This is a genomic window from Arthrobacter sp. zg-Y916, from assembly GCF_020907385.1.
GTDB lineage: Bacteria > Actinomycetota > Actinomycetes > Actinomycetales > Micrococcaceae > Arthrobacter_B > Arthrobacter_B caoxuetaonis.
This window is the reverse complement of sequence record NZ_JAJJOD010000007.1, coordinates 115,344-169,976: the sequence shown is the minus strand read 5'-3', so window position 1 is coordinate 169,976 and position 54,633 is coordinate 115,344. Positions and strand designations below refer to the sequence as shown.

57 protein-coding genes (2 of these 57 running past the window's edge) are annotated in these 54,633 nt (G+C 66.3%); 28 read left to right on the top strand and 29 right to left on the bottom strand.

Features of this window, described 5'->3' with window-relative positions:
- Positions 1–362, top strand: the end of a protein-coding gene (locus LOC59_RS12780) for an MFS transporter (RefSeq protein ID WP_227897596.1). The gene continues 1,048 nt to the left of window position 1, outside the view; 362 of the gene's 1,410 nt are visible here — the last part of the coding sequence; the start codon falls outside the window, past its left edge; the stop codon is at positions 360–362.
- A 48-nt stretch (positions 363–410) separates the two neighbouring features.
- On the opposite strand, the gene LOC59_RS12775 is transcribed toward LOC59_RS12780, so the two are convergent.
- Positions 411–1,319 (bottom strand): LysR family transcriptional regulator, encoded by a 909-nt coding sequence (locus LOC59_RS12775; RefSeq protein ID WP_227897597.1) that lies wholly within the window; start codon positions 1,317–1,319, stop codon positions 411–413.
- 169 nt (positions 1,320–1,488) lie between these two features.
- On the opposite strand from LOC59_RS12775, the gene mmsB reads away from it, so the two are divergent.
- Together mmsB and LOC59_RS12765 are read left to right on the top strand one after the other, a co-directional pair.
- On the top strand, positions 1,489–2,454 hold the full coding sequence (gene mmsB, locus LOC59_RS12770) for a 3-hydroxyisobutyrate dehydrogenase (RefSeq protein WP_331460461.1): 966 nt from the start codon (positions 1,489–1,491) through the stop codon (positions 2,452–2,454).
- A gap of 24 nt (positions 2,455–2,478) precedes the next feature.
- Positions 2,479–3,963: a CoA-acylating methylmalonate-semialdehyde dehydrogenase gene (locus tag LOC59_RS12765; protein ID WP_229972373.1), complete on the top strand. Its 1,485-nt coding sequence runs from the start codon at positions 2,479–2,481 to the stop codon at positions 3,961–3,963.
- Between the two features lie 4 nt (positions 3,964–3,967).
- Here LOC59_RS12765 and LOC59_RS12760 read toward each other — a convergent pair whose 3' ends face one another.
- Positions 3,968–4,720 (bottom strand): cytochrome c oxidase assembly protein, encoded by a 753-nt coding sequence (locus LOC59_RS12760; protein WP_229972371.1) that lies wholly within the window; start codon positions 4,718–4,720, stop codon positions 3,968–3,970.
- Positions 4,721–4,886: 166 nt separating this feature from the next.
- On the opposite strand from LOC59_RS12760, the gene LOC59_RS12755 reads away from it, so the two are divergent.
- Positions 4,887–5,183, top strand: a complete 297-nt coding sequence (locus tag LOC59_RS12755) for a DUF503 domain-containing protein (protein WP_229972368.1) — start codon at positions 4,887–4,889, stop codon at positions 5,181–5,183.
- A gap of 3 nt (positions 5,184–5,186) precedes the next feature.
- Here LOC59_RS12755 and LOC59_RS12750 read toward each other — a convergent pair whose 3' ends face one another.
- Entirely contained in the window at positions 5,187–6,863 is a 1,677-nt protein-coding gene (locus LOC59_RS12750) for a thiamine pyrophosphate-dependent enzyme (RefSeq protein ID WP_227897601.1), read from the bottom strand.
- 182 nt (positions 6,864–7,045) lie between these two features.
- Here LOC59_RS12750 and LOC59_RS12745 point away from each other — a divergent pair, with 182 nt between their 5' ends.
- On the top strand, positions 7,046–9,460 hold the full coding sequence (locus tag LOC59_RS12745; protein WP_231713742.1) for a Tex family protein: 2,415 nt from the start codon (positions 7,046–7,048) through the stop codon (positions 9,458–9,460).
- Between the two features lie 35 nt (positions 9,461–9,495).
- On the opposite strand, the gene LOC59_RS12740 is transcribed toward LOC59_RS12745, so the two are convergent.
- Genes LOC59_RS12740 through LOC59_RS12730 form a run of 3 tightly spaced genes read right to left on the bottom strand, consistent with a single transcriptional unit; the run spans position 9,496 to position 10,946 of the window.
- Complete coding sequence (locus LOC59_RS12740; protein WP_227897603.1) at positions 9,496–9,750, bottom strand: hypothetical protein; 255 nt, start codon at positions 9,748–9,750, stop codon at positions 9,496–9,498.
- Between the two features lie 20 nt (positions 9,751–9,770).
- Complete coding sequence (locus LOC59_RS12735; protein ID WP_229972367.1) at positions 9,771–10,460, bottom strand: HAD family hydrolase; 690 nt, start codon at positions 10,458–10,460, stop codon at positions 9,771–9,773.
- Positions 10,461–10,946 (bottom strand): very short patch repair endonuclease, encoded by a 486-nt coding sequence (locus LOC59_RS12730; RefSeq protein ID WP_229972365.1) that lies wholly within the window; start codon positions 10,944–10,946, stop codon positions 10,461–10,463.
- Between the two features lie 127 nt (positions 10,947–11,073).
- Between LOC59_RS12730 and LOC59_RS12725 the strand changes: the two genes are divergently transcribed.
- Together LOC59_RS12725 and LOC59_RS12720 are read left to right on the top strand one after the other, a co-directional pair.
- Positions 11,074–12,051 (top strand): asparaginase, encoded by a 978-nt coding sequence (locus LOC59_RS12725; protein ID WP_227917419.1) that lies wholly within the window; start codon positions 11,074–11,076, stop codon positions 12,049–12,051.
- 110 nt (positions 12,052–12,161) lie between these two features.
- Positions 12,162–12,398, top strand: coding sequence for a YegP family protein (locus LOC59_RS12720; protein ID WP_227897607.1), 237 nt, complete (start codon positions 12,162–12,164; stop codon positions 12,396–12,398).
- Positions 12,399–12,490: 92 nt separating this feature from the next.
- Here the strand turns inward: LOC59_RS12720 and LOC59_RS12715 are convergent, their stop codons facing one another.
- Entirely contained in the window at positions 12,491–12,631 is a 141-nt protein-coding gene (locus tag LOC59_RS12715; RefSeq protein WP_229972362.1) for a hypothetical protein, read from the bottom strand.
- A 210-nt stretch (positions 12,632–12,841) separates the two neighbouring features.
- Here LOC59_RS12715 and LOC59_RS12710 point away from each other — a divergent pair, with 210 nt between their 5' ends.
- Positions 12,842–14,509, top strand: coding sequence for an FAD-binding dehydrogenase (locus LOC59_RS12710; protein WP_229972360.1), 1,668 nt, complete (start codon positions 12,842–12,844; stop codon positions 14,507–14,509).
- 67 nt (positions 14,510–14,576) lie between these two features.
- Here LOC59_RS12710 and LOC59_RS12705 read toward each other — a convergent pair whose 3' ends face one another.
- The 4 genes from LOC59_RS12705 to LOC59_RS12690 all read right to left on the bottom strand — a co-directional run bounded on the left by LOC59_RS12705 (position 14,577) and on the right by LOC59_RS12690 (position 17,811).
- The gene (locus LOC59_RS12705; RefSeq protein ID WP_227897610.1) at positions 14,577–15,107 is read right to left on the bottom strand and encodes a hypothetical protein; all 531 of its coding nucleotides are present in this window, start codon (positions 15,105–15,107) and stop codon (positions 14,577–14,579) included.
- A 180-nt stretch (positions 15,108–15,287) separates the two neighbouring features.
- Positions 15,288–16,193, bottom strand: a complete 906-nt coding sequence (locus LOC59_RS12700) for a ribokinase (RefSeq protein ID WP_229972358.1) — start codon at positions 16,191–16,193, stop codon at positions 15,288–15,290.
- A complete protein-coding gene (uriH, locus tag LOC59_RS12695; protein WP_229972459.1) occupies positions 16,190–17,137 on the bottom strand; it encodes a uridine-preferring nucleoside hydrolase UriH in 948 nt (315 codons plus the stop codon). The genes LOC59_RS12700 and uriH overlap by 4 nt, the downstream gene beginning before the upstream one ends.
- Positions 17,138–17,220: 83 nt before the next feature.
- Positions 17,221–17,811 carry a GNAT family N-acetyltransferase gene (locus LOC59_RS12690; RefSeq protein ID WP_229972356.1) on the bottom strand — a complete coding sequence of 197 codons (591 nt, stop codon included), beginning with the start codon at positions 17,809–17,811 and terminating at the stop codon, positions 17,221–17,223.
- Positions 17,812–17,917: 106 nt separating this feature from the next.
- Here LOC59_RS12690 and LOC59_RS12685 point away from each other — a divergent pair, with 106 nt between their 5' ends.
- Positions 17,918–18,577, top strand: a complete 660-nt coding sequence (locus tag LOC59_RS12685) for a CE1759 family FMN reductase (protein WP_227897613.1) — start codon at positions 17,918–17,920, stop codon at positions 18,575–18,577.
- A gap of 5 nt (positions 18,578–18,582) precedes the next feature.
- Here the strand turns inward: LOC59_RS12685 and LOC59_RS12680 are convergent, their stop codons facing one another.
- Positions 18,583–19,380 carry a cyclase family protein gene (locus LOC59_RS12680; protein WP_229972349.1) on the bottom strand — a complete coding sequence of 266 codons (798 nt, stop codon included), beginning with the start codon at positions 19,378–19,380 and terminating at the stop codon, positions 18,583–18,585.
- Positions 19,381–19,559: 179 nt separating this feature from the next.
- On the opposite strand from LOC59_RS12680, the gene LOC59_RS12675 reads away from it, so the two are divergent.
- Positions 19,560–21,227: a thiamine pyrophosphate-binding protein gene (locus LOC59_RS12675; protein ID WP_423722584.1), complete on the top strand. Its 1,668-nt coding sequence runs from the start codon at positions 19,560–19,562 to the stop codon at positions 21,225–21,227.
- Positions 21,228–21,253: 26 nt separating this feature from the next.
- Here LOC59_RS12675 and LOC59_RS12670 read toward each other — a convergent pair whose 3' ends face one another.
- From LOC59_RS12670 to LOC59_RS12655, 4 genes are all read right to left on the bottom strand, one after another.
- A complete protein-coding gene (locus LOC59_RS12670; RefSeq protein WP_227897615.1) occupies positions 21,254–21,706 on the bottom strand; it encodes a MarR family winged helix-turn-helix transcriptional regulator in 453 nt (150 codons plus the stop codon).
- Between the two features lie 43 nt (positions 21,707–21,749).
- Entirely contained in the window at positions 21,750–22,025 is a 276-nt protein-coding gene (locus LOC59_RS12665; protein WP_227897616.1) for a hypothetical protein, read from the bottom strand.
- 179 nt (positions 22,026–22,204) lie between these two features.
- Positions 22,205–25,525, bottom strand: coding sequence for a DEAD/DEAH box helicase (locus LOC59_RS12660; protein ID WP_229972347.1), 3,321 nt, complete (start codon positions 25,523–25,525; stop codon positions 22,205–22,207).
- A gap of 167 nt (positions 25,526–25,692) precedes the next feature.
- Positions 25,693–26,469 (bottom strand): sulfite exporter TauE/SafE family protein, encoded by a 777-nt coding sequence (locus LOC59_RS12655; protein WP_331460457.1) that lies wholly within the window; start codon positions 26,467–26,469, stop codon positions 25,693–25,695.
- Positions 26,470–26,600: 131 nt separating this feature from the next.
- On the opposite strand from LOC59_RS12655, the gene LOC59_RS12650 reads away from it, so the two are divergent.
- Positions 26,601–27,203: a rhodanese-like domain-containing protein gene (locus LOC59_RS12650; RefSeq protein WP_229972345.1), complete on the top strand. Its 603-nt coding sequence runs from the start codon at positions 26,601–26,603 to the stop codon at positions 27,201–27,203.
- Complete coding sequence (locus LOC59_RS12645) at positions 27,200–27,961, top strand: sulfite exporter TauE/SafE family protein (RefSeq protein WP_227897619.1); 762 nt, start codon at positions 27,200–27,202, stop codon at positions 27,959–27,961. The genes LOC59_RS12650 and LOC59_RS12645 overlap by 4 nt, the downstream gene beginning before the upstream one ends.
- Before the next feature lie 67 nt (positions 27,962–28,028).
- Here LOC59_RS12645 and LOC59_RS12640 read toward each other — a convergent pair whose 3' ends face one another.
- A complete protein-coding gene (locus LOC59_RS12640) occupies positions 28,029–29,420 on the bottom strand; it encodes an MBL fold metallo-hydrolase (protein ID WP_229972343.1) in 1,392 nt (463 codons plus the stop codon).
- 224 nt (positions 29,421–29,644) lie between these two features.
- On the opposite strand from LOC59_RS12640, the gene LOC59_RS12635 reads away from it, so the two are divergent.
- The 4 genes from LOC59_RS12635 (at position 29,645) to LOC59_RS12620 (ending at position 33,490) form a co-directional block, all read left to right on the top strand.
- Positions 29,645–30,172, top strand: coding sequence for a gluconokinase (locus LOC59_RS12635; protein ID WP_227897621.1), 528 nt, complete (start codon positions 29,645–29,647; stop codon positions 30,170–30,172).
- A gap of 33 nt (positions 30,173–30,205) precedes the next feature.
- Positions 30,206–31,609: a GntP family permease gene (locus LOC59_RS12630; protein ID WP_227897622.1), complete on the top strand. Its 1,404-nt coding sequence runs from the start codon at positions 30,206–30,208 to the stop codon at positions 31,607–31,609.
- Positions 31,610–31,681: 72 nt separating this feature from the next.
- Positions 31,682–32,443, top strand: coding sequence for an SDR family oxidoreductase (locus LOC59_RS12625; protein WP_229972341.1), 762 nt, complete (start codon positions 31,682–31,684; stop codon positions 32,441–32,443).
- A 9-nt stretch (positions 32,444–32,452) separates the two neighbouring features.
- The gene (locus tag LOC59_RS12620) at positions 32,453–33,490 is read left to right on the top strand and encodes an L-idonate 5-dehydrogenase (RefSeq protein ID WP_229972339.1); all 1,038 of its coding nucleotides are present in this window, start codon (positions 32,453–32,455) and stop codon (positions 33,488–33,490) included.
- A gap of 17 nt (positions 33,491–33,507) precedes the next feature.
- Here LOC59_RS12620 and LOC59_RS12615 read toward each other — a convergent pair whose 3' ends face one another.
- The 3 genes from LOC59_RS12615 to ppk2 form a co-directional block, all read right to left on the bottom strand.
- Positions 33,508–35,079 (bottom strand): DUF222 domain-containing protein, encoded by a 1,572-nt coding sequence (locus LOC59_RS12615; RefSeq protein WP_442860591.1) that lies wholly within the window; start codon positions 35,077–35,079, stop codon positions 33,508–33,510.
- Positions 35,080–35,797: 718 nt separating this feature from the next.
- A complete protein-coding gene (locus LOC59_RS12610) occupies positions 35,798–36,544 on the bottom strand; it encodes a FadR/GntR family transcriptional regulator (protein ID WP_229972335.1) in 747 nt (248 codons plus the stop codon).
- Between the two features lie 53 nt (positions 36,545–36,597).
- Positions 36,598–37,617 (bottom strand): polyphosphate kinase 2, encoded by a 1,020-nt coding sequence (gene ppk2 / locus LOC59_RS12605; protein ID WP_227895467.1) that lies wholly within the window; start codon positions 37,615–37,617, stop codon positions 36,598–36,600.
- A gap of 114 nt (positions 37,618–37,731) precedes the next feature.
- Between ppk2 and LOC59_RS12600 the strand changes: the two genes are divergently transcribed.
- On the top strand, positions 37,732–38,664 hold the full coding sequence (locus LOC59_RS12600; RefSeq protein WP_229972450.1) for a GmrSD restriction endonuclease domain-containing protein: 933 nt from the start codon (positions 37,732–37,734) through the stop codon (positions 38,662–38,664).
- A 522-nt stretch (positions 38,665–39,186) separates the two neighbouring features.
- On the opposite strand, the gene LOC59_RS12595 is transcribed toward LOC59_RS12600, so the two are convergent.
- Positions 39,187–40,116 carry a CAP domain-containing protein gene (locus LOC59_RS12595; protein ID WP_229972333.1) on the bottom strand — a complete coding sequence of 310 codons (930 nt, stop codon included), beginning with the start codon at positions 40,114–40,116 and terminating at the stop codon, positions 39,187–39,189.
- Positions 40,117–40,310: 194 nt separating this feature from the next.
- On the opposite strand from LOC59_RS12595, the gene LOC59_RS12590 reads away from it, so the two are divergent.
- The gene (locus LOC59_RS12590) at positions 40,311–40,832 is read left to right on the top strand and encodes a GNAT family N-acetyltransferase (protein ID WP_227916205.1); all 522 of its coding nucleotides are present in this window, start codon (positions 40,311–40,313) and stop codon (positions 40,830–40,832) included.
- Here the strand turns inward: LOC59_RS12590 and LOC59_RS12585 are convergent.
- The gene (locus tag LOC59_RS12585) at positions 40,829–41,272 is read right to left on the bottom strand and encodes a nitroreductase family deazaflavin-dependent oxidoreductase (protein WP_227916206.1); all 444 of its coding nucleotides are present in this window, start codon (positions 41,270–41,272) and stop codon (positions 40,829–40,831) included. The genes LOC59_RS12590 and LOC59_RS12585 overlap by 4 nt on opposite strands.
- Before the next feature lie 44 nt (positions 41,273–41,316).
- Positions 41,317–42,228, bottom strand: coding sequence for a tRNA glutamyl-Q(34) synthetase GluQRS (gene gluQRS / locus LOC59_RS12580; protein ID WP_229972331.1), 912 nt, complete (start codon positions 42,226–42,228; stop codon positions 41,317–41,319).
- Positions 42,229–42,342: 114 nt separating this feature from the next.
- On the opposite strand from gluQRS, the gene LOC59_RS12575 reads away from it, so the two are divergent.
- Positions 42,343–43,218: an LLM class flavin-dependent oxidoreductase gene (locus tag LOC59_RS12575; RefSeq protein WP_229972329.1), complete on the top strand. Its 876-nt coding sequence runs from the start codon at positions 42,343–42,345 to the stop codon at positions 43,216–43,218.
- Positions 43,219–43,267: 49 nt separating this feature from the next.
- Positions 43,268–43,711, top strand: a complete 444-nt coding sequence (locus LOC59_RS12570) for a nucleoside deaminase (protein ID WP_227895461.1) — start codon at positions 43,268–43,270, stop codon at positions 43,709–43,711.
- Positions 43,712–43,747: 36 nt separating this feature from the next.
- On the opposite strand, the gene LOC59_RS12565 is transcribed toward LOC59_RS12570, so the two are convergent.
- Entirely contained in the window at positions 43,748–44,470 is a 723-nt protein-coding gene (locus LOC59_RS12565; protein ID WP_227895460.1) for an MBL fold metallo-hydrolase, read from the bottom strand.
- A gap of 210 nt (positions 44,471–44,680) precedes the next feature.
- Between LOC59_RS12565 and LOC59_RS12560 the strand changes: the two genes are divergently transcribed.
- A complete protein-coding gene (locus LOC59_RS12560; protein WP_229972327.1) occupies positions 44,681–46,126 on the top strand; it encodes an alpha/beta hydrolase family protein in 1,446 nt (481 codons plus the stop codon).
- A gap of 3 nt (positions 46,127–46,129) precedes the next feature.
- Here the strand turns inward: LOC59_RS12560 and LOC59_RS12555 are convergent, their stop codons facing one another.
- From LOC59_RS12555 to LOC59_RS12535, 5 genes are all read right to left on the bottom strand, one after another.
- Positions 46,130–46,543 (bottom strand): VOC family protein, encoded by a 414-nt coding sequence (locus LOC59_RS12555; RefSeq protein ID WP_227895458.1) that lies wholly within the window; start codon positions 46,541–46,543, stop codon positions 46,130–46,132.
- 135 nt (positions 46,544–46,678) lie between these two features.
- Entirely contained in the window at positions 46,679–47,113 is a 435-nt protein-coding gene (locus LOC59_RS12550; RefSeq protein WP_227895457.1) for a VOC family protein, read from the bottom strand.
- Positions 47,114–47,138: 25 nt separating this feature from the next.
- Positions 47,139–47,618, bottom strand: coding sequence for an SRPBCC family protein (locus LOC59_RS12545; protein ID WP_227916211.1), 480 nt, complete (start codon positions 47,616–47,618; stop codon positions 47,139–47,141).
- Positions 47,615–48,121, bottom strand: coding sequence for an SRPBCC family protein (locus LOC59_RS12540; RefSeq protein WP_227916212.1), 507 nt, complete (start codon positions 48,119–48,121; stop codon positions 47,615–47,617). The genes LOC59_RS12545 and LOC59_RS12540 overlap by 4 nt, the downstream gene beginning before the upstream one ends.
- Complete coding sequence (locus LOC59_RS12535; protein ID WP_227895454.1) at positions 48,118–48,483, bottom strand: ArsR/SmtB family transcription factor; 366 nt, start codon at positions 48,481–48,483, stop codon at positions 48,118–48,120. Before LOC59_RS12535 ends, LOC59_RS12540 begins: the two co-directional genes overlap by 4 nt.
- Positions 48,484–48,782: 299 nt before the next feature.
- On the opposite strand from LOC59_RS12535, the gene LOC59_RS12530 reads away from it, so the two are divergent.
- From LOC59_RS12530 to LOC59_RS12500, 7 genes are all read left to right on the top strand, one after another.
- Positions 48,783–49,094 carry a hypothetical protein gene (locus LOC59_RS12530; RefSeq protein ID WP_227916213.1) on the top strand — a complete coding sequence of 104 codons (312 nt, stop codon included), beginning with the start codon at positions 48,783–48,785 and terminating at the stop codon, positions 49,092–49,094.
- A gap of 39 nt (positions 49,095–49,133) precedes the next feature.
- Positions 49,134–49,637: a DinB family protein gene (locus LOC59_RS12525; protein WP_227895452.1), complete on the top strand. Its 504-nt coding sequence runs from the start codon at positions 49,134–49,136 to the stop codon at positions 49,635–49,637.
- Positions 49,638–49,794: 157 nt separating this feature from the next.
- Entirely contained in the window at positions 49,795–50,595 is an 801-nt protein-coding gene (locus LOC59_RS12520; RefSeq protein WP_229972325.1) for a DUF4190 domain-containing protein, read from the top strand.
- 112 nt (positions 50,596–50,707) lie between these two features.
- Positions 50,708–51,205, top strand: coding sequence for a thiol peroxidase (gene tpx, locus LOC59_RS12515; RefSeq protein ID WP_229972323.1), 498 nt, complete (start codon positions 50,708–50,710; stop codon positions 51,203–51,205).
- 153 nt (positions 51,206–51,358) lie between these two features.
- Positions 51,359–52,819 carry a hypothetical protein gene (locus tag LOC59_RS16680; RefSeq protein WP_269440074.1) on the top strand — a complete coding sequence of 487 codons (1,461 nt, stop codon included), beginning with the start codon at positions 51,359–51,361 and terminating at the stop codon, positions 52,817–52,819.
- A gap of 175 nt (positions 52,820–52,994) precedes the next feature.
- Positions 52,995–53,747 carry a DUF4190 domain-containing protein gene (locus tag LOC59_RS12505; RefSeq protein ID WP_229972321.1) on the top strand — a complete coding sequence of 251 codons (753 nt, stop codon included), beginning with the start codon at positions 52,995–52,997 and terminating at the stop codon, positions 53,745–53,747.
- Between the two features lie 119 nt (positions 53,748–53,866).
- Positions 53,867–54,633, top strand: partial view of a DUF4190 domain-containing protein gene (locus LOC59_RS12500; RefSeq protein ID WP_229972319.1) — the 5' portion only. 733 nt of this gene lie beyond the right edge of the window; 767 of the gene's 1,500 nt are visible here — the first part of the coding sequence; its start codon is at positions 53,867–53,869; the stop codon falls past the right edge of the window.

The following is a 54,633-nucleotide window of genomic DNA, read 5'->3' as shown; positions in this document are numbered from 1 at the left end:
TGACGATCGGCCTGCTCTTCCACGCCCTGATGTACGCCGGACAGCCCTCGATCATGGCGGAAATGTTCCCGACCCGGATGCGGTACTCCGGCGTCTCGCTGGGCTACCAGGTGACCTCCATTGTGGCCGGTTCCCTGGCACCGATCATCGCGACGTCGCTGCTGGCGAGCTATGGCTCGTCCACTCCCGTGGCGCTGTACCTGCTCGGGGCATGCATCGTCACGGCAATCTCCGTGCTGCTGCTGCGGGAGACCAACGGCATTTCCCTGCACGACGTCGATGCAGCGGATGCGCAGGGCACTGCCGACCTGCTCGCAGCGTCGAAGTCAAAAGAGGAGCGCGGCACACCCCAGGGCAGCTAGTCCCGCAGCCGGACGGAAGCCGCTGTCCGTCAGGAATCCCGCTGTCCGTCAGGAGGCCAACAGGTCCTGGCGGGCAGCGGCTTCTGCCTGGATGGCTGAAACGACGGCCTGGACACGGGGTGAACGCAGGGCCTCCGGGCGGGCTACGGCCCAGATGGGCAGCCGGCGTTCGAATTCAGTGGCCAGCACGGGTTCGAATCCCTCCCGTCCGGCCACCATGAAGTTCGGCAGCAGGCCGATCCCGGCTTCACGGCGCACTGCTTCCACCTGCGCGAAGATACTCGTGGCCTGGAAGGTTGAGCGGGGATCGGGGAGCCCTGTGGACCGGTGGCCCAGTTCTTCCACCAGGAGCGTTGACTCAACGTAGGAGACGAAGCCATGCCCGGACAGCTCATCAGCCGTCTGCGGTATCCCGTGGCGCTGGAGATAGCCGGGGGCGGCATAGAGCCGCAGCACGTAGTGGCCCAGGGGAATCGACTGCGCCGTACTGACGTCGGTGTGCCCCACCACCACCTCCAGGTCCACTCCGGAGCGGTTCTGGCTCACCTTGCGGGTAGCGGAAAACATCTCGACGCTGATGCGCGGATGCTCGGCCTGCAGGCGGACCAGGGCGGGCGTGACGAACTCCGCTCCAAACCCGTCAACGGTGCTGATCCGCACCAGGCCTGCCAGGGGATCGGCATCCCGTGCGAGCGCGCAGCGCAGGTTCCCGAGGCTCTCTTCGATGGCTTCGGCAGCCCGGACGGCCTCGGCTCCCAGTGCTGTCAACTCCCAGCCGCGCGGGGTGCGCGAGAGGGTGCGGCCGCCCAGCTGCTTCTCCAACGCGATAATCCGGCGCGAAATGGTGGTGTGGGTGGTGCCCAGGGTCTCTGCCACTGCGTTGAAGCGTCCCAGCCTGGCGACGGTGAGAAGGATGAGCAGGTCATCGGGACTGGGCAGGCGGCGATCAGTTTCCACGACCGTGTTCCTCCTCCTGGTGGCTGAGCCGGACGCCGCTGCCACCCCGGCGGCTTCCCGGGAAGGAAACAGCACCGGTGTGCACGGCTGCACATGCGGTCTGTGCATTCTGGCCTTGAACGCACCCTAGCAGGGTGCGAGTCTGGTTCCGCGGCGGACGCGCAGCCCTATCTCAGCAACAGCAGGACCTAAGCAAAGGAGCTTAACCATGGCAGAAGTGGGATGGATTGGACTGGGGAACATGGGCGGGCCGATGGCCGCGAACCTGGTCAAGGCCGGTCATAACGTACGCGGTTTCGATCTCAGTCCGCGGGCTGTCGCGGCAGCCGAAGCAGCCGGTGTCCAGGCCGTTGCCAGCATTGCCGAAGCGGTGGCCGGCGCCGACGTCGTCTTCACCATGCTCCCCAAGGGCGAGCACTCCCGCGCCGTGTACCTGGAACCGGACGGAATCCTGGCCCACGCCTCGATGGACACACTGCTCATCGATTCCTCGACGATTGACATTGAATCCGCCCAGGCGCTGCATGATGCAGCGGCTGCGGAACGGTTCCGTTTTGTGGATGCCCCGGTCTCCGGCGGCATGAGCGGGGCACAGGCCGGCACCCTGACGTTCATGGTCGGCGGCGCCGAAGACGCGGTTGCCGATGCCGCGGTGTTCATCGAGCCGATGGCCGGCAACGTGATCCCTACCGGCGGCCCCACCACGGGACAGGCCGCGAAGATCTGCAACAACCTCATGCTGTTCATCAACCTGGCGGCCACCGCGGAAGGAGCGGTCCTGGCCGACAGGCTGGGACTGGATAAGCAGGTGTTCTGGGACATCGCCTCCGTCTCCTCCGGAGACAGCTGGGCGCTCCGCACCTGGTACCCGGTTCCGGGTGTCGTGGAGACGGCGGCGTCGAACAATGATTTCGAACCTACGTTCACCACGGAACTGGCGAACAAGGACATCAACCTCGCCATCGCCGCAGCCCGGGACACCGGGACTCCGCTGGAAATCGGTGAGCATGTCCAGCAGCTCTTTGCCCGGCTGATCGACGCCGGGCAGGCCGGCAAGGACTGCTCCATGATCGTGAAACTCGTGGACGGCTCCCTGCAGGGCACCACGACGCCCGCCCAGGTCCCCGCGCCGTAGCGGCGCCCAACGAATCGAGAACCCATGCAGCGCATACCGCACGTCATCAACGGCAAACACGTCCCGGAAGCAGAGCGCTACGGGCCGGTCTTCAACCCGGCGACCGGAACCCAGGAAAAAGAGGTGGCCCTGGCCTCCGTGTCCCGGGTGGAGGAGGCCATCCAGGCTGCACGCGTTGCCCTGCCGGGCTGGCGTGCCACGTCCCTGGCCCGGCGCACCAACATCTTCTTCAAGGTCCGCGAACTGCTCACCGAACGCAAGGGCGAACTCGCGGCCATCCTGACCAGCGAGCACGGGAAGGTCCTCTCCGACGCTGAAGGCGAGATCACCCGCGGACTGGAGAACATCGAGTTCGCGACAGCCCTGTCCCAGACGCTGAAAGGGGAGCGGTCGGAGCAGGTGGCCTCCGGCGTCGACGTGCATTCCATCCGCCAGCCGGTTGGCGTAGTTGCCTGCATTACCCCGTTCAACTTCCCGGCCATGGTGCCGCTGTGGATGATTGGAAGCGCCCTGGCCTGCGGCAACACCGTCCTGCTGAAGCCCAGTGAAAAGGACCCCTCCGCCTCCGTGTTCATCGCGGAGCTGTTCGCCGAAGCCGGCCTGCCGGACGGCGTGCTGAACGTGGTGCACGGAGACAAGGAAGCCGTGGACGTGCTCCTGGAGCACCCGGAGGTGAAGGCCGTCAGCTTTGTCGGGTCGACGCCGATTGCCCGCACGATCTACCGGCGCGCGGCGGAACACGGCAAGCGTGTCCAGGCCCTGGGCGGCGCCAAGAACCACATGGTAGTCCTGCCCGACGCCGACCTGGACATGGCTGCTGACGCTGCAGTCTCCGCAGCCTACGGGTCGGCGGGAGAGCGGTGCATGGCAGTCAGCGTCCTGGTGGCCGTGGGCAGCATCGCCGATGACCTGGTCGAGGCTGTGCGCTCGCGGATGGTGGGCTTGAAAATTGGCACCGGCACGGATCCCTCCTCCCAGATGGGTCCGCTGATCACCGCCGAGCACCGGGACAAGGTGGCCTCCTACGTGGCCGGTGCCGCTGAGGAAGGCGCCACCGTGGTGGTGGATGGCCGGGAAGCACAGTTCGACGGCGACGGGTTCTTCCTGGGCGTCAGCCTGCTGGATCATGTGAAACCGGGGATGAAGGCCTACGACGACGAGATTTTCGGGCCCGTGCTCTCCGTCGTCCGCGTTCCGACCTACAACGACGCCGTGCAGCTGGTGAACGAGAACCAGTACGGCAACGGGACGGCGATCTTCACCCGCGACGGCGGTGCGGCCCGGGCCTTCGAGTTCGACGTCGAAGCCGGCATGGTGGGCGTGAACGTTCCCATTCCCGTGCCGGTGGGGTCCTTCTCCTTCGGCGGCTGGAAGGACTCGCTCTTTGGCGACACCCACATGTACGGTCCGGACTCGATCCGCTTCTACACCCGCGGCAAGGTGGTAACCACGCGCTGGCCGGACCCGGCGACGTCGGAAATCGACCTGGGTTTCCCGCAGGTACTGTAGCGGCTTAGGCCCGTCGGATCTGGGGCAGCAGCCGGGCTGGGCCCAGCTGCTGCCCCAGCAGGATCCAGCCCAGGATGCCCTGGACGGCAATGCCCGCGAGAAGCAGCACCAACGCTCCGGCAGCGGTATTCCCGGCGCCGTCCGGAGGCGCCAGCCACAGCCAGCCTGCCAGTCCCGCATGGACGACGGCGGCGGCCAACAGTGCGCCGGCCCGAAGCGGAAAACCGTGCCGTACCGGTCCGGTTCCCAGCACCGCAGCGGTGAACAGGCAGCCTGTCGCCGCCAGATAGACGGTGACAATCCAATGGACGGGCATCGACTGCTGCATCGCATTGAACAGTCCGGTATGGAACATTGCCCACATTCCGCCGGCAATCAGCACGGTGGCGGTTACTGGATGTGTGAGGAGGCGTGCCGCCGGCCCATTGACCAGGCGGAGGAGCCGGGACGCCGGAACGTCCTCGAGCGTTTTCAGGGCCAGGGCCACCGGACGAGAGAGCACCAGCAGCAGCGGTCCGGCCATACCGGCCAGGACGTGGGACAGGCTGAGGGCCGTGAGGTCCACATGCGCCCATCCCGCGATCGGTTCCAGCACTGTCAGCAGTACCGTCAGCACCCCGGCGAGGAAACCCACCAGCCGCCAGGCCGGCCAGTGTCCGGACCTCTTCGAGACGGCACCGGCCCAATATGCGGCGACGGCGGCCACGGCGGGTATCAGGAAAAGGGACTCTGCCGGGAAATCGCCGTGGTTATGCATGCGCTGCTGCCGGACGGGTCGGTGGACAGGGGAAACGCACTGTCCGGGAACGCACTGTCTGGGACGGCGTCATGTTTTCGAACGTAACACCGCACCGGTCCCCGATGAACCCTCCTGCCCTAACCCGCACGTTGACAGATCCCGATCCCCGGCAAGGATAGAGGGCATGTGGACGGGGACCCTGGAATTCGATCTGCTGCTTGACGACGTGCATTCCCTGAAGCAGAAGCGGTCGCTGGTGCGCCCGCTCGTAGCGGAACTGGCACGCAGGTTCGCTGTTTCCGCCGCCGAGACCGGCCAGCTGGATCTTCACCGTCGCGCGGAGACTGGAATCGGAATTGTGTCTGCGGACCGGGCCCACGTCGTCGAGGTGCTCGACGCCGCCGAGCGGCTGGTGGCCTACCGGCCGGAAGTGCAGCTGCTCAGCACCCGGAGGCGGGTGCTGAGCAGCGAGGATGAGTAGGGCCTAGTACGCCTTGACCCGCTGCTCCACGATCAGGTGGATCAGCGCGAACTTCTTCTCTTCATCAATGGCCTTCAACGCCGCCTCGATCGCTGCCGGTACATCGGCGTCGTTCTCCACACGGACGCCGAACCCGCCGAACGCCTGTGCCATCAGCGCGAAGTCCGGGTTCTTCAGCTGGGTGCCGGAGATGCGGTCCGGGTAGTGCCGTTCCTGGTGGGTGCGGATGGTGCCGTATTCCTGGTTGTCCATCACCACCACCAGCGGGGTGGCACCGTACTGCGCCGCGGTGGCAAGCTCCTGCCCGTTCATCATGAACTCACCGTCCCCGGCGATGGTGACGACGCGGCGGCCCGGGTACGCCAGGGACGCGGCAATTGCCGAAGGCACCGAGTAGCCCATGGAACCGTTGCGGGCACTGAGCATCGAGGCGTAGCGGCGGGTGGGGAAGTACCGGTGCGCCCAGTTGGTGTGCTCGCCGGCGCCCAGGGTGATCATCGCGTCCTGGGGCAGGGTAGGCACCAGGTTGGCCATCAACGTGTCCATCCGGGCCGGGCCGGAGCCGGGTTCGGCCGGGGGAAGCGCCGCAAAGGACTCCTGCTCCTTCCGCATGCGGGAGGTCCAGGCCTTCCACTCGTCCTTCACCGGCAGGTCCATCATGACCAGGTCACGGACGAAGACATCCGGCTTGGCGACGATCTGGTAGGACACCGGGCCGGAGCGTCCGCGCAGCGAAGGATCGATGGTGACCAGGAAGTTCTTCTTCTCCCAGTCCTGACGCACCACGAAGCCGTCGGTGATCACATCGCCCGGGACGGTCCCCACGAACACCAGCAGGTCGGTTTCTTCCAGCAGGTCGTAGGTCGGCTTGGGCCGGCCGTACCCGATCGGGCCCACATAGGACGGCGAATCGAAGGAAATGGTGCCTTGGCAGCGCCATTCAGCGGCTGCCGGAAGATGGTGTTCCTCCAGCCAGCGGGTGAGGGACTCGGCGCCTTCCTGGGTCCAGTCGTTGCCGCCGGTAACGAACAGCGGCTTGTCTGCCTCCTTGAGCGCAGCCTGCAGGGCCTTCCAATCCGTGACGGTCATACCGCCCGGAGCAACGGGGATGGGCGGGTGGAGCGCCGGGCTCACCTCGCGGCGGATGACGTCCTCAGGCAGGCCGACGACGACGGGGCCCGGGCGGCCGCTCATGGCGGCGAAAAACGCTTCGGCCACGATCTCGGACGCCCGCTCGGCGTGGTCCAGCACCATCACACGCTTGGCGCCGGTATCGAACCAGGCTTTGATGTCGAATTCCTGGAAGGCTTCGCGGTCCCGGTGTTCAAAGGGGATGAGCCCTACGAAGAGGACCATGGGGGTGGAGTCCTGCCAGGCGGTGTGGAGGCCAACGTGGGCGTTTGCGGCGCCGGGGCCGCGGGTCACCATGGCGATGCCGGGGAGCTGGTTCATCTTGCCGTCAGCTTCGGCCATGTAGGCCGCGCCGCCCTCGTGGCGGCACACTACGGTTTCAATCTCGCTGTTGTGCAGTCCGTCCAGCACATCGAGGAAGCTTTCTCCGGGAACCACATAGGTGCGCTGAACGCCGTGGGCAATAAGGGAGTCGACAATGACGTGGCCGGCGGTCTTCACCTCCGCCCGGTCGGCAGGGGGAGAGGATACCGGTGCAATCTGAGTCATCTTCGACCTTTCTTCCTTGAAACGTTGAGCTGCCCTCCCCGGCCGGCACTGGCCGGGACGGCGCATCCCTATGTTCTACCCCATTCGCAGGCCGGTTCAGCAGATCATGAGCCAATGTGAAGGCTTTCCTTCCGGCGCCTTCATCCCCTCCTGGTGGCCGCCCGCGCCAACCATGCGGAACAATGGGGCGGGTGAGTTCCCCAGCCGCCCCGCAGCCAGTGTCCACCACCCGTTCCTCTGCCCAGAGCACCGACGAACGCCTTTATGCCCAGATTTATGCCCAGATTGCCGCCGAGCTCGGTGTGGCCGCGTGGCAGGTGCGTGCCGCCGTCGAACTCCTGGACAGCGGATCAACGGTGCCCTTCATTGCCCGCTACCGCAAGGAAGCCACCGGCACGCTGGATGACACCCAGCTCCGCGAACTCGATGAACGCCTGCGCTACCTGCGCGAACTGACGGACCGGCGCCGGGCGATCCTGGATGCTGTCGACGCCCAGGGCAAGCTCACGCCCGAGCTGCGGGCGGCAATCGAGGCTGCGGACACCAAGTCCCGGCTGGAAGACATTTACCTGCCCTATAAGACCAAACGGCGGACCAAGGCGCAGATCGCCCGTGAGGCCGGGCTGGAGCCCTTGGCCGAGGCGCTCCTGGCCAACCCGTCCCTGGACCCGGAGAAGGAAGCCGGCCGCTACCTGGGAGAGGGCGTTCCGGACACTGCCGAAGCGCTCGCCGGTGCCCGCGCCATTCTGATCGAACGTGCAGGGCAGGACGCAGACCTGCTGACCACGGCCCGGGAGAAACTGTGGAAGCAGGGGCGCCTGCGCTCGCAGGTCCGGGCCGGAAAGGAAACAGAAGGGCAGAAGTACGCGGACTACTTCGACTTCTCCCAGGCGCCGTCGGGGATGCCGTCACACCGGGTGCTGGCACTGCTGCGCGCGGAGAGCGAAGGGATCCTGGAACTGGGCCTGGCGGAAGCCGATCCGGGGGACACGCAGGCCCTGGCCCAGGCACGGCAGCGGTTCGAGAACACTGTGGCAGCCCGGCTCGGCGTAGCAGCCCGGGGACGGCCGGCTGATGCCTGGCTCCAGCAGACCGTGCAGCTGGCCTGGCGGCGGATTCTGGCGAAGCTCTCCGTGGACCTGAGGGTCCGGTTGTTCCAGGAGGCAGAAACCGAAGCCGTCCGGGTCTTCGCTGCCAACCTTCGGGATGTCCTGCTCGCGGCTCCGGCCGGCAACCGAGCCACCCTGGGCCTGGACCCGGGCCTGCGCACCGGCGTGAAGGCAGCGGTGGTGGACGGCACCGGCAAGGTTGTCGCCACGGACACGGTCTACCCGCATGCACCGGCCCGCAAGTGGGATGAGGCACTGGTCCGGTTGGGCAACCTGGTTCGGAAACACGGGGTGGATCTCGTCGCGATCGGCAACGGAACGGCGTCCCGCGAAACGGACAAGCTGGCGGCCGAGCTGATGCGGCTGGTTCCGGAAGCGAAGCTGCAGAAACTCGTGGTCTCCGAAGCCGGAGCCTCCGTGTATTCGGCCTCCGCCCTGGCTGCTGCCGAACTTCCGGGTATGGATGTTTCCCTCCGCGGAGCCGTCTCGATCGCCCGGCGGCTGCAGGACCCGCTGGCTGAGCTGGTCAAGATTGATCCGAAGTCCATCGGCGTGGGCCAGTACCAGCACGACATCACGGCCGCCCGGCTGGACCGGTCGCTGGACGCGGTCGTGGAGGACTGCGTGAACGCCGTTGGAGTGGATGTCAACACGGCCTCCCCGGCGCTGCTCAGCCGGGTTGCCGGCGTCGGACCGCTGCTGAGCGAAAACATCGTGGCCTACCGCAACGCCAACGGGCCGTTCGCCCGGCGCCGGGACCTGATGAAGGTCCCGCGCCTGGGCGCCAAGGCGTTTGAACAGTGCGCAGGGTTCTTGCGCATCACCGGAGGAAGCGATCCGCTGGACGCTTCCAGCGTCCACCCGGAGTCGTACGGGATTGCCCGCAGGATCCTCTCCGCGGCCAAGGCAGAGATGACTCCCGCCGGTGCGGACCTGCAAGGGCTTGACCCGGCGGCCTTCGTGGATGAGAACACCGGTCTGCCGACCGTCATGGACATCATGAATGAACTGCGCAAGCCCGGACGCGATCCGCGCCCGGCGTTCAAGACCGCCACCTTCTCCGAGGGCATCGAAAAGATCGCTGACCTGCGGCCCGGCATGGTGCTCGACGGCGTGGTCACCAACGTGGCGGCCTTCGGTGCCTTCGTGGATATTGGCGTTCACCAGGACGGGCTCGTGCACATTTCGGCCATGTCTTCCACGTTCATTTCGGACCCGCGCGACGTCGTGAAGTCCGGCCAGGTGGTGAAGGTGAAGGTGATGGAGACCGATCCCGAGCGGAAGCGGATTTCGCTGACCCTCCGGCTCGAGGACGAACTGCCCTCCAGCACCCGCAAGGAAACCGGGCGTCCCGCACGGGCGGGACGCCCGGCCCCGGCGTCCAAGGCGCAGCCAGGCAAGGCAGGCCGCCCGCCGCGCCGGGAAACGGCCGCCCCGCAGCCGGAAGGGCCGATGGCTGAGGCGCTGCGCCGGGCCGGTCTGGCCTAGCGCCGGCTTAGAGCCGGCAGCTTAGCGCCGCGGGCTCAGCCGTCGGCCGAGGTCGGTTCCTGGAGTGCGTCTTCGGGACGGCGGTGATCGTGTTCTGCTTCGTCAGCTCCGCCGGAATGGGCAGCCGGGACGGTACCCGCGGCATGTGTTCCCTGTTCCTCGCGGATGTTGCCCGCGGGCTGCTCCGTTTCTCCAGGCGTCCGCGGCGCCCCCGTGGGCTCGGGCTGCGGGGCGCTGGGACCCAGGGGATCCTCGGCGTCGTTGGCGGGTCCGGTCGGTTCAGTAGTCATGGGGTGTCCTTTCGGGTCGTTTAGCTGGCCGGCTGCTGGTTCAGCAGGCTGTCCTGCAGACTCTCCAGCAGGTCCCTCGGGCTGGCGTAAACCTGTTTGGCGCCGGCCTCGAGCAGCTCCGCTTCGCTGGTTCCGCCGCAGGTGAGTGCGATCGTCGGGATTCCCAGTTTGGCGGCAGACCGCACGTCCCAGACGGAGTCGCCCACAAAAACTGTCTCCTGGGCCTGCAGCCCGGCGGAGTCCAGGGCCGCCTGGAGGATGTCCGGAGCGGGCTTGCTCTGCTCGGCGTCGGAGGAACTGGTAGCGCCGGTGATGGCGTCGTCGGCATCGATCGCGGCGCGCAGCGCGTCCAGATCCGCGGAGGAGGCAGAAGATGCCAGGACGACGGCGAGCCCGTCGGAGGCGACTTTGCGCAACAGCTCTGCCGCGCCGTCGAACGCCCGAAGGGAGGGCCAGGACGCGGAGAAGAGCGCACCGTGGCTCGAATCGAGTTTCTCCTCTTCCTCCGCGGACGGATCATCATCCAGCAGGTGGCTGACGAGCTTGTCACCGCCCATCCCGATAGCCCGGTGGATGGCCGCCATGGGAATGTCATAGTCCAGCTGGCGGAAGGCCTGCCACCAGGCCACTGTGTGGAGGTAATTCGAATCAACCAGCGTGCCGTCCACGTCGAAAAGCACGCCGCGCAGGGCCTGGGTTGTCTCCGGCATTCAGTTCCCCTTCGGTTGGGTGATGGTTGCGGGCGAGTCTAGCGGGGATGATTCGGCAGCGCCCGGTGGGCCAAGGAAAACCAGCAGCTGCGACTCAAGCACGGATGCATTGCGCATTTCGCATTCCCAGACCACCAGGGCTTCCCAGCCGGCATCGTTCAGTGCCTGGAGGGCGGCGGCGTCCCGGGCGAGCGTCCTGGCCCGTTTCGCGGCCCAGAACTCAGGATTCGTTGCCGGTGCGTGCGTCCCGGCGGGACAGGAATGGGTGTGCCAGAAGCATCCGTTGACGAAGATGACTTTGCGCCTGCCCGCGAAGACCAAGTCCGGCTTTCCCGGCAGGCTTCCCCCGCGCGTGGCTCCGTGCAGCCTGAACCGGTAACCGGCGCGGTGAAGCAGGCGCCGGATCAGCAGTTCGGGTTTGGTGTTCTTGGAGCGGATCCGGGACATGTTCCGGCTGCGCTGCTCCGGAGAGACCGTATCTGCCATGCCGCCAGTCTAGGATGCCCGCCGGCTTTGCTGCCCCGGGCTCCGCTAAAGCCGGGAACTCCTAGCCATGGCGTTCCGGCGGGCATAGCTTTGGCTGTAGTGATGCCGGCGAGAGGACAGCGGTTCAATGGCCCACATCAGGATTTTGGCGACCGGAGGAACCATTGCCTCAAGGTCCGGACAGGACGGAGCGTCCTCCGCGGAACGTGCTGAGAAGCTGGCGGCCGGGCTCTCCGGCCGGCACAGCTACTCGGCCCAGGACGTCACCAACGCCAACAGCTACCAGCTGCGCCTGGGCGAGGTTCGGCTGATCGCGGAGGCCGTCCACGCTGCGGTCATGGACGACGGTGTGGACGGCGTCGTCGTCACGCACGGCACAGACACCATGGAAGAGACAGCCTTCCTGCTGGACCTGGTGCACGACTCACCCAAACCGGTGGTCTTCACCGGCGCCCAACGGCCCGCGGACAGCAAGGTGGCAGACGGTCCGGGCAACCTGGAGGACGCCGTCACGGCTGCGGCGGCTCCCCAGCTGCGGGGCTGCGGGGTCCTGATCTCCTTCGCGGGGGAGATCCTTGGCGCACGCGGAACCCGGAAACTGCACACCCTGGCGGAGAGTCCATTTGGCGGCGGCGTTCCGGTGGCGCATTTCGTGGCGGGAACGCTGCACGTCACCGCCGTGCCGGTTCGGCAGAAACCCCTGCCGCTGCCCGGCGAAGACTTTGACAATGCCCGGGTGGAGATCATCGAGTGCGCCCTCGGAACCACGCCGGAGCTGTTCTCCTACGCCGTGCGGTCCGGAGCCAACGCCGTCGTACTCGCTGGTACGGGCACGGGTAACGCCGGAGCCGGCTTCGCCGAAGCAGTCCAGGACGCAGTGCGCGCCGGGTGCCCGGTGATTCTGTGCAGCCGGGTGCCGGCGGGAGGCGTGGTTCCGGCCTACGGTGCCGGCGGCGGAGTGAACCTGGTCCGGGCCGGTGCCATCCCGGGCGGAGACCTGGGTCCGTCCCAGGCGCGGATGCTCGCCGCACTGCTGACCTCCCTGCCCGCTACCCAGGACGAAATCCTGCAGGCACTCACCACGGGGGCGTCACGTGGAGGCTAAAGGTCTCGATCACGCAACGGCTGCCAAAGTTGCCGGGAAAGGGGTCCGAAAACTCGTCAGCCGACTTACCATTAATCGCACTGAAGGTACCCCTTACAAGGAGGTAAGAGATGTCGGGCTACTTCAAGCTGGTTGACGCCCACGACGGCGCATTCCGGATCAAGCTCATTTCCGGTGACGGAGCACTGATGGCAGTCTCCGCAATGTTTCCTACGAAGGAAGCTGCTGCGGCAGGGATTGAGCAGCTCCGTGAGATTGCCGGGACCGGGCCAGTGGTGGACCACAGTAAGGATGCCGACGTAATAGCTGACGCAAACAGGAACAGCGGTACGGCGAAAGCATCGTAAGTCCGCCGCTGATTGAGGTCTGTCCCTGGCCTTTCGTGCCCGGCGCCCCACACGCCGGGAACGGGAGGCCTTTTACTTTTTAACCCTGCAGGTCAGGTGCCCTGCAGGTCCTCGTCTTCACCTTCGGCCGGTTGCTGTGACCTTTCCTGTCCGGTTCCCGGATCGACGTTCGTGTCACCTTCCGCCGGGCTCTCGTTGTGGGTACGTTCCTCATCGTGCGGATTCGTGCTCATGAGTTCCTCCATCCTCGGTAAAGCGCGTCCGGTGGTGGCGGCAGCTTCCCGTCAATGCCGGAGCTGGCCGGATGGCCGATGTGTTCAAGTCTAGGAATCGCCGGGCGCTTGCGACAGGCCCTAAGGGGAGTGCAGCCAGTCCCGGGGCACTGTCACAAGCGCCGGACAGCCCCTAGGCAGGACGGCGTACCTGCCGGTAGCGTTTGCCCGATGCAGCCAAAAGACGCAGATGTCATAGTGGTGGGGGCCGGGCTGGCGGGCCTGGTAGCAACGGCCGAACTCGTGCACGCAGGGCGCTCCGTGCTCCTTGTGGAGCAGGAAGGCGAACAGAGCCTGGGCGGCCAGGCCTGGTGGTCCTTCGGTGGCCTGTTCCTGGTGGACTCGCCCGAACAGCGGCGGCTCCGGGTCAAGGATTCCGTGGAACTGGCCTGGCAGGACTGGCTGGGTACGGCCGGCTTCGACCGCGAGGAGGATTACTGGCCGCGGCGTTGGGCGGAGGCCTACGTGAACTTCGCGGCGGGAGAAAAACGTTCCTGGCTGCACCAGATGGGCCACCGTTTCTTTCCGGTAGTGGGCTGGGCTGAGCGCGGAGGCTACGGCGCCACGGGTCCCGGCAACTCCGTGCCCAGGTTCCACATCACCTGGGGGACCGGTCCCGGCGTCACCGCACCGTTTGAAGCCAAGGTGCGCGACGGCGTCGCCCGCGGCCTGGTCCGCCTGGCCTGCAACCACCGGATGGAGTCCCTCGTCACCAGTGCGGGCACGGTGGCCGGGATCCGCGGCAGCGTCCTGGGGAGAACCACGACGCCGCGTGGCCGCTTGGCCTCCCGCGACGTGGTGGGGGAGTTCGAGTTCTCGGCCGGCGCCGTCGTCGTAACGACGGGCGGTATTGGCGGCGACCATGCCTTGGTGCGGGATGCCTGGCCGGCGCGGCTCGGGACACCACCCGCGACGATGCTCAGCGGTGTGCCCCAGCATGTTGACGGGCGGGGGATCCAAGCCGCCCAGGATGCCGGCGGACGGGTCATTAATCCGGACCGGATGTGGCATTACGTGGAAGGCATCAAGAACTGGAATCCGGTGTGGCCCAACCACGGTATCCGGATCCTGCCGGGTCCGTCCTCCCTCTGGCTGGACGCTGCAGGAAACCGGCTGCCCGGTCCGCTGTTCCCGGGTTTCGATACGCTCGGGACGCTGGAGCACCTGCGTAGCACCGGTCATGACTACAGCTGGTTTGTGTTGAACAAGGCCATCATCCGCAAGGAATTCGCCCTCTCAGGCTCGGAGCAGAATCCGGACCTGACCGGCAAGTCTGTCCGTGACGTCCTCAAGCGGGCCACCGCAGGCGTGCCCGGCCCGGTCCAGAAGTTCCTGGACCATGGGGAGGACTTCATCACCGCTTCCAGCGTGCCGGAACTGGTGGCCGCGATGAACACCCTGGCCAAGTCCGCCACGGACGGCCGGGCGCCGGTGCTTTCCGCCGAGTCGGTCCTGGCGGAACTGCAGGCCCGGGACCGGGAGATCGCCAACCCCTTCAGCAAGGATGCGCAGGTGACGGCGATCCGCGGCGCCCGCACCTACCTGGGGGACCGCTTGATCCGCACCGCCGCTCCCCGGCCCATCCTGGACCCCAAGGACGGACCGCTGATCGCAGTGCGGCTCTCCGTCCTCACCCGCAAGACCTTGGGCGGACTCGAAACAGACCTGGACAGCCAGGTGCTGGGCGCCAACGGTACACCCGTTCCCGGCCTGTTTGCCGCCGGTGAAGCTGCCGGCTTCGGCGGCGGGGGCATGCACGGATACCGCTCCCTCGAGGGAACGTTCCTGGGTGGATGCCTCTTCAGCGGGCGGGCCGCAGGGCGGGCCGCCGCACGTTGACGCCCCAACGCCGCTTAAACACACTGGGCCGGTACCGCCGCGGCGGTACCGGCCCAGTCCCGGGTGGTTATGCCCCCGGGTTGAACTTCTTGAACTGCCGGTAAGCCTTTGACGCGTTGAAGAACTCCGTGGAGGGCTTCATCCACAGAACGACGACCGCTGCAACCGGGAGCAGCACGCCCAGGACGGTCAGTACCGCCATCAGGCCGCCGGCGCCTGCGCCGGCGAGGTTGAAGATGCCCAGGACGGCGAAAACGGTCGCTACGATTCGCGCCCAGTTGTGGCCCTTGCGGATAAACAGGGCTACCAGCAGAGCGATAGCGGTGCTGACGACAGCGAAGAACAGGGTCGTCATCAGGGCGACGCCGATGATCATGTCGAGCTCTTCGGCCGTGAACTGGCCGCCCACGGTTGCCTGGTACTCGCTGGAGTTCAACCAGGAGATCCCAACCGGGATGCTGATGATGGTCAGGGCTGCAGCGGCAATCAAGAGCCAGAAGCCCAGGTCCACCTGCTTAGGGCGAACCGGTGCCGGCGGCGCTGCCGGTGCCTGGCCGCTCGAGTACGCGTTGTAGCTGTAATTGTTTGCCGGAGGCATTTGCTCGGACATTATTCCCCTCAGAATGTTCTGCAATGCGGGTGCGTGCCGATGGCTGCAGGGGCCGCCGGCGTAGGACAGAAGACAGCATAGTTACCATCCGTCACTTCTGCCTCCCCAAAACGGCTGAGTTTCCGCGAAATCCGCCCTATAGGAGTTTTTTGACCTGCTCCGGAAGGACTAGTTCAGTGTTGCCAGCGCCGGGTAGGAGGTCTGCGCGCCGGGTCCGGCCGCGGCCAGGGCTGCGGCGCGGGATGCGAACGCCGCGGCCTCGGCGAGCGTGCTTCCACGGGCCAGGCGTGCCGCCACCGCTGCCGTGAAAGCATCGCCGCACCCGGTGGTGTCCACGGCATCCACGGGTATTGCCGGGATCGCCTGCACGGCAGGTTGGGAGGACGGATCCAGGACTACCGACCCGCCGGCTCCGAGGGTGACCACGGCGCGGCCGATACCGCGTGTGGCCAGTGACTGGGTTACTGCTGGCCAGTCGGCCGCGGGATCGCCGATTCCGCTGAGCTGGCCTGCCTCATGGACATTCACCAGCAGGACGTCGGTCAGGGCGAGCAAATCCCGCGGAACGTCCCGGTAAGGGGAGAGGTTCAGCAGGACCTGCGCTCCGGCTGAATGCGCGCTCTCGGCCGCGGCCACGACCGTTTCGAGCGGTACTTCCAGGCTGAGGCACAGCACCGCAGCGTCCGTAAAGAGGGACGCCGGCAGGTCACTTCCCTGGAGGGTCCCGTTGGCTCCGGGGGAGACGATGATGGTGTTCTCGCCGGCAGCGTCGACCACGATCATGGCCGTCCCGGTAGCGGTCCCTTCCCGGCGGACAACTGCCGAGATGTCCACTCCGGCGCCGGCAGCCGCTTCCAGCAGCAGATCGCCGTGGCCATCGGCACCAACCGCGCCGCAGAGCACGACGTCGGCACCCAGGATCGCGGCAGCAGCCGCCTGGTTGGCACTTTTACCGCCGGGAACGATCACCAGTTCCGAACCGGTAAGGGTTTCACCGGGCTGGGGGAACCGCTCGGTGCGTACTGTCAGGTCGGCATTAAGCGAGCCGACCACCACAACCTTGTTCCCGCTCACGCCTGGACCTCCCCGATCCGTTCGAGGGCGTCGATGACCAGGTCCCAGAACCGCTCGTGGTCAAGGTCCATGGCCACCGACGTCGTGCAGTCAGCCGGTGCAGGGGCCCGGAAATCGGCCACGGTCATTCCGAGGGTCTTGGTGCCCGTCAATTCGACATCGAGCGGAACCCGGCGGGTGGTCATGACCTTTGGGTCAATCACCAGGGCCACGGCACAGGGATCGTGCACGGGAGGGGCCGCAAAGCCCTGCGCGTCGCGGTAGGACGTGCGGAAGAATTCGAGCAGTTCTCCGACGAACGTGGCCGGAGCGGTGCCGACTGCTGTGATCCGCTGGACGACGTCGTCGGTCGCGAGTGCCTGGTGCGTCAGGTCCAGCCCGACCATCGTCAGCGGCCACTTCTCGTGGAAGACAATATGGGCGGCTTCGGGGTCGATGATGATGTTGAACTCGGCCACGGCGGACCAGTTGCCGGTGTGGTAGCCGCCGCCCATTAGCACCACCTCCTTCACCCGCTGCGCGATCCGGGGTTCCTTGCGGACCGCCAGGGCAATGTTGGTGAGCGCGCCGGTGGGCACCAGGGTGACGGTTCCGGGCTCGTGGGACATCACCGTGTCGATGATCAGGTCCACTGCATGCCCGGAATCGAGCTCGATGGCCGGCTCGGGAAGGACCGGCCCGTCCAGCCCGGATTCTCCGTGGATGTCCGGTGCGGTTTCCACCGTGCGGACCAGCGGGCGGGCGCAGCCGGCCGCGAAGGGCACATCGGTGATTCCGGCGACGCGAGCCACGGAGAGCGCATTCCGCGTGACCTTCTCCAGGGTCTGGTTACCCATCACCGTGGTCACGGCCAGGAGCTCGATCTCCGGGTTTCCGTGGGCCAGCAGGAGGGCAATGGCATCGTCGTGGCCGGGATCGCAGTCCAGGATGATCTTTTGCGGCATAGCTGTGGTGCTCATGTCTTTCGGTGCGGGGGCGCCTCAACGGGCACCGGGTCTGCCCTCAATCATAGGGAACTGCGCAGCGGTCAGCGGGTGGCGAGGCGGTGCTTCAAGCCGAGCCGGACCGAGGACCACTCGTTGTCCAGGATGGAAAAGACGACGACGTCGCGCCGGGAACCGTCCACCCACAGTTCGTTGCTGCGCAGCACTCCGTCCTGCTTGGCGCCCAGCCGGGCAATAGCGGTCCGGGACGCATAGTTGTGCCAGTGCGTCCGGAACTCCACAGCGATGCAGTCGAGTTCTTCAAAGGCCCGCGTGAGCAGCAGGTATTTGGTCTCGGCATTGATCGAGGTCCGCTGCGCGCTCTCGGCAAGCCAGGTGGAGCCGATCTCCAACCGGCGGTGCTCGGCCTTGATGTTCATGTACGTGGTCATGCCGCAGAGCTTTCCGGTGTCCAGGCGGCGGATGGCCCACGGTGCCATGGTCCCGGCTGCCTGGTGTGAAAGCCGCGCCTGGACCTCCGCTGCCATTCCCACCGGAGCAGGGATCCGCGTGTACCAGAGCTTCCAGAGTTCCCCGTCTTCGACCGCCTCAACCAGCTCGGGAACATGGGCCTCCTCCAGCGGTTCAAGCCGTACGGTGCGGCCTTGCAGGGTAACGGGCGTGGAGAAGCTCATGGGCTCATCCTAGGGGTGCTGCCGGCAGGGGAATAAGAACGGCGTACCGTCAGTTCACCCATTAGATGCAAAAGCATGAAATTAGGCGTTACCGAAAGGGGCCGTTGTGGCCAAGCGCAGGATCGTCATCATCACCGCTGGGCTGGGTGTGCCCTCTTCCAGCCGCATGCTGGCCGACCAGCTGGGCGCCGCAGCCAGGGACGTGCTGACGGAGGCAGGGATCGACGCTGCCGTCACTACCCATGAGCTGCGTGAGTACGCGGTGGACATCGCGAACACCATGGTCGCCGGGTATGCACCGCCGAACTTGGAGGCGCTGCTCAACGAAGTGATCGACGCCGACGCGCTCATTGCGGTGACGCCGGTCTTCACGGCCTCGGTGTCCGGACTCTTCAAGTCCTTCTTCGACGTGATCGACAAGGACTCGCTGGACGGCAAGCCCGTGCTGATCGGGGCCACCGGCGGCAGCGCCCGGCACTCGATGGTGCTCGATTTCGCCATGCGGCCGCTGTTCGGATACCTCCGCGCCCGGCTGGTGCCCACCGCCGTCTACGCCGCGCCGGAAGACTGGGGAGCCGGTGCTTCCGGAGCCGCCGGCCTGGACCGCCGGGTGCGGCAGGCCGGCGCGGAACTGGCAGGCCTGCTGCGCGGCGGGACCGGCCTGCAGCAGGAGACTGCTCCCGCAGCGCCGGGCCGGACTGCGGTCCACGGCTCGATGGAGTCGCTGCCGTTCGAGGAGCTGCTGGCCCAGACCCAGCGGCGGTAGAGCGGCTAAGGCCGTTCCACGAAGGCGAGCACGCGTGCCGGGCTGGCAGTGCCGCCAACGATCTTCAGCGGTGACACCACAACCATGGCGCCGGTGGCCGGCAGCTGGGCGAGGTTCTGGAGCAGCGTGACGCCGTACTTGTTGTTGCCGAGCAGGTAGTAATGGGCAGGGAACGGCGGGTCGAACGCGCCCGCATTGCCCGCGTCGATCCCCACCGTCTCAACGCCCAGTCCGGCGATCGGGGTTTCCTCCGCCAGCCATTTGGCGCATGCTGCGGAAATCCCCGGCGTGTGGGAACCGGTCTCGTCGATGTTCAGGAAGGCATCGGCGTCGTCCACGAATTTGTCCCAGCCGGTGCGCAGCAGCAGCCAGCCGCCGTCGGGCAGCGCTCCGTGCTCCGCTTCCCACGCCTTGATGTGTTCCGGCTCCACCAGGAAATCGGGGTCCGCCGCAGCTTCGGCGCTGAAGTCCAGGACAACGGCGGGACCGGTCAGGCGCTTGACCGGGATCTCGGACACGTCGTCGCCGTCGCGTCCCGTGACCCAGTGCGACGGCGCATCCACGTGGGTGCCGATGTGTTCACCGGTATGGATGTTGTGGTGCTTCCAGAACGGACCTGGTTCATTGAAGGCGCTGACCTCTTCGAGGCTGAAGTCGATCAGGTTCACGAACGGATCCGGCAGCTTCAGCGTCGGGATCTCACTGCTCAGGGGCGCCGTGAGGTCCACGATCTCCAGCGTTCCGCCGTCGAGGGCGCCGAGGAAGTCCTGGATCACACCGGGGTTGATGCTGTTCTGCGCCATGTTCGGGTCCTGTCCTGCGGTTGCGGAAATGTTTGCCTGAGAATACCGCCCACGCCCCGCCGGAGCGGCAAAAGCGAAGTTCTGTGCCGAATCATGACGCAGGCACGGTTGGGACTGCTGCGGGCGCATCCTAGAGTCTTGGTAGGAAGTTGCGTCAGACCCAGGCAGGAGCCGCACGGATGGATCAAATGAATGTCGCCGCGCTGGTGGGCCGCACGCTCGCCAAGTTGGGGGCCGGACACGCCTTTGGCGTGGTGGGCAGCGGCAACTTCCATCTCACGAACGCCCTGCGCGGGAACGGCGTCCCTTTTACTGCCGCGCGGCATGAAGGCGGAGCTGCCACGATGGCGGACGCCTACTCCCGGATGTCCGGCCTGGTCTCGGTTCTTTCCACCCATCAGGGCTGCGGCCTGAGCAACGCCGCGACCGGAATCGCTGAAGCCGCGAAGTCGCGCACCCCCATGATCGTCCTGACAGCCGACGCCGCCGGGGCTGCTGTCCGGTCGAACTTCCGGATCGACCAGGATGGTTTCGCCCGCAGCCTCGGAGCCGTTCCGGAGCGGGTGCACTCTGCCGCCAGCGCGGTTGCCGATACGGTCCGGGCGTTCCGAACAGCGCAGAACGAGCGCCGCACGGTGGTCCTCAGCGTGCCCCTGGACGTCCAGGCCCAGCCGGCACCCGACGGCACGCCGGACCGGCTGATGCCGGTTCTTCCCGGCGGCCGTATCCGGCCCGATGCCGTGCTGGTCCGCGGACTGGCCGACTGCCTCAGCCACGCGAAGCGTCCCGTGTTTGTTGCCGGACGCGGTGCCCGGGCAGCCGGATCCGAGCTGAAGATGCTCGCCGCCCACTCGGGAGCCCTGCTGGCAACATCGGCCGTAGCGAGCGGCCTCTTCGCCGGCGAGGAGTTCAACCTCGGAATCGCCGGTGGTTTCTCCACCCCGGAAACGGCCGCACTGATCAGCGAAGCTGATCTCATCATTGGGTGGGGCTGCACCCTGAATATGTGGACCATGCGCCACGGTTCCCTGATCCATCCCGACGCCGTGGTGGTGCAGGTGGACGTGGAGGACTCAGCGCTGGGAGCGAACCGCGACATCCATCTTGGCGTGCTGGGCGACTGCGCCGTCACGGCTGCCGACGTGCTCGCCGAACTGCGGGCTGTTCGTCCGGAACCCCTCGAAAACTACCGGACAGCCGATGTTGCCGGGCGCATCGCGGCGGGTTCGCGCTGGCAGGACGTGCCGGTGCAGGACATTTCAACCCCGGAGCAGATCGACCCCCGCGTGCTGACGCTGGAACTGGACCGGCTGCTGCCCGCGGAGCGCCTGGTTTCCGTGGATTCGGGCAACTTCATGGGCTATCCCTCCACCCACCTCACCGTTCCGGACGAGTTCGGGTTCTGCTTCACGCAGGCGTTCCAGTCCATTGGCCTTGGCCTGTCCACCGCGATCGGTGCCGCACTGGCCCGGCCGGACCGCCTGCCGGTCCTGGGCACCGGCGACGGCGGCTTCCTGATGGGCATCTCGGAACTCGAAACGGCAGTCCGGCTGCGGCTCCCGCTCGTCGCGATCGTCTACAACGACGCCGCCTACGGTGCCGAAGTACACCATTTTGGTGCAGCGCCCGAGCCCGTCGATATGGCTGCCGTAACCTTCCCCGACACCGACATCGCGGCCATCGCCCGCGGCTGCGGGGCGGCGGGAATTACCGTACGCAGCACCGCCGACCTGGCGGGGGTCACCGAATGGCTGGCCGGCCCGCGGGACGCTCCGCTGGTCATCGACGCCAAGATTGCCAACGACGGCGGCGCCTGGTGGCTGGCGGAGGCCTTCAAAGGCCACTAATCCCGGCTTCTCTGCCCGGCCGAGGGTTACAGGCCGGGAGTGTCCTGGTTGTCCGGGCGATCTTCCCAGCCCAAGTTGGAAGCCATGCGCTGCAGGACGGTGACCAGGGCCGCGTATTCCTCTTCGGAGACCTCGGAGGTCAGCTGTTCCCGGATCCGCTCGACGGCGCCGCGCAGGTTTTCAAGGCTGCGGGTGCCCAGGTCCGTCAGGGCATAGGTTCCGTCATTCACTTCCACCCAGCCGCTGTCGGCCAGTTCTTCGATCAGCTCGGCCGAGGTGCCGGTTTCTACGGGCGGGAAGAAAGGACGGAGCTGGTCAGCCAGTTCCTTTTCGGTGACGGGGCCGCTGGTGAGCACATTCATCATCTGCCACTGCAGGCGGGTGACTCCGTGTTCCTCAAAGCTCGCGCCGAACTGCTCATCGACGAGCTGGTCCACCAGTTTGAGCCAAAATCCTATGGGACGTTCCTGGGTAGCCATCCCCCCACTGTACAAACCAACACGGACGCTGGGAATGGCCAGCCTAGAGGCGGGCCTGCATTCCGCAGGCAGGGCAGGGTGCAGAGCGGGCCAGCTCCACGCACACCACGCAGACGGGCAGGTGGCCGTTGTCATCCCTGAGCGGCCGGTTCGGCATTTTCTTGCCGCAGTAGGGAACCGGACGGCGGGCGCGCTGCATGGCCCGCCGCTTGCAGGGGGTGCAGAAGACGTGGACCAGCTCATCGGTGTCGTCCGTCGGGGTATCCAGCGGGCGTGTGTCCGCCACCGGCGTCGGGCGGACGGCTTCCTTGAGGCTCATGTTCCTTCCTTGGCAACACTGCAGTTGCGCAGGGCTGAGTGTCCTGCAGCATTTTCCAAGGTACCGATTTCTACAATTGGTAGAAGTTGTTTCAGCCCGTCGCGAGGCGCAAGGCGGCGCGGAAACCGTGCATTTTGCTGTGCCGGATTTCACCGGCCGCTGTGGCGCGGAACGGGGAACTACTGCAGAAGTTCCCGGATATCCTCTGCGGTCAGCGCTGAACTGAACACGGCGTCGTCGTCCATCACTGAGGAGAACAGTGCAGCCTTTTGTTCCTTCAGGGCCATGACTTTTTCCTCGATGGTTCCTCTGGCCACCATCCGGTAGACCATCACCGAGCGGGTCTGGCCGATGCGGTGGGTCCGGTCCACGGCCTGCGCCTCGGTGGCAGGGTTCCACCAGGGATCGAGCAGGAACACGTAGTCGGCCTCGGTCAGGTTCAGGCCGAATCCGCCCGCTTTCAGGCTGATCAGGAAGACCGGGGCTTCGCCGTCCTTGAACCGGGAAATGACCTCGGCGCGGTTGCGGGTGGAACCGTCCAGGTATGCGTAGGGGATTCCGGCCTCCTGAAGCCGGGCTTCGGCGAGCTTGAGGAAAGACGTGAACTGGCTGAAGACCAAGGCGCGGTGCCCTTCGGCGGTGACGTCTTCGAGCTGCTCGAACAGTGCGTCCAGCTTGGCCGAGGGGACTCCGGCGTTCTCCGGATCGACCAGCGAAGCATCGAGGCTGAGCATGCGCAGCAGGGTCAGGGAGCGGAAGACGATCATCCGGTTCCGGTCCATGTCCTGCAGCAGGCCCATGAGCTTCTGCCGTTCCCGCTGCAGGTGCGTTTCATAGATCTTGCGGTGCTTGGGGCTGAGGTCCACCTCCAGCACCTGTTCCTGCTTGGCGGGAAGATCGGAGGCCACTGCCTCCTTGGTCCGGCGCAGCAGCAGCGGTTTGATCCGGCGGCGCAGCCGGCCCAGCTGCTCCCGGTCCTGGGACTTTTCGATGCGGCGCTGGTACTCCTCCGCGAACTTCCGTGCGGAGGGGAACAGCCCGGGCGCCACGATGGCGAACATGGACCACAGTTCCATGAGGTTGTTCTCCATCGGGGTGCCGGTGATCGCCAGCTTGAATGGTGCAGGGAGCTCCCGGGCGCACTGGTTGGCCCGGGTGGTGCGGTTCTTGACGAACTGCGCTTCGTCCAGGATCAGCCCGTCCCATTCCTGGGCGCGGTAGGCCGCAAAGTCCAGGCGGAAGACGGCATAGGACGTCACCACGATGTCCGCCCCTGCGATCACGTCGCCGAGTTTGCGGCGGGACTTGGAGCTGGTGTCCGCGATGGACACCGTCTTCAGTCCGGGAGTGAAGCGGGCAGCTTCGGAGACCCAGTTGGGAACCACCGACGTCGGAGCCACCACGAGGAAGGGCCTGCGGGCGGGATTTTCCCCGGCCGCGGGCGCGGAGGTTGCCGGGCTGGTCTGTGCCTGGGTTTCGCGGGCCCGGGCAATGAGCGCCAGGGTTTGCAGGGTCTTGCCCAGGCCCATGTCGTCGGCGAGCACACCGCCCAGCCCGTGCTCCCACAGGAAGGCAAGCCAGTTGTAGCCTTGCACCTGGTACGGCCGAAGCTGGGCCTGAAGTCCGGCCGGAAGCGGTACCGGGTCCACTGCCTCAAGGTCCAGCAGCCCGCTGACGGCCGAACGCCACGCGGCCGCCTGCTCGGTCTCCTCGGCGAGTTCCTCCAGTTCGGCCCACAAACCGGCCTGGTACCGGCTGATCGAGAGGCCGCCGGTGTCCCACTCCTGCAGCGCCTGGGCTTCCTCGATGAGGGCGTGGAGCTTGGCGAATTCCGGCCGGTCCAGGGACATGTACGTCTTGTCCACCAGTTGGATCTTGGTCTTCCCCTTGGCCATCGCCTTGAACACGTCCGCAAAAGGCACTTGGCGGCCGTCCACCGTGATCATGACGGCCAGGTCGAACCAGTCCCGCCGGTCAGTCTCCACCGTGGTGATTTTCAGCTGCGGAGCAGACGTCAGTTCGCGGTAGTCCGGGCGCTCACCAAGGATTTCGACCCGGATGCCGTCCGTTTTCTGCAGCTTGGGAATGGTGTATTCGCTGAACTCTGCCGTGTCGATGTCGTGCAGCACGGTGTTGCGCGGGGGACCTCCCAGCACCCGTGCGGCGGACTCCAGCAGCACGGCTTCGCCGCCGACGTCGCGTGCGGCCGGGTCGCCGGGTGAGGGCTGGGCGTCCAGGGCCATCCGGGACGAGGCGGTGCCCTGCCGGTATTCGTAGTCCCAGCTCAGGGCCAGTTCATCGCCGGGCTGGAACGCCGCAGTCAGGACCAGCATCGGCGGTTCAACTTCCGGGAACTGGACCGACTCATCGCTGCTGACCACCGGGAGGACCTGGCGGAGCTTGGGGTAGAACTTCTCCAGGAACAGGGCGGTATCCGCTTCCGGGATGGTCACCGGCGCGTTGCCTGCCAGCAGGTTCCGGTCCTGCTCGGTCAGGGTCCGCGGGCTCGGCGCCAGCAGGATGGTGCCGTTGGCTGAACGGACATACAGGCCATGGGTGCCGATGACCCCTGCCGTGTCCAGGGGGTAGGGCTGGCCGTCGATTTCCAGGCTCGGCAGCAGCTGCAGCGGCGCGGTGTCCCCCGCGGCCGTGGCGCGGACATCAAGGGCCAGGACGGCCTCGGTGCCCACCTGGACGGTGACGTCTTTTTTGGTCCCCACGAACTGCACCTCGAGGCGCTGGGCTTCCTCCAACAGTTGCCACAGCAGGGGATTGGCGAAGTCATCGAGGTAGAGCCACGAGTCGTTCTGCCCGAAATATGTCACGCCGTTGGAGCGGTGCAATGCCGGGAACTGGGAGAACCAGCGGTGCTGTTCCGGGTCCAGCTTCAGTCCGTAGGTCTGGTAGGCAAGGTTGGTCCAGGCCAGGTTGTTCTTCACCCATGCTCCGCGGGCATTGCGCACTACCGGCCGGACGCCCAGCCGCCAGGCCGGAGCCCGGGATCCGCGCCGGGCGGGCGGTCCCCACACACTGGAGGACCCGCCGTCGCGCCTGCGCAGTTCGAACTGCAGGCCGAGCGGTGTGATCTGCCGCCGCTCGGGAGTGGAACTGCCCTCAAGCAGGGTTTGCAGCGATTCCTGCCAGGCCGGCACGGCGGGTTTGGCCGGGGTGCTGCGCAGCTCCTGCCGCGCAATGAGGTGCTGGGTGTTGCTCTGCAGGGCCGCCGCCGCCACATGCTTGCAGTCGTAGCCGAGGGGGCAGCTGCAATGGTTGTCTGCCAGCCGGTAGTCACCCTGCCGTTTGGGCTCAAGCACCAGCATGGTCCGGTACGGCGTGCTGGCATGGCCACGGACCCGTGCCCGCAGGACAGCCCCCGGCGCATCCCAGTCCAGGCTCTCGACGGCGCCGCCCTTGGCGTAGCTCTGGCCGCGTTGGAACGCCGTGCCGCCCACTACGCGGATGATGTCCGTGACATCCACAAGGGGCAGGGTTTCAGGCATGGAATCATCGTCTCACGCAGGGCCGACACACCCCACGCCGCGACGAAGCGGCAGGTCGCAGAGGGGAGCGGCTCCCGTTTGGCGTTTCACGCGCGCAAAGCGGTAACATCGCCCGTAACGCAGATCACAATGGCGTGATCTGCGTGCCCTCGTAGCGGCGTTGCCGCTTATGCGCGGAAGAGGGCCGGTACGGTCTGCAGCAGCACTGCCAGGGCGACAGCAAAAATGAGGGCGGCGAAAACCCGGCTGACGACGGCGTCGTTAAGGCGGTGGGCGATTCGCGCAGCTCCCAGCGAGGCGGCCATGGCTGCCGCAGCGAAGCTGAGAGTCAATGCCCAGTCAATGGAAAGCCCGTCCAGGTGCGCGGCGAAGCCGGACGCAGAGTTGATCACGATGATGACCAGGGACGTGCCAATCGCCCGGTGCATGGGAAGGCGAAGCAGCAGGGTGAGGGCGGGAATGATGAGGAAACCGCCGCCCACACCCAAAAGGCCGGTGAGGAAACCAACGGCCAGTCCGGTGGGAATGCCGCGCAGTGCCAGCTGGCCCCAGCGGGTGGCGCCCGGCTGTGACTCGACGTTGGATACCCCGGCGGCCAGCAGCATCCGCAGTCCCGCGACGATCATGATCAGGGCGAAGAACAGCATCAGCCAGTCCTTGTCCAGGCGTGCGCCGGCGGCAGCCCCCAGCCAGGAAGCCGGAATGCCTGCAGCTCCCACCAGCAGGACCAGCGGCCAGCTGACGTCCGAACGCAGCCGGGGAAGGGCTCCTGCAAGGGAGGCCAGGCCCACGACGATCAGCGAGGTAGGCACCGCCTCGGCAGGCTCCAGTCCCACCACATAGACCAGTGCGGGGACGGCAATAATCGCTCCGCCGGCGCCGACCAGGCCCACGACGGCGCCGACCAGTACGCCGACAGCCAGGCCGATCAGCACCATGTCCATGCCCGCAACATTCCCAGACAACCGGCTGTTCGAGAAGGCTTGGGAAATGGGATACCCCCGGGGGTGTTTTGCATACCCCCATGGGTATATGGGAGCGTAGGGGTACTCCCTATTCCTTTCGAAAGGACCCCATGACTGCGACGCCTGCAGCCGTAACCTCCGTTGACGCCCAGACCCTCCGCACCTGGATGCAGGACCAGGAAGACCTGATCGTCCTCGACGTCCGCTCCGCCGCCGAGTTCGAATCGATGCACATCCGCGGCTCCTATAACGTTCCGCTGCCGCTGCTCTCGGAGCACACCGATGCCTTGGCCGAACGGCTCGGCAAGCGTGTTGTACTGGTGTGCCAGTCCGGCACCCGGGCAGAACAGGCCCGCACCCGCCTGGGCGGCGCAGGCGTCGGTTTCGCCCATGTCCTGGCTGGCGGTGTCCCGGCGTTCGCAGCAGCGAACGGCGACGTCGTCCGCGGCCAGCAGCGCTGGGACCTGGAACGCCAGGTGCGCGTGGTGGCCGGCAGCGCCGTCGTGCTGGGCCTTGCCGGCGGCCGCTTTGTCTCGCCTAAGCTCCGCATGCTTGCCGGCGGCATCGGTGCCGGCCTGACTTTCTCCGCTGCCGCCAACTCCTGCGCCATGGGTATGGTCCTGGCCAAGATGCCGTGGAACCGCACTTCTTCGGAGCCAACACGGGAATCGGCAATCGAGACCCTTCCCCAGCAGGGTCCTGCAGCCTCATGACCCCCACGCTCGCCCTCGTTCTTGGCCTGTCCCTGCTCATCGGCCTCTCCCTGGGGCTGCTGGGGGGAGGCGGTTCGATCCTCACGGTGCCGATCCTGGTGTACATCGCCGGTTTCGGTGCGAAGGAAGCCATTGCGGCTTCGCTGTTTGTTGTGGGGGTGACCTCCGCCGTCAGCGTCATCGGGCACGCCCGCGGAGGGCGGGTCCGCTGGAAGACCGGACTGATCTTCGGTACTGCAGGTATGGCCGGAGCCTTCGGCGGCGGCCTGCTCGGCAGCCGCATCCCCGCCGTCGTGCTCATGATCGCCTTTGCGCTCATGATGATCGCGACGTCGATCGCTATGCTCCGCGGACGCCGCAAGGTCGATCCGGACAAGGCCTACACCGACCTGCCGATTCTGCGGATCCTCGCAGACGGCGCCGTCGTGGGCCTGGTGACGGGACTGGTTGGCGCCGGCGGCGGGTTCCTGGTGGTTCCGGCACTGGCGCTGCTCGGCGGCATGCCGATGGCCATGGCTGTTGGCACGTCTCTGGTGGTCATCGCCATGAAGTCCTTTGCCGGTCTGGCAGGCTACCTGACCACCGTGCAGATCGACTGGAGCCTGACCCTGGCCGTGACTGCCATGGCGATTGTTGGGTCCTTGGCCGGCGCACGGCTGATCGGGAGGATTCCCGAGGCTGCCCTGCGGAAAGCCTTCGGCTGGTTTGTCCTGGCCATGGGTGCCTTTGTCCTGGTGCAGGAGCTCACCGGCTTGTAATACCGTTCCTGCGCAACATACAAACCCCGGCCCGCAATATGCGGACCGGGGTTAGTTTCGCCGGGGGTTAGGAAGCGTGAGCGGCAGCCCAGGCGGGGTAGGCGCCTTCCAGCTCGACGACGTCGTACCCGGCGTTGCGCAGGGCATTGCCGACGATCGAGCTGCGCATGCCGCTGGCACAGTACGCCACAATCGTGCCATCGGAGGGCAGCTGGTCCAGGTTCCACAGGGCGCGGCCGCCGTGCAGCTGGTGCGAGCCGGGGATGTGGCCCGCGGCGTGCTCCGTGCGGGAGCGGACGTCCAGCACCATGGCTGCGTCGAACGGGTCCAGGTCCGTGGCGGAGATGGTGGCCGGCGCGGCCTGGGGGAGTCCGTCAAGGCTGGAAACGAAGCCGGCGACGCCGTCAATGCCTACGCGGGCCAGGGCATCACGGACGGCGTGGGCCTGGGCCTGGTCTGCGGTGAGCAGGATCAGCGGGCGCGTGTTTTCGGACTCGGGGTCCACGGCCCAGGCTCCGAAGCTGGCAGTCTTGCCGCCGGCGGGAATGTGCAGGGCACCGGGGACGGTTCCCTTGTGCAGGTCGGCCACGCCGCGGGTGTCCACAAAGGTGGCCTTCCCGGTCTCCAGGCGGGATGTGACGTCCGTTGCGGGGATTTCCGCGAGCGGTTCACGCGGGCCCATCACTGCCGGACCCTGCTTGTTCTGCTTCTTCATGCGGGCGAAGTAAGCGTGGGCCTCGGGCTGTCCGTCGAGGAGTTCGTTGATGAAGGCCTGCTCGTCGTTGGCTGCGAGGTAGGGGCCCCACCAGGCGTACAGGCGCTCGTAACCCACGGTGGAGGACGGGATGGCGCCCAGCGCCTTGCCGCAGGCGCTGCCTGCGCCGTGGCCGGGGTGGACCTGCACGTAATCGGGCAGGGTCAGGAACTTGTCCCGCAGGCTGGCAAACATCTGCCGTGCGCCTTCGAAGCGGGTGTCAACGCCGCCGGCTGCTTCATCGAGCAGGTCGGGGCGGCCGAGGTCTCCAGCGAAGACGAAGTCACCGGAGAGCAGGTAACCGGCCTGGTCGCTGAAGGCGCCGTCAGTGACCAGGAAGGAGAGGTGCTCTGGGGTGTGGCCCGGAGTGTGCAGCGCCTTGATGGTGAGGTTGCCGATGGTGATCGCATCGCCGTCGAACATCCGCGTGCCCTCGAAGCCGTACTGCCAGTCGGTGCCGCCTTCGCCGGAAACGTAGATGGCTGCACCGGTGGCGGCGGCGAGCTCACGCGTGCCGGAGAGGTAGTCGGCGTGGATGTGGGTTTCCGTCACCGCAGTGATCTTCATGCCGTTGGCGGCAGCAAGTTCGAGGTAAGGGGCGACGTCGCGGCGGGCGTCAACGACGATAGCCTCGCCCAGCCGCTGGCAGCCGATGAAGTAGCTGGCCTGGGCCAGGTCCTCGTCATAGATGCGTTCGATAAGCATGGGTTCCTCCGTGGGGATGGGGTTCTGTTCCCTCCACGGTAATACCCCCTAGGGTATAAACCCAAATACCCGAGGGGGTATGTGGGTGCGAGCTCCTGGGGGCTTCAACGCCAGGGGCTGCCGCTGGGCGAGCGCAGTATGCTAGCTTGGAGCTGATAAATCTGATTTATTCGCGGCGAAGCCACAGCAAATCAGATGTAATGGAGCGTCTGAGGAGTTTGGCCATGCCGTTGGCGAACAATTCGTATCCACCTGTCGTCGTCATGGGCGTACAGGGATGCGGCAAATCCACCGCCGGACGGGCCATCGCGGCCACTCTGGGCCTGCCGTTCCTGGACGGAGATGACCTGCACCCGGCCAGCAACAAAGCCAAAATGGCCTCCGGGCACCCGCTGACCGATGAGGACCGCGAACCCTGGCTCCGTGCCATTGGCGCTGAAATCGAGGCAGGCCTGGCGAAGGGCACTGCGACAGTGGTTGCCTGTTCCGCCCTGAAGCGGCAGTACCGGGACCTCATCCGTTCCTACGCGCCGACTGTGCAGTTCGTTCACTTGGACGGTTCGCGCGAACTGATCGCCGAACGCCTCTCCAAGCGCGACCACGAGTACATGCCTCCGACCCTGCTGGACTCCCAGTTCGCCACCCTTGAACCTCTCGGCGATGACGAGGCCGGAATCCGGCTGGACATCACGCTGAGCCTTGGCGAGATTGCCGCTGCAGCGGCAGCCGCCGTCGAACCCTCCGGGCACTAACCCGGTTCACTCACCCACCCTGATAGGACAACGATGACCGATCTCGAGCTCAATTGGACGCTGGGTACGCCCGGCCTCCTGTTGATCGCCGTCGCAGCCATTGCACTGCTGCTGGTGATGATCATGAAGTTCCGCATCCACGCCTTCCTGGCGCTGATCGTGGTCAGCCTGCTCACCGCCGTCGCCACCGGTATTCCGGCCGGCTCCATTGTGCCCACGCTGCTCAGCGGCTTCGGGACCACCCTGGGCAGCGTCGCGCTGCTGGTTGGCCTGGGCGCGATGCTCGGACGCATGCTGGAAGTTTCCGGCGGCGCGGAGGTCCTGACCAACGCGCTCATCAACAAGTTCGGGCAGAAGCGGGCCTCGCTGGCGCTTTCCGTGGCCTCGCTGATGTTCGGCTTCCCCATCTTCTTCGACGCCGGCCTTGTGGTCATGCTGCCGATTATCTTCACCGTTGCACGCCGCATGGGCGGGTCGCTGCTGACCTACGCTTTCCCGGCCGCTGCCGCGTTCTCCGTCATGCACGTGTTTGTCCCGCCGCACCCCGGCCCGGTGGCAGCTACCGGGCTGCTGGGTGCTGATATCGGCCTGGTGCTGATCTTCGGCCTGCTCATTGCCATTCCCACCTGGTACCTGACCGGCTACCTGTTCGGACACTTCCTGGGCCGCAAGTTCAACATCCCCGTGCCGGCGATTCTGGATGCCCCGAAGGGTTCCGCGGAAGAGGAATTCCGTTCCGCTCCGAGCCTTGGTGCGATCGTCACCCTGCTGCTGCTTCCGTTCTTCCTCATCTTCCTGAACACCGGCCTGAACATGGCAGCCACTGCGGAGCTGGTCTCCCTGGAGGACACCTGGGTCCAGATCCTGCGTACGCTCGGTGAGACTCCGGTTGCCCTGCTCATCACCGTCTTCCTGGCGATGTGGCTGCTCGGCCGCCGCCAGGGCAAAAAGGCCACGCTCATCGAGACCGTTGTGGATTCGGCCCTCGGCCCGGTCTGCTCGATCATCCTGATCACCGGTGCCGGCGGCATGTTCGGCGGCGTGCTGCGCGCCAGCGGGATTGGCGACGCGATTGCCGGCTCCCTCGACGCCATTGGCCTGCCGGTCATCGTTGCCGGCTTCGTCATTGCCGCAATCATCCGGCTGGCACAGGGTTCCGCCACGGTGGCCCTGACCACAGCCGCTGCCCTGGTGCAGCCGGTAGTCCTGGACAATCCGGAGTTCAACGCCGTGCAGACGGTCGCGATCGTGCTGTCCCTGGCCGCGGGCTCGGTCTTCGCCGGCCACGTCAACGACTCCGGTTTCTGGCTGGTCAGCCGGTTCTTCCAGATGGACACCAAGACCACGCTGAAGACCTGGACCGTTGGCCAGGCGCTCATCGGCGTCGTCGGCTTCATCCTGGCACTGGCGATCTACCTGATCGCGTCAGGGTTCTAGCAATCCGCAACGGCCGGGAACAGCAGCTGCTGTTCCCGGCCGTTGCGCTACCACGCACCCCTGGAGGGACACATGTTTGATATTTCCGGCCGGATCGCACTGGTCACCGGATCGAGCCGGGGGATCGGGAACGCGATTGCCTGCGGGCTGGCAGGTGCCGGCGCGATCGTGGTCCTGAACGGGCTCGACGGTGACCGGCTGGAGGTAGCGCGGGCTTCCCTGGCCGCCGAATTCGGACCCGGGAAGGTCTTCGCCAGACAGTTCGATGTCACCGACGCGCAGGCTGCGGCCGACGGCCTCGCCTGGGTAGAGCGTGAAGTTGGTCCCCTGGCCATCCTGGTGAACAACGCCGGAGTCCAGCACCGGGTGCCGATGCTGGACCTGGAGGTCGAGGACTGGGAACGGGTGATCCGCACCAACCTGACCAGCGCTTTCCTGGTAGGACGAGAAGCTGCACGGCACATGATTCCGCGCGGTGCCGGGAAGATCATCAACATTGCCTCGGTCCAGGCCGATCTCGCGCGGCCGACCATAGCGCCGTACACGGCATCAAAGGGCGGGATCCGGAACCTGACCCGGGCGATGACGGCTGAATGGGCAGGATCCGGGCTGCAGATCAATGCCATCGCGCCGGGATACATCCACACTGAGATGACGCAGAACCTCGTCGATGATGAGGAGTTCAATTCGTGGATTCTGGGCAGGACTCCGGCGGGTCGCTGGGGCACTGTGGAGGACATCATTGGCCCGGCGATCTGGCTGGCCTCCGATGCGTCGAACTTCGTCAACGGTCAGGTCGTCTTTATCGACGGCGGCATGACCACGGTGGTGTAGGGGGCTCTTGTGAATTCAGTTTTGGGTGTCGTGGCGCACGGGGCGGGCGACCTGCGGGTAGAACCTGTGGCGCCGGCGGAGCGGGCTGCTGATGAAGCTGTCGTGGAGATCGCCTATGGCGGGATCTGCGGATCGGACCTGCATTACTGGCAGCACGGTGCTGCGGGGGAGTCCATCCTGAAGGCGCCGATGCTGCTCGGACATGAAGTCGTGGGGCGTGTGTTCCGTGCTGCAGCCGACGGCTCGGGGCCGGTGGCGGGAACTGCCGTGGCCGTGCATCCGGCGACGCCGGGTCCAGGTGACGGGTCCAGGTATCCCGATGACCGGCCGAACCTTTCGCCCGGCTGCACGTATTTGGGCAGCGCTGCGCGGTTCCCGCATACGGAGGGGGCCTTTGCCCGGTTCGTGAATCTTCCGGTGCGGATGCTCCGGGTGCTGCCGGAGAACCTGCCGCTGCGCCGTGCAGCACTGGTGGAACCTGCGGCTGTGGCCTGGCATGCGGTTTCGCGTGCCGGGGATGTGCGGGGCAAACGTGTGCTGGTGACTGGTTCCGGACCTATTGGAGCGCTCATTACCGCCGTGCTTCGGGCACGCGGCGCCGGTGAGATCATCACGACGGACATGCACGAGTTCCCGCTGGAGACCGCCCGGGCTGTTGGAGCCGACCGCAGCCTGCTGGCGACGGATGCCGAGGGTATTGCTGCCGTGGATGCCGACATCTGCTTCGAGTCCTCGGGCAGTTACCGCGGTCTGATGTCCGCGGTACAGGGTGCAACCCGCGGCGGCCGGGTTGTCATGGTGGGGCTGTTGCCTTCGGGGGAGCAGCCTGCGCTGATCTCCCTGGCAATCACGCGGGAACTGGAGCTGGTCGGTTCCTTCCGGTTCAACGACGAGATCGACGATGTCATTTCTGCCCTCGCCGACGGGAGCCTGCAAGCTGACCCGGTGATCACCCACGAATTTGCGGTCCAGGAGGCGCTGGAGGCGTTCGCAGTGGCCAGGGACGCTTCGGCTAGCAGCAAGGTTCTTCTGCGCTTCGACGACTGAGGGCAGGCTCCGTTGGGTCAGCCGGATACATCTAGGGGAGTATCGCGTCCCGGGGAGTATCGCGTTCCGGGAGCGCCGCGTCCCAGCGGGCTTTGTGGGCCTGGTCGGCTGCCCGGCAGCGGCGGTGCCGTGGAGGTGTAGGTGTGGCCGGTGGGTGTGGTGATCCGGACAAGGTGCCGACTGCCGGACGTTTGGCGGGGCGCCCCGGCCGCATTCGCTGCGGCTGATTGACCCGCCGGCCCGTTCACCCCCGACGGCACCCCATTGATTGGTGTTGCGTTCCAGCCGGGTGCTTCTTTGGCCTGGTTGCAGGCTTCGCAGAGTCCCTGTCCGTTGATGTAACTGGTTGGTCCGCCCGCGGCGGAGGATCGGATGTGGTCGATGTGCCGGATCGGTGCGTCGCACCAGGGAGTGCGGCAGGTTTGGTCCCTGGTGCGGATCAGCCGTGCCAGGCCTGTAGGGAATGCGCGGGCCTTGGATTCCATTGCGGCCAGTTCCCCGGAAACCGGGTCAAGATACAGGCGGCGCAGGCTGACCAGGGATGGGTGTTCCGGCGGAGATTCTTGGCTGGAGGATTCCGCATCCGGCAACCCTGATGTGTCCCGCAGTTGTTGGTTGGATGAGCCTCCGCCTGGCGGTGACGCCTCGCGGCCGCAGATCCCTAGTCCCAGTCCTGAACGGATCAGTTCCCTCGCCCACGAGCCGGGGACGATCCCGTACCCCGGGAAGTAGGCCGGTGCCTCTGGGAGCGATGGCCGTGCTCCGAAGGCCCGGTCCCCAGAAGATCCGTTCTCAGGGACCCCGTTCCCGTTCCCAGAGACGCCGTTCCGGCTCTCGGACGTCCCGTTCTGCGAGATCCGCTCCTGTGGAATCACGATCTGGGAGAGCAGGGTCCGGTCTGTGATTACGAGCTGCACCTCGACCGGTACCCGGTCCGCTGTGTCCTGGCCGGTAACGCGTTCGACAAGGGTATCGGCCATGATCTGTCCCCGCCCGCGCCCGTCCCCGGATGCACGCAGGGAATCCGCTGCCCGGGACAATGCCGCATACACCGCCACTCCCTGAGCCACCGGCAGCAGACCGGTCAGGTAGGACATGGTGTCCGGCGCCGGGCGGCAGGAGACGTACCGGTCGGAGACGGCTTTGGCGTTGCGTCGGACCTGGGACGCGGGGTCAATGGTCTGGGTGATCGAGCGGATCCGGGCAATGAGTTTCCGGTCGCCGAGGCCTTCCAGGGAGGCTGGATCCTTGCAGATCAGCTCGTCGACCCGGCGCCGGTCCTCCACGTCCAGGCAGGCTGTTTCCCGGACCAGGAGCGTGGCCCGCCATTCACTGAGCACCCCGGAAGACAAAGCCGCCAGGGTGTAGGGCATTTCGTGGACCAGGGCTTTGCCGAAACCCAGGTGCCGGCTGCCCCGGTGCGGGGAATCCCGCCTCGCCAGCGCCACCTGCGATCCCACACCGCGGCCAAGATGCTCAGCCGGGACACCGGCACGGGACTGCGCCCGCCGCTGGGAGGCATCAAACGATGCCGCGGCACGGGCCTGCACCGCCGCAGCTGCAGACTTCAGTTCCTCCAACACCCGCATCAAATCAACCAACTCGGGGTCAGCCCAGGCATCCGGGATGTCATCCGTGGTGTCCGGATCCTGCAGACATCGCAGGCAAGCGACGACGTGGTCCAGTAACTCGTGAGTGCTGGCGGAACGAACAGCCGCCCGGCTCTCGCTGCCGAGCCAGGACGAATTCGGAACTGACGGGCCGGTCTTTTGAGGTGTGGACGCCGGTAAGGAAGCGTCGAGCGCTGCAGCCCCACGGACCCCGTGAAAGAGCAAGGGGCGGGCAGGAGCCATGCCGGTAAGGGGGCCGGCGGCACGGCGGTAGGCAGCCCGTGCTCCGGGTGCTCCAGGTGCTCCAGATGCTCCAGGTGCTCCAGGTGCCGAGGGCTTTGGCTGCTGCAACGAGGGTGCTGCTTCCATCTCCAACATGGTCGAAGGCTATGAAACGGTTTCTCGCTGAAGAGCAGTAAGACCTGTCTATGTGGACAAAGACCGTTCCGCCCGGCGCGGCGCCACTATCGGGGAGGACAGGAGAGCGCCCTGTATGGGGGAGGACAGGAGGAGCGGCTTCCATCGGGGAGGAAAGGAGAGCGGGAGGCTGGCCGCGCCCGCGCCCTGGCCGGGCCCGCGCCCTCGCGGGGCCCTGGCCATACCTACGCCCTGGCCGTCCCTACGGCCAAGGCGCGCGCTGCACCAACGCCGCCCCAACAACCGTCGCCGCGAACAACGCCCACAGCTACCCCAATAACTACCCCTCCACTACGCCCAGACGCTCCGGCTGAGTAAAGATCCGGGGTTCTTCCGCCCAGACACCCTCGACTTCAGACTTGGTCCGGCGCATGATCTGGTCCATGGCCTCGCGGGCAGCTTCAGGTTTTCCCTCCTGGACCGCGTTCGCGACGTCGACGTGCCACTGCAGTGCTTCCTCATGCGGATGGGAGGGCATGAGCCCGTAGTCGGTGCGGCCCCGGAGGACTTCGGCGATCATCGACTGCATTTGCCCGAACATCTCGTTCCCGGAAGCGGCTAGGACCAGTGCATGGAAGTGGATGTCCAGGTCCAGGAACTGCTGCAGGTCGCCGGCACGGCCTACGGCACGCATCTTGGCGGCAACAGCCATCAGCTCCGCAGCCATATCCTCGGGGGCGTGCTCGGCTGCGAGTTCGGCGGCAGCAGGCTCGACGGCGGAACGCAGTTCAGTCAGTGAGCGCAGCTGTGCACCCTTGCCGGGAACGGAGGCCAGCCGCCAGCGCACCACGAACGGGTCGAACACGTTCCAGGCGGTCTCCGGGAGAACCCGGATACCAATCCGCTTCACCGTTTCAACCAGGCCGAGGGACTGCAGCACCCGCACCGCTTCGCGTGCAACGGACCGCGAAACGCCGAGCTCAGTTTCGAGGTCTCCGGAGAGCATCGTCGACCCGGGAGCGAGCTCGCCGGAAACAATCCTGCGTCCGAGGGATTCGATGACCAGGCTGTGCAGTCGGGAACTCATGCGCGTCGTCGGGTAGCAGTCACCGTTTCATCATATGCAACAGCGGCCGTGCCTCAGGGCTGCGGCTTGACGACGGGAAACAGTCCGTCCGGCTCCTCGCCCTCCTCGTAGTGACTGGCCGCCGGACCAACGATGAGGGGATCCGGGGCGTGTGCCACGGCCCGGTCCTTGTTGGGGTATTCGACGCTGTCCAGCACGAACCGCATCGCCTCCAGCCGGGCGCGTTTCTTGTCATTCGACTTCACCACGGTCCAGGGCGCGTCACCGGTGTCCGTGTAGAAGAACATGGCTTCCTTGGCCTGCGTGTAGTCGTCCCACTTGTCTAGGCTCGCGAGGTCCGTGGGGGAGAGCTTCCACTGCTTCACCGGATCTGTTTCGCGTGCCGCAAACCGTGCCAGCTGTTCGGCCCGGCCCACGGAAAACCAGAATTTGCGCACCAGCACGCCGGAGTTCACGAGCATCCGTTCCAGTTCCGGAACTTCCCGCATGAACTCCAGGTACTGCGCCGGAGTGCAGTAGTTCATCACGCGTTCGACGCCGGCACGGTTGTACCAGGACCGGTCCATCATCACGATTTCCCCGCCGCCGGGGAGGTGGGAGACGTAGCGCTGGAAATACCACTGCGTCCGCTCCTGATCCGTGGGTTTCTCCAGGGCGACGATCCTGGAACCGCGGGGATTCAGGTGCTCATTGAACCGTTTGATCGCGCCGCCCTTCCCGGCGGCGTCGCGGCCCTCAAAGATCAGAAGCATCTTCTGGCCGGTGTCCTTGACCCACAGCTGCATCTTGAGGAGTTCAATCTGCAGCTGCCGCTTTTGCCGTTCGTAGGACCGCCGGCTGAGTTTTTTATCGTAGGGGTAGTTGTGCTGCCAGGGGGCCTCGTTGCCTTTGTCCGTAAGGACGACAGGATTCCTCGCATCCAGCTCGCCGAGTTCATCGAGTTCCGCGGCATAGTCCTCTGCGACTGAAACCCGTTCACGGCCGTTGGAATTCGCGCTGGCCTTTCCCCCGGATTTGTCCTCCGCGGGCGCCTTCTCGGAGTCAGTCTGGGTCGCGTTCTTGCCGTTGGCCATGGCCCTCCTCAGGAAGTGTGCACACCACCGAATCTACGCGGCAGCCCCGGCCAAGGGAAGGGCGCGCCGCACGCCTGCACGGCATCACCGGCGCAGCGGAGATAATTGATGGCGATGAAACACCTGCGCACCATATTGCTGTCCCTTTCCGCCCTCACGCTCCTGCTGACAGGAACAGCCTGCGTGCCGCAGGAATCACCTGCCGGCGCCATCCCGCAGCCTGCAGAAGTCCAAAGCAGCGAAGCAGGGACCACAGACGCCCAGGCGGGAACCGCGCTGGAGCAGCTGGGAACCATCGCGATCAAAGGCCGCGCCCCGAAGACCGGCTACAGCCGCGAGGAATTCGGGCCGGCCTGGGCCGACGTCGACCACAATGGCTGCGACACCCGCAACGACATCCTGGCCCGGGACCTGGTGTCTGAGGAATTCAAGCATGGAACCCAGGACTGCGTTGTCGCCTCGGGAACCTTCGCCGACCCCTACACAGGGACCACGATCAGCTTCGTGCGCGGCAACACCACCAGCACGGCCGTGCAGATCGACCATGTGGTGGCGCTGTCCGATGCCTGGCAGAAGGGTGCGCAGCAGCTCTCTGCCGAGCAGCGCAGCCAGTTCGCCAACGATCCGCTCAACCTTTTGGCCGCGGACGGTCCGGCCAATGGGGCGAAGTCGGATTCCGACGCCGCCACCTGGCTGCCGCCGAACAAGGCCTTCCGCTGCGAGTACGTCGCGCGGCAAACAGCGGTCAAGGCCGCGTACGGGCTGTGGATGACGCAGGCCGAGCACGACGCGATAGCAACTGTCCTCTCGTCCTGCCCCGAGGAACCGGTTCCGGCCCGGGAGGGCACAGCACCGCGGACTGTGGCCGCCCAACCGGGAGCGGCTGGTCCGGGGGCAGTGGGGGTTCCGGAGGGCGCCGGCACGGCGCCGGTTTATGCCAACTGCACGGCAGTCCGGGCTGCGGGAGCGGCTCCGATCCGCCCCGGGGATCCCGGCTGGGATCCGAAGTTCGACGGCGACGGCGACGGGGTCGGCTGCACGTCCTGAGAACCCCGACACTGAGAGCCCTGACGATCCCGACCCGGAAGCCTTCAACTAGCGGACAGTTCCTGTCCTGAATTTGGGTCAATGCGGACCCTAGGTGTCCTCAAAGGCGTCGTGCGTTGTTGCAGCGGCTCCTAGCGTTGTGCCCAAGCTGCTAAGCACCAGGGGCACGGAAGGGTACGTCATGGGATTGCTTGAGATAGAGCTGGCGCGGCTCGACTACCGGGAGCGCCTGGCCGACGCAGAACGGGGCAGGAGGGAGGCGGTTCGGGCCAGGTCCCTGCGGGGAAGGCCCCGGCAGGAAGCAAAGGTCGATTGGCCCGTGCTGTCATTCCACGTAGCAGGGTTCCGGTACCGGCTCTGGTTCACCCGAACGGTCTCGTTCTAGCTGCCGGTTCCTGTTCCAAACACCAGCCATCGGCCGCCAGCTGGCAGCCAGCCTGCGGACGCACTTCGCGCCCGGCAGCAGGTGCCGGGCGCGAAGTTCAGGGCGCGGGAACGCTCAACAGGGCGGGCTAGCGTCAGTTAGCGGCCGCCGCCGTGGTGCCCACCGCCACCGTGGTGCCCACCGCCGCCGCCGCCGTGGTGGCCGTTGTTCCAGCCAGCAGTCTGGCCGGTGTTCGGATCAGCGCCTCGTCCGGGATCGTTCCAGCCGCCGCGGTCCCCGCGGTGTCCTTCCCCACGGCCCTCGCGGTCTCCCTTCGGCCAGCAGTCCTTGCCGTCCGGAGCAGTGGGATTGTTGACGATCGGCTGCTCGGGTTCGGGAACCGGGTCCGGAACCGGTGCAGGCTCGGGAGCAGGCTCCGGGACAGGTGCCGGTTCCGGTGCGGGCTCGGGTGCAGGCTCCGGTTCCGGGGCGGGTTCGGGCGCGGGCTCGGGGACAGGCCCAGGTTCAGGCGAAGCCTCAGCACCCGGAGCAGGAACGGTTGCCGGATGGTCCGGTGAATACTGGAAGAAATTCGCCACAGCATACAATGCCTGATCCCCGTCGCTAAAGGTCACTCCAATTCCAAGCGTATTCAGATCGGGGTCGCTGAGAATCGCGTTATGGCCGGGAGAGTTTATCCACTGCTGCACAATCTCCTGGGCGCTGTGATCGGAGCGGGAAGCGATAACTTCTCCGGCCTTGCTCCAGCCCGCCAGGTCGGGGGAACCGGCATAGTCCGGGTTGTGTTCGAACACCCCGGAGGAGGCCATCTGGTCCGACCAGCCCTGGGCTGTCTGGGAAACCACGGGATTGTATTGCACCGGAGCCAGTCCCTGAGCTTCTCGGAATGCGTTGATTTCCGCGAAGATCTCGGCCAGGACCTGCTCCTGCGAAGCGGTTGCGGCACCGGGCTCCATGGTCACGGCCGGAGCCAGTGAGGGCGACGCTACGGCTGCCGTACCCACTCCTCCTGCGCCAATAACGGCTGAAAGCGTAATGATGCTAAGCGATTTCTTAGTTTTATTCATAGGATGAGACCTTTCTTAGATTGCGGTCACTATGTGGCTCATCCCCCCGCTTTCACGCTACAAAAGTGCGTCTCAAAATCACAATTCTAATTCAAATTCATGGTGTTTCAGTCATCACCCTTCCCAAGTCCAAAACAGGAACTTATAATTAGCCCGCCTAACATGTGCGGTGCGGGTTCGCTACCATTTCGCCCATGGCATCCACCCTTCTCACGCGGGACGCAACACCCGCCGACGCCGCCGCCTGCGCAGCGCTCTACGCCCCCTACGTCCTGCAGACGGCAGTGTCGTTCGAAACGGAGCCGCCCGCAGCGGAGGAGATGGCGCGGCGCATCGCCGCAGCACAGGAACGGTACGCGTGGCTCGTGGGGGAGCACGACGGCGTGGTGGCCGGCTATGCGTACGCCGGCAGCTGGCGAAGCCGGGCAGCGTACGCCCGGACAGCGGAAACCAGCATCTACGTGGCCCAGTCAGCTACAGGCACCGGTGTGGGATCTGTCCTCTACAGGGCGCTGCTGGAACGTTTGGGAAAGCTGGGCTTACGCACCGTCGTGGCAGGCATGACCCTGCCGAACCCGGCCAGCGAAGCGCTGCATACCGCACTTGGGTTCATGCCCGTGGGAGTGTTCCGCAGAGTGGGCTGGAAGCACGGCGCCTGGCACGACGTCAGCTGGATGCAGCTGGACCTGTCCGCCGCATCCGGGGGAACGACCTAGGCTTCGACCATCCGCTCAAGCACGAACACCGGAATCTCGCGCTCAGTCCTGGCCTGGTAGTCCGCGTACGGGGGATAGGCCTCCACGGCGCGGTCCCACCAGAGCGCTTTCTCTTCGCCGGTGACTTCGCGGGCCCGCATGTCCCATTTCTGCGGACCGTCCTGCAACTCGACATGGGGATGGGACTTGACGTTGAAGTACCAGAGGGGGTGCTTCGCGGCACCGCCAAGGGAAGCGACCACCGCGTAGTCGCCGTCGTGCTCAACCCGCATCAGCGGCGTCTTGCGCAGCTTGCCGCTTTTGGCACCCTTGGTGGTCAGCAGGACCACCGGACGACCATGGAGAGTAGTGCCGCGGGTACCGCCGGAGGACTCGATTTCCGCCGCCTGGTCGCGGGAGCGTTTGGAGGTGCTGGGGACGTATTCACCGGTAAGGGGCATGCCCTCCAGTTAACACCCAATCCGGAGCGAAGGTTAGGGCGGGGCTAGCGGACCGGCGGGGTGAAGATCCACGGTTCCCGGGGGAGCTTCCGCGGATCGAACACCTCCAGCGCTTCCGGCAAGGTCCCGGGCAAACCGAGTGAGTCCAGGATCATCGCCGTCGCTTCCGGCACTGGAATCCCGGCGTCGGCCAGCGCGCCCAGTGTCACGGCGCCGTCGCGCTTGGCCAGCCGCTTGCCCGTGGTGCCCAGCACCAGCGGGACGTGCACGTACTCCACCGGAGGCAGCCCCAGCAGGGAAGCGAGGTACGCCTGCCGGGGTGTGGAGGAGAGGAGATCATCGCCGCGGACCACCTGGTCGATGCCCTGGGCGGCATCGTCGACGACGACGGCCAGGTTGTAGGGCGGCACGCCGTCGTTGCGCAGCAGCACCAGGTCATCCACGGCTCCGGTGTAGTCCCCGTGCAGCACATCATGCACGGTGTACTCGTCCACGTCGGCCCGGAGCCGGAGCGCTCCCGGACGTTCGCGGCGGCGTCGTTCACGCTCTGCTTCCGGGAGGTTCCGGCAGGTCCCCGGGTACGCCCCCGGCGGCGAGTGCGGGGCGCGGGGTGCATCGGAAATCTCCGCACGGGTGCAGAAACACTCATAGACCCTGCCCTCGGCCTGCAGTTTCGCGATCGCCTCCAGATACACGGGGGTCCGGTCGGACTGGCGGATGACCTCACCGTCCCAGTCGAGTCCGACGGCGGCGAGGTCGCGCACCTGGGCAGCTTCCGCTCCGGCGCGCGCCCGGTCAAGGTCCTCGATGCGCAGCAGGAAGTTCCGCCCGCTGCTTCGGGCGAAGAGCCAGGCCAGCATGGCGGTGCGGAGGTTTCCGACGTGCAGTTCGCCGGAGGGGCTGGGGGCATAACGGCCGGCGGCGGCGGAGGACGAGGGAGACGGGACAGGAAGCACGCCTTCCAGCCTACAAACCCGCGGCCCGATCCGCTGCACGCCGCCGCTGCACGATCTGCTGCACGCCGCCGCGGCTAGACTGGCGGGCACCACTGCGAGCCAGAGGAGCCTGACATGCCCGACTACGGCCGAGACCTGCTCTTCGGCGCCTTCATCACTCCGGCTGCGGCACCGCCGCAGCATGCCGTGGGCCTGGCGGTCGCCGCCGAGGCCGCCGGACTCGACCTGGCGGCCTTCCAGGACCATCCCTATCAGCCGCGGTTCCTCGACACCTGGACCCTGCTGTCCTATGTGGCTGCCCGGACCACCCGCCTGAAGCTGGTGACCGATGTCCTGAACCTGCCGCTGCGCCAGCCTGCAGTGGTCGCCCGCAGTGCGGCCAGCCTGGACCTGCTCAGCGGCGGACGGTTGGAGCTCGGCCTGGGCGCAGGGGCGTTCTGGGAGGCGATCGAAGCTGCGGGCGGGAAGAAGCTCAGCCCGGCAGACGCCGTCACGGCCCTGGAAGAGGCGATCCGGATCATCCGCGGGATCTGGGACGTCTCCACCAAGGCTCCGCTCCGGGTGGACGGCCGGATCCACCGGGTGGACGGCGCCAAGCGCGGGCCGGCGCCGGCGCACGACGTCGGCATCTGGCTGGGTGCCTACAAGCCGCGGATGCTGCGGGTCACCGGGGAGGTGGCTGACGGCTGGATCGGCTCGCTGGGCTATCTGCGCGCAGGCATGCAGGAACTGGCGGAGCTGAACGCCCGCATTGACGACGGCGCCGCCTCGGCCGGCCGCGATCCGTCGGACGTGCGGCGGCTGCTGAACATCAGGCCTTCCTCGGATACGCCGGGCTGGACGGAACGGCTGGCGGAGCTGGCCCTGGATTACGGAATCTCCGGCTTCATCCTGGCCAGCGACGATGCCGGAGAGCTTGCCAGGTTCGGACACGAGACGGCTCCAGCGGTCCGGGAAGCTGTGGCGGCGGCGCGTTCCGGCAGGAACTGATGCCGGTGCGGCTCTTCCCAGTTTTGTCGCGTCCTCCTAGGGTGGGGCCATGACGTCGGAGCTGCTGTTGCCTGCCCTGAATTCCGCCCGCAAGGGCCGGGCCGAAGGCGGAATCCCCATTGGTGCCGCGCTGTATGTCGAAGGAGCGATCGTGTCCACGGGGCGCAACCGCAGGCAGCAGCTCGGCAGCGTGATCCGCCATGCCGAGATGGACTGCCTGGAGCATGCAGGACGGCTGCCCGCCGGCGCCTACACAAAGGCCACGATGGTCACCACGCTCTCACCCTGCGACATGTGCACCGGAGCGATCCTGCTGTACCGGATTCCGCACGTGGTCATCGGCGAGAACCGCAGCTACCGGGGTGCCGAAGATCTGCTGCGGGAACGCGGGGTCCAGGTGGACGTTCTGGATGATCAGGCGTGCACCCTCCTGATGCAGGAGTTCATGGCCGAGTTCCCGTCCCTGTGGAACGAGGACATCGGCGTGCTCTAGAGCGCTGCGCGCCGAGAGCGCTGCGTGCCGGCACAGTCACGCGCCCGCACGAACCCCGTCCGCGACAGCGTCGACGGGACCGTTCCAGGGCGTGCCGTGGCCGGGCAGCACCCAGTCCACGTCTGCCAGGCCGGTGAGCCGGTCCAGCACTTCTAGGGCACGCGCGGGATCGTCCGTGAAGGGAGAAGGCTGCAGCCCCGTCTTGCCGGATAGAACGTGCCGGGTGGTGAGGGCATCGCCGACGAACAGCGCCCGGGCCGCGGGGACATGGACCGCCACGCTGCCGGGGGAGTGGCCGGGAAGTCCGATGATCCGCGGCGAGCCCGGCAGGTCCAGCACATCCCCGTCCTGGACAGGCACGACGTCGGCGAGGTAAGTGGTGCGCCACCCGCCCTTGCGGACGGTGTAGGCCAGGAACCCGGCTGTGGGCTTGAGCCGGAAACGGCCTGCAGAGGCCAGGGCCGCTTTCGCCTTTTCCGTTCCGCGCGCCCGGGCGGCGTCGTCGGCATGCACGTAGACCGGAATTCCCGTCTCGCGGCGCAGGCGTTCGGCGAAGCCGATGTGGTCGGTGTCCCCATGGGTCAGGACGATTCCCCGCACGTCACTGAGCGGGCGCCCCAGTGCGGCCAATTCGCGCTGCAGGTCCTTCCAGTGCCCGGCGAGGCCTGCGTCGATGATGGTGATCCCCTCATCGGTCACCACCAGGTAGGCGGCAACGATGTCGTTCCCGATGCGGTGCAGGTGGTCTCCAAGCAACATATCCGTCTCCTTGCATCCGGTCTTCCGGGGCCCTGGTTCGACGTGCCTTCGCCTCAGCGCACATCCCTGGTGATTGTTGCAGCCGCACGGGCCGCTTTGGAAGCAGGCGGCCCCGCCCTGCCCTTGCCCGTTGGGCCGCCGTCGTGAAGTATGGCCGCACCGGGGGGATCAGGATCAACTGCAAAGACGCAGAAGGGATCAGACGGAACCATGCGCAAACTGACATCACTCGCGGCCGCCGTGTCACTGGCACTTATGGCAGCGCCGGCCACGGCGACAGCAGCCGAACCAGTCACGGAACTGGGCGGCACACTGGCCAACGGAGCAACCTGGGCTGCCGAAGTGCCCCGGAACTGGAACGGAAAGCTGGTGCTCTACAGCCACGGCTTCCGGCCGGGCCCGGACAACCCGGCGTGGGATCAGGGCTTCGACTCCACCGCCCAGGCGCTGACGGACCGCGGGTTCGCGGTGGCGGCGTCGTCCTACGCTACTGCGGGCTGGGCGCTGGGAACCGCGGTGCAGGACCAGCTGGACACGCTGGCTGCGTTCTCGGCCGAAGCGGGCGAACCGGCGCGGACCATCGCGTTCGGAACGTCCATGGGCGGGCTGGTCAGCAGCCTCATCGCCGAAACTCCGCAGAGCGGCGTGGACGGCGCGGTGAGCACCTGCGGGCTACTCGGCGGCGGGATCAACCTCAATAACTACCAGCTCGACGGACTCCATGCCCTTGCCGAACTGCTCCTTCCCGGCCAGGAGGTGCAGCTGACTGGTTTCCGCACGGCAGAAGAAGCCGCGGCCACTACCGGGGTGCTCCTGCAGGCAGTGCAGCAGGCACAAACGACGCCGGACGGACAGGCTCGGCTGGCGCTCGCAGCGGCCCTGATGAACACTCCTACCTGGTTCAGCGGGGATACCCCGCCGGATCCCCGGGACTATGCCGGGCAGCAGGAAGCACAGTACAACTGGCTGCTGCAGACCATCCCGTTCGTGGTCGGTGCGCGCGTATCGATCGTGACGGCGGCCAACGGGGACAGCGGCTGGAACGAGGGCGTGGACTACCGGTCGCTGCTGCAGGAATCCGCGCAGCGCCGGCAGGTGGATGCGCTTTACCGTGCCGCGGGGCTGGACCTGCGGGCGGACCTGCGGACCCTGACGGGTGAGGCGGACATCAAGCCGGACCCCGAGGCGCTGGAATGGGTGGAAGAGACCTCCACTCCGCAGGGCGACCTGCAGATACCGGTGCTGACCATGCACACCCTGGCAGACATCCTGGCGCCGGTGGAATACACCGAGGAGTACGGGGAGACGGTGCGCGAAGCCCGGGCGACGCCGCTGCTGCGGCAGGCGTATATCGAGCGCACCGGGCACTGCACCTTTACGGACGCCGAACGCGTTGCGGCCGTTCTGGCGATGGACGAACGGCTGGACACCGGACGCTGGGCCAACATCGCCGAACCCCGGCAGCTGGACCGCCGGGCCGAATCCCTGAACCTGGGTGAGGCAGACTTCATCAGGTACCAGCCGGCCGAGTTCGTCAACGACCGCAACTGGGATCCCTGCCCGGGCCAGGGACACGGCCACGGGAAGGGCGACGGATATGGGAAGGGGCACGGCCATGGAAAGGGCCACGGCCACGGACACGGCCGCGGCCGGTAGCTGTTAGTCCTGGTCGCCGAGTTCCTGGAACAGGGTCAGCTGCAATCCGGCCGGACCGTTCAGCCGGGAGTTGAGTGATCGCCACGGGGTTTCCCGCGGCTCGGCGACCAGTTCGGCGCCGCCGTCCACCGCCCGTTGGGTGCGGGCGGCGGCGTCGTCCACTTCAAAGGCGACCCGGAGCTTGAGGCTGGGCTGGCCGTCGGCCTCGACCCGGTCGATCATGCGCACCTGTGCAGGATTGGAGAGTTCCAGCGTCGCTCTTCCTGCGTCCAGGATGGTGACGCGGGCATCTCCCTCGCCCTGGTAGGCCTCCTGCTCGGGCAGGCCAAGGACGTCCCGGTAGAACGCCAGGGCGGCATCGTAATCTTCGGCTTCCACGACCAGGCGCAGCTGGCGGACAGGCTGTTGGTTTTCCATGCCTGGGCAAACCGCAGGCAGGGCGCCGCCATTCCCGCCGTCCGGCGTTAAGAGGGACTACCGCACGACGGCGGCAGGTGCCGCTCCGAGGAGAAGGCGCCTGCCGCCGTCGTACTGTCAGTTCCGGGCGTTGCGCTAGATTCCTTCACCAAACTGCGGGCGGGAGGCAAAGGGGATGAGCGGATGCTCCGCCCGGGCGCGGATCTGCTGCACTACCCACGTGTTGCCGTCCGGGTCCGCGAAGGAGAACATAGTGCCGCCGTCGCGCTCGTCCAGAACGGTGATCTCGCTGGCCTCCACGCCGCGGGAGGCCAGCTCTTCCCGGGCGGCGGCGGCGTCGGGAACCACCAGCTGCAGCCCCTTCAGGGAGCCCGGGTCCATCTCCTCCCCGCCGGGAATGCTGCCGATGACGATTGAGCAGCCCGATCCCGGGGGAGTCAGCTGCGCGAAGGCCATGTGCTCGTTGACGGTGTGATGGTCCAGGTCGAACCCCACCTGGTCGCCGTAGAAGGCGATACTGCGGTCCAGGTCGCTGACCGGGACTTTGATGACTTCCAAGGTCCAATCCATGCTTCCTCCAAGGCTTTTGCGTGCTTCAGGCGGTCGCGAATGCCAGCAGCTGCTCCAGCTTGTCGTAGCCCGCGGCCATGCCGGATTCCATCCCCGAGGACACGAAACTATCCCTCGTTTCGAGCGATGGATAGACCGAGTGCCCCACGAGCCTGGACCGGCCGTCGGGAAGGTCCTCGAAACGCAGGAAATCCAGGCTCGCCTGGTCCGGGAAACCCTCGTACTCGAAGGTCTGCAGGATGAACTCCGCCGGACGGATGGAGTGGAAGACGCCGCGGAAGGCGTACTCCTCGGTCCCCTCGGTCTGCACGAACCGGTAGCTGCCTCCCGGGACCGCGTCAAAGACGTCGATCCGGGTGTCCAGCCGGTCCGGGCCGATCCATTCGGCATAGGTGTCCGGGTCTACGTGGGCACCGAAGACCCGGGCAGCGGGGTAATCGAATTCGCGGGTGTAATCGATAAAGGGGGCACTGTCGGGAAGGGTGACTTCCAATGCGTTGGTCATGATGCCTCCTGCGGAGTCTTGGCGCCGGTCCGGCTGGCAAGAAGCTCTTCCAGCCGCTCGTAACCTTGGACGAGGCCGCCTTCCATGCCGGAGGCGGCCATGCCGTCACGTGCTTCCTGGGTGGGGTAGACAGCATGCACGGTGATGCGGGTGCGGCCGTCTCCCAGGTCTTCGAAGGTATTGAATTCCAGGCTGACGACGTCGGGATAGCCGGAGAACTCGAAGGTCTGGATGGCGAACTCGTTCTCCCGGACGGTGTGGAAGATGCCGGTGAAGTCATACGGAATGCCTTCGGGGCCGGTGTGCGTGTATTTGTAGGTGCCGCCGGTGGCGAAGTCGTAATGGTCCATTTCCATCTTCATGCCCCGCGGTCCGAGCCACTGGCTGACCAGGTTCGGATCGGCGTGGGCACGGAAGACATCGGCGACGGGAAAATCGATCTCCCGGGTGTAGTCGATGAAGGGGACACCGTCAGGGACGGAGAGCTGCAGAGCGTTGGTCATGATGGATCCTTTGCCTGCGGGCCGCTGCGTGCGGCCTGGTTCTGGAGCACAGCGTCGAGGCTGCGGAACTGCTCTTCGCGGACCAATCGGTAGCGGTCGATCCACGCCGTGAGTGCCTCCAACCGTGCGGGGTTCAGGTGGACGGGCCGGCGCTGGGCGTCACGCGTGCGCGTGACCAGTTCCGCCTGCTCGAGGACCTGGATGTGCTTCGAGACAGCCTGCTTGCTGATCTCGAAGGGTTCCGCCAGTTCGTTGACCGTGGCAGGGCCCCGGGAAAGCCGGGCAATGATGCGGCGGCGGGCCGGATCGGCGAGGGCCATAAAGGCCCTGTCGAGCTGTGTCTCGCCGCGCGCCTCGTCCATGCTGTGGTCCGTTCCTTGCTGCAAACTGTATTCAATGTTCTGGTTGTTCAACCTTTCGGTTGATTACGAAGCTACGCCGCCTGACAGGAGGGGTCAAGGGGCTTCCTGGAAGAATTCAGGGCTGGCCCAGCCGCGCGTCGCCGAGCGGGACGGAAGATCCGAAGTGGCTCCCTTCAGTGCGTTCCCAGCGGACGCACGGTGCTGGTTCGAGGTGAGCGGAGTAGCGTTTATACGCACTGCGGCTCTTCGCGGACGGAACGGTACGGACCCCAGAACGCGGCTATCGGTGAGGACACAACATGAGTTCCATGGATCACAGTGCAGCTTCGGGACAGCGCCGCCACAAGGAGACCGAGACCGGATTCCACTGGCCCAGCTTCGCCCTGGGCCTGGTGCTGCTGCTGTTCGTCCTGGCCCAGGGGGAAGACAACGGGGCGCCCGGCTACGTTGGCATGGCGGGACTGATCCTGCTCATCACCGGACTGTACTCGGCGGCCACGCGGCGGAAATCCTGGATGCGCCTGACCACGCTGTCGGCCGCATGGATTGTTGCAGCCGGCGGCGCAGTCCTGATGCTTGTGGCTCTGGGGCTGCGGCTCGCGGGGCTGTAATGCCCGGTGCATCAGCCCGGCCTTGGCTACGCTGGGCGGATGCTCAACGACGAACGAATCGACCCGCCCGAAGCAGCTGACGAGCGGGGGACCCTCAACGGTTTCCTGGACTACCTTCGCGCCACCGTTGTCTTCAAGGCCCAAGGCCTGTCCGACGCCGACGCCGCACGCCAGGTCCTGCCCTCCCTGCTGACCGTCTCGGGTCTGCTCCGCCACCTTGCCGACGTCGAACGCTGGTGGTTCCGGGCACAGCTGGATGGCCAGACGGGCATTCCCACGCGCTGGAGCGGCGACGATCCCGACGCGGAATTCCGCGTCACCGAGCAGGACAGCCTCGCCGAAATCATCACCGACTACCAGGCTGCCTGCGACGAGTCCCGTGAGGTTGCCGCGCGCTACGGGCTGGAGGACATGTGCAAAGCGGACCACAGCGCCGGGCACAACCTGCGCTGGGTGCTGGTGCACATGGTCGAGGAAACCGGGCGCCACTGCGGTCACCTGGATATCATCCGCGAACTGCTCGACGGCGTCACGGGGGAGTAGCGGGCCGGTTCCGCGGCTGCCTGCTCCGGGGTGTTGTCAGTGCCGGATCCCCGGTTTGGAAGCGATGTCAGTGCCGGATCCTATGGTTGGCGGCGAAGGAACAAATTGTTCCTTGCCGGCCCACAGGCCGGTCATTCGCATCCTTTGGGGGATCACCATGGAAAACCAGACCTATACTCCTGCGCCGGCACCGCTGCCGGCCGCGCCCGCAGCAAAACCCGGCAAGGGCCTTGCCGTCACCGGCCTGGTCCTGGGCATCGTCGCCCTGGTTCTGTGCTGGGTGCCGATTCTCAACAACGTCTTCCTGTTTGTGGGACTCGCCGGACTCGGCTTTGCCATTGCAGCCCTGGTGATCGCTTCGAAGCGCAAGGCGCCGAAGGGTATGCCCATCGCTGGCCTGATCCTCAGCATCGTGGCCATCATTGGGGTTTTCGCAACCCAGGCCATGTACTCGGCAGCCCTCGACTCCGTGGTGAAGAGCGTTGAAGACAGCGCGGACGGCGTGACCACCTCCTCGGAGGAGGAACAGGAAGAAGCCACCACGGAAGCCCTTGCGGCAGGGGAATCGGCCACGGTCGGCGAATACACCGTGACCGTTTCCGGGGTGAACCTGCAGGCCACTGAGCCGATCATGGCGGTGAACCAGTTCAACAGTGCGCCGACGGGCCAGTATGTGCTGGTGGACCTGTCCGTCGTGTACAACGGCTCTGAAGAAGGCGATCCGTGGATCGATCTCACCACTGAGTTCGCCGGCTCTGACGCCCGCCAGTACTCGACCAGCACCTGCAGCGCCCTCCTCGAACGGCCGAGCCACGACGTCCCCACGCTGACCAACGGCGGTGCGGCGGAGTACCAGGTCTGCTTCGATGTTCCTGCTGAGTCCGTCTCCGGTTCAAAGATCCTGGTGGAGTCCCTGTTCTCGCTCCGGGATGACCGGGTGTACTGGGCAGCTCAGTAGCAGTTTGGATCGGATGCCCCCTGCCGCCCGTCTATGTCAGCGCAACCCGCGTCGAGACGTCACTGCAGGTCAGCGGTAAGGGGCCCCGGCCAGAACGTGATAAACACGAAGCATGGCAACCACAGCATTCAAGCAGAACCCTGTCCGCACCGCCGGTGAGCTTCCCGCCGTCGGCACCCAAGCCCCGGCCGTTGAACTGGTAGGCGCCGATCTTTCAAGCGTCACCCTTTCGGGCTTCGCCGGACGCCGGGTCGTCCTGAACATCTTCCCGAGCGTGGACACTGGCGTCTGCGCCGCGAGCGTCCGCCGCTTCAACGAAATCGCGGCAGGACTGGAGAACACCACGGTCGTATGCGTCTCCAAGGACCTTCCGTTCGCGCTCGGCCGCTTCTGCGGCGCCGAAGGCATCGAGAACGTGGTGGCCGCTTCGGCTTTCCGCAGCAGCTTCGGTGAAGACTTCGGCCTGACCCAGGCAGAGGGACCGCTGGCAGGCCTGCTGGCCCGCGCCGTCGTCGTTATCGATACGGACGGAAGCGTCCTCTACACGCAGCTCGTCCCCGAAATCACCACCGAACCGGATTACGACGCCGCAGTGGCCGCCCTCGGCTAGTTTCACCTTTGTGACGGGCCCGCTTCGCTTTCCTGCGGGGCGGGCCTTTCATTGTGCGGCATACGTAACCAGCGTGCTTAGGATAGTGGCGGGGGCCGGTGAGCGGAACTCATTCCCGCCCCCTTTGTCTCAGTCACATCGTTGGGGGAACGAATGAACAAGGAACATGGGTGGCCCGCGCCCGAGGGCCGGACCGGCGAAGCCGCCGGCCGCGAATCGCCAGAAGACGGACGCCGGCCTGAAGCCGGGGACGGCGCGGATTCCGGGGTCAGCACGGAATCAGGGGACGCCGGACAACTGTCTTCGCTCGAGCCTCAGCCGGCGGAGAACCAGGCATCAGCTGCTGCGGAGGCAGAATCCGCTCCGGCGCCATCCGTTCCGTCTTACGCAGCTGGCCCAGGCTTTGCTCCGCCCGGATACGCCCCTCCGTCCGGATATGCCGCTCCGGCGGGCTACAGTGCGCCGGCAGGAAAAGGCGGTCCCGGCAGTTATGGGCAGGCCCAGTCCGGAAACGGCGGTTACGGCCAAGCTCCGGCCGGATACGCCCCTCCGTCCGGATATGCCGCTCCGGCGGGTTACAGCGCTCCGGCGGGTTACAGCGCGCCGGCCGGGCACGGCGCTCCGTACGGGTACGGCGGATATGCCGGACCCGGTGGATTCGGGCCGGGACAGGGCCCCGGGCCTGGAGGCCCGGCCGGTTACGGAAACGGACCGGGATACGGCAGCCATCAGCGGAAGTCACCGGGCAAAGGACTGGCCATCGCTGCCGTCTGCGTCGCCGGTGTCGGTCTGCTGTTCAGCTGGATCTGGTTCCTGAACTTCATCACCTATCTGGCCGGCGCCGTCGCCCTTGGCATGGGTATTCCAGCCCTGATCAAGGGCATCAAGGCGAAAAACGTCGCGCTGCCGTTGTCCGTTATCGCGTTGTCTTTCGCGGTGGTGGCCATGGTCGCGGCGACCATCATCAACCTCACCGTCCAATATGATTCCCCGGACACCGAGATGAATCCGGGCTATTCCCAGGGCCAGGCGGTCCCCGGACCTGTGCCGGCTGAGACGTCCGAACCGGTGCCCGCCGATGAACAGTCAACTGAACAGGCAACTGAGCGCCAAGAGCAGCCGGGCTTGCCTGACCGGGACTATTCGGCCGATATTTCCGGATCCTTCTACACGGACATCATTGAGCAGCCCGCCGCTTCAGTGGGGGAAGGTGTACAGGTTGGCGACTACACCGTAACGCTCGCTGAAGTGGACCGGGATGCATCCGCCGAAGTGCTGGAACGCGACCCTTCCGCAGGCGAGCCGACCCACGGGTACGTCCTCTTTGAATTCCGCGCGGTATACAACGGGTCCGCTTCCGGTGGCACCGGCCGGCCCGACTTGGATTTCACGCCAAAGTTCATTGGCGCCGATGCCCGGCTCCACAGTGTCCTGAACTGTTCCATGGATCTTGGCGTGAGCTCCTCCGACCGGCCCAGCCTGGCCCCGGGAGAGACCGGAACCTACGAAATCTGCTTCGATCTGCCCGAAGCAGCCCTGGCTGAGGACAGCAGGGTTGGCCTGCGAATGATCCTCGCCGAACGCAACGAGGACGTTTACTGGCGGTTGCCGTAGGCCGGCTGTTGCGGGACCAGCACTGAACAAGAGCCAATTTCAGGGGGAAATGGGTATGCAGAATCAGACTACGGCCGCGCCGCAGGGGGGCTATAACGGGTCTTACCCCGGGCCGGGGCAGACGCTCCCGCCGGCCGGGTCTACGGGCAGGGGGCCGGCGATCGCTGCTGTTTCAGTGGCCGGGTCGGCACTGGTGAGCTGCTGGATACCATTCCTGAATGTTTATGCGTTCATCGCCGGCCCGGTAACCCTCGTGCTGGCGGTAGTTGCACTGGTGAGCGCGAAGAGGAAACCGCTCCTGGCCCGGGTGCTGGCAGTCGTCTCCATCGGGATGGCGGTCCTCGCCGTGGCGCTCGCCTGGTCCGTCAACTCCTGGGCCGTAAAAGCCCTCGACAAGACACCGGGATCTCCTCAGTCCCAGCAGGAAGCTGAGCAACCACGGTCCGCCGAAACCCGCGGACTGTCGGGCGACGCATCCCCTGTGCTTCCCGAAAGGGCCCTGGAACAGATCCTCGCGGAGCCGGTTGTTCCATCCGGTGTGGGGGCACAGTTAGGGGACTTTGAAGTCAGGCTTTCGGAAGTGGACCGTGATGCAACGGACAGGGTCCAGCAGCGCAGCCCGTCTTCCGTGCCGCAGGAGGGCACCTATGTGCTGTTCGAGTTCGAAATGCGGTACAACGGCGGGCTAACGGGCGAACCGGACTTCACTCTGGTGCCCGGATTCGTGAGCACTGACGGCCGCGAGTACTCGGCGGTCGACTGTTCCACAGGCTTGAGCATCGAAGACCCAGACCATCCGGGGCTGCACGGGGAGTACAGCGGCAGCTACGACATCTGTTTTGACCTGCCCCCGGAGGCCCTGGGCGACAAGAGCAGGGTGGTACTGCGGATGCCGGGCGTGGTCGAAGAGCTTTACTGGCAGCCATAAGGCGCTGGGAAGGCTGTGACTAGGAAGTATGCAGGTAGCGGCCTTGACTAGGATAGGGGTCGGCGGTCTCCGGACCGATCGAACTAATTTGATAACGCACGACTTTTTGGGGGGAACGAATGGATAGGGACCAGGGACAGCCCGAGCCCGCGGACCGGGACAACAGCGTCGGCGGTGACGGCTCCGGCACCGAGGCTGGCGCCAGCGACAGCACCGGCGGCACTCGCGACGGCGGCACTCGCGACGACGGGACTGCCGACGGCGGCACGCGCGAGGGCGGCACGGCTGCGGAGGACCTGCGCCCGGAGGCCGGACCGGAAGGGGACCCGGAACGTCCTGCCGCGGAAGAGGCCGAGGAGACGGTATCGGCCTGGTCCGCACCCGGTGGTGTGGAACCTGAATTTGGTGGCGGACCTTCGCTGCCATACCAGGACGGGCAGATTCCTCCGGTGCCCCAGTACAACCCCTATGCCCAGGTTCCGCGTATGCCTGCTGCCGACCAGGGCGGAGCCCCCGGATACCCCGGCCAGCAAGGCCAGCCGGGTTCCTACGCCAACCAAGGCGGCTACCCGGGCTACCCAAGCTATCCCGGCCACCAAAGCCAGCAAGGCCAGCAAGGCCAGCACAGCCAGCAAGGCCAACAGAGTCCCTACGCCAACCAGGCAGGAGCCCCCGGCTACTCGGGCTACCCGGGCCAGCAAGGGCAGCAAGGGCAGCCAGGTTCCTACCCCAACCCGGGCGGAGCCCTCGGATACCCCGGCCAGCCCGGCTACGGCAGCTACGGGCCGCCGCCGGCCACGCCGGGCAAGGGCCTGGCCATCGCGGCATTGGTGCTCGCCATCCTGGCCGTGCTCATTTGCTGGATTCCGTTTCTGAATTTTGTGTC

Bases quoted from the DNA above. Each gene is read 5' to 3' on its own strand.
- LOC59_RS12675 (WP_423722584.1), top strand. From the start codon at position 19,560: ATGGATCAAATGAATGTCGCCGCGCTGGTGGGCCGCACGCTCGCCAAG.
- LOC59_RS16680 (WP_269440074.1), top strand. From the start codon at position 51,359: ATGAACAAGGAACATGGGTGGCCCGCGCCCGAGGGCCGGACCGGCGAA.
- LOC59_RS12590 (WP_227916205.1), top strand. From the start codon at position 40,311: ATGGCATCCACCCTTCTCACGCGGGACGCAACACCCGCCGACGCCGCC.
- LOC59_RS12670 (WP_227897615.1), bottom strand. From the start codon at position 21,706: ATGGCTACCCAGGAACGTCCCATAGGATTTTGGCTCAAACTGGTGGAC.
- LOC59_RS12755 (WP_229972368.1), top strand. From the start codon at position 4,887: ATGTGGACGGGGACCCTGGAATTCGATCTGCTGCTTGACGACGTGCAT.
- LOC59_RS12575 (WP_229972329.1), top strand. From the start codon at position 42,343: ATGCCCGACTACGGCCGAGACCTGCTCTTCGGCGCCTTCATCACTCCG.
- LOC59_RS12665 (WP_227897616.1), bottom strand. From the start codon at position 22,025: ATGAGCCTCAAGGAAGCCGTCCGCCCGACGCCGGTGGCGGACACACGC.
- LOC59_RS12625 (WP_229972341.1), top strand. From the start codon at position 31,682: ATGTTTGATATTTCCGGCCGGATCGCACTGGTCACCGGATCGAGCCGG.
- LOC59_RS12520 (WP_229972325.1), top strand. From the start codon at position 49,795: ATGGAAAACCAGACCTATACTCCTGCGCCGGCACCGCTGCCGGCCGCG.
- LOC59_RS12530 (WP_227916213.1), top strand. From the start codon at position 48,783: ATGAGTTCCATGGATCACAGTGCAGCTTCGGGACAGCGCCGCCACAAG.
- LOC59_RS12680 (WP_229972349.1), bottom strand. From the start codon at position 19,380: ATGGCGCAGAACAGCATCAACCCCGGTGTGATCCAGGACTTCCTCGGC.
- LOC59_RS12550 (WP_227895457.1), bottom strand. From the start codon at position 47,113: ATGGATTGGACCTTGGAAGTCATCAAAGTCCCGGTCAGCGACCTGGAC.
- LOC59_RS12600 (WP_229972450.1), top strand. From the start codon at position 37,732: ATGAAACACCTGCGCACCATATTGCTGTCCCTTTCCGCCCTCACGCTC.
- LOC59_RS12570 (WP_227895461.1), top strand. From the start codon at position 43,268: ATGACGTCGGAGCTGCTGTTGCCTGCCCTGAATTCCGCCCGCAAGGGC.
- LOC59_RS12555 (WP_227895458.1), bottom strand. From the start codon at position 46,543: ATGGAAAACCAACAGCCTGTCCGCCAGCTGCGCCTGGTCGTGGAAGCC.
- LOC59_RS12525 (WP_227895452.1), top strand. From the start codon at position 49,134: ATGCTCAACGACGAACGAATCGACCCGCCCGAAGCAGCTGACGAGCGG.
- ppk2 (WP_227895467.1), bottom strand. From the start codon at position 37,617: ATGGCCAACGGCAAGAACGCGACCCAGACTGACTCCGAGAAGGCGCCC.
- LOC59_RS12730 (WP_229972365.1), bottom strand. From the start codon at position 10,946: ATGGCAGATACGGTCTCTCCGGAGCAGCGCAGCCGGAACATGTCCCGG.
- LOC59_RS12645 (WP_227897619.1), top strand. From the start codon at position 27,200: ATGACCCCCACGCTCGCCCTCGTTCTTGGCCTGTCCCTGCTCATCGGC.
- LOC59_RS12725 (WP_227917419.1), top strand. From the start codon at position 11,074: ATGGCCCACATCAGGATTTTGGCGACCGGAGGAACCATTGCCTCAAGG.
- LOC59_RS12740 (WP_227897603.1), bottom strand. From the start codon at position 9,750: ATGACTACTGAACCGACCGGACCCGCCAACGACGCCGAGGATCCCCTG.
- LOC59_RS12660 (WP_229972347.1), bottom strand. From the start codon at position 25,525: ATGCCTGAAACCCTGCCCCTTGTGGATGTCACGGACATCATCCGCGTA.
- LOC59_RS12585 (WP_227916206.1), bottom strand. From the start codon at position 41,272: ATGCCCCTTACCGGTGAATACGTCCCCAGCACCTCCAAACGCTCCCGC.
- tpx (WP_229972323.1), top strand. From the start codon at position 50,708: ATGGCAACCACAGCATTCAAGCAGAACCCTGTCCGCACCGCCGGTGAG.
- LOC59_RS12750 (WP_227897601.1), bottom strand. From the start codon at position 6,863: ATGACTCAGATTGCACCGGTATCCTCTCCCCCTGCCGACCGGGCGGAG.
- LOC59_RS12560 (WP_229972327.1), top strand. From the start codon at position 44,681: ATGCGCAAACTGACATCACTCGCGGCCGCCGTGTCACTGGCACTTATG.
- LOC59_RS12535 (WP_227895454.1), bottom strand. From the start codon at position 48,483: ATGGACGAGGCGCGCGGCGAGACACAGCTCGACAGGGCCTTTATGGCC.
- LOC59_RS12715 (WP_229972362.1), bottom strand. From the start codon at position 12,631: ATGAGCACGAATCCGCACGATGAGGAACGTACCCACAACGAGAGCCCG.
- LOC59_RS12635 (WP_227897621.1), top strand. From the start codon at position 29,645: ATGCCGTTGGCGAACAATTCGTATCCACCTGTCGTCGTCATGGGCGTA.
- LOC59_RS12565 (WP_227895460.1), bottom strand. From the start codon at position 44,470: ATGTTGCTTGGAGACCACCTGCACCGCATCGGGAACGACATCGTTGCC.
- LOC59_RS12540 (WP_227916212.1), bottom strand. From the start codon at position 48,121: ATGACCAACGCTCTGCAGCTCTCCGTCCCTGACGGTGTCCCCTTCATC.
- uriH (WP_229972459.1), bottom strand. From the start codon at position 17,137: ATGCCGCAAAAGATCATCCTGGACTGCGATCCCGGCCACGACGATGCC.
- LOC59_RS12610 (WP_229972335.1), bottom strand. From the start codon at position 36,544: ATGAGTTCCCGACTGCACAGCCTGGTCATCGAATCCCTCGGACGCAGG.
- LOC59_RS12710 (WP_229972360.1), top strand. From the start codon at position 12,842: ATGCAGCCAAAAGACGCAGATGTCATAGTGGTGGGGGCCGGGCTGGCG.
- LOC59_RS12630 (WP_227897622.1), top strand. From the start codon at position 30,206: ATGACCGATCTCGAGCTCAATTGGACGCTGGGTACGCCCGGCCTCCTG.
- LOC59_RS12720 (WP_227897607.1), top strand. From the start codon at position 12,162: ATGTCGGGCTACTTCAAGCTGGTTGACGCCCACGACGGCGCATTCCGG.
- LOC59_RS12765 (WP_229972373.1), top strand. From the start codon at position 2,479: ATGCAGCGCATACCGCACGTCATCAACGGCAAACACGTCCCGGAAGCA.
- LOC59_RS12690 (WP_229972356.1), bottom strand. From the start codon at position 17,811: ATGAGCTTCTCCACGCCCGTTACCCTGCAAGGCCGCACCGTACGGCTT.
- LOC59_RS12650 (WP_229972345.1), top strand. From the start codon at position 26,601: ATGACTGCGACGCCTGCAGCCGTAACCTCCGTTGACGCCCAGACCCTC.
- LOC59_RS12705 (WP_227897610.1), bottom strand. From the start codon at position 15,107: ATGCCTCCGGCAAACAATTACAGCTACAACGCGTACTCGAGCGGCCAG.
- LOC59_RS12615 (WP_442860591.1), bottom strand. From the start codon at position 35,079: ATGCGGGTGTTGGAGGAACTGAAGTCTGCAGCTGCGGCGGTGCAGGCC.
- LOC59_RS12745 (WP_231713742.1), top strand. From the start codon at position 7,046: ATGGGGCGGGTGAGTTCCCCAGCCGCCCCGCAGCCAGTGTCCACCACC.
- LOC59_RS12760 (WP_229972371.1), bottom strand. From the start codon at position 4,720: ATGCATAACCACGGCGATTTCCCGGCAGAGTCCCTTTTCCTGATACCC.
- LOC59_RS12735 (WP_229972367.1), bottom strand. From the start codon at position 10,460: ATGCCGGAGACAACCCAGGCCCTGCGCGGCGTGCTTTTCGACGTGGAC.
- LOC59_RS12655 (WP_331460457.1), bottom strand. From the start codon at position 26,469: ATGGACATGGTGCTGATCGGCCTGGCTGTCGGCGTACTGGTCGGCGCC.
- LOC59_RS12545 (WP_227916211.1), bottom strand. From the start codon at position 47,618: ATGACCAACGCATTGGAAGTCACCCTTCCCGACAGTGCCCCCTTTATC.
- LOC59_RS12595 (WP_229972333.1), bottom strand. From the start codon at position 40,116: ATGAATAAAACTAAGAAATCGCTTAGCATCATTACGCTTTCAGCCGTT.
- LOC59_RS12640 (WP_229972343.1), bottom strand. From the start codon at position 29,420: ATGCTTATCGAACGCATCTATGACGAGGACCTGGCCCAGGCCAGCTAC.